At 43.2% G+C, this 57,671-nt stretch carries 53 protein-coding genes and 1 pseudogene (1 of these 54 running past the window's edge); 28 read left to right on the top strand and 26 right to left on the bottom strand.

The features are described from left to right. The 11 genes from F6K46_RS17925 to F6K46_RS17875 form a co-directional block, all read right to left on the bottom strand. On the bottom strand, nt 1–107 hold the 5' portion of the coding sequence (locus F6K46_RS17925) for a hypothetical protein (RefSeq protein WP_293117198.1). Its footprint begins 40 nt before the window's first position; the window shows 107 of its 147 coding nt (coding positions 1–107); the start codon lies at nt 105–107; its stop codon lies beyond the left edge, outside the window. Further along, nucleotides 67–1,056 carry an MvdC family ATP-grasp ribosomal peptide maturase gene (locus F6K46_RS17920; protein WP_293059283.1) on the bottom strand — a complete coding sequence of 330 codons (990 nt, stop codon included), beginning with the start codon at nt 1,054–1,056 and terminating at the stop codon, nt 67–69. Before F6K46_RS17920 ends, F6K46_RS17925 begins: the two co-directional genes overlap by 41 nt. A gap of 248 nt (nt 1,057–1,304) precedes the next feature. Next, nucleotides 1,305–2,219 (bottom strand): transposase, encoded by a 915-nt coding sequence (locus F6K46_RS17915; RefSeq protein ID WP_293059315.1) that lies wholly within the window; start codon nt 2,217–2,219, stop codon nt 1,305–1,307. A gap of 17 nt (nt 2,220–2,236) precedes the next feature. Further along, complete coding sequence (locus tag F6K46_RS17910; RefSeq protein ID WP_293059280.1) at nt 2,237–2,554, bottom strand: hypothetical protein; 318 nt, start codon at nt 2,552–2,554, stop codon at nt 2,237–2,239. A gap of 69 nt (nt 2,555–2,623) precedes the next feature. Then, nucleotides 2,624–3,001, bottom strand: coding sequence for a microviridin/marinostatin family tricyclic proteinase inhibitor (locus F6K46_RS17905; protein WP_293059277.1), 378 nt, complete (start codon nt 2,999–3,001; stop codon nt 2,624–2,626). A 257-nt stretch (nt 3,002–3,258) separates the two neighbouring features. Next, nucleotides 3,259–3,513 carry a microviridin/marinostatin family tricyclic proteinase inhibitor gene (locus tag F6K46_RS17900; protein ID WP_293059274.1) on the bottom strand — a complete coding sequence of 85 codons (255 nt, stop codon included), beginning with the start codon at nt 3,511–3,513 and terminating at the stop codon, nt 3,259–3,261. Nucleotides 3,514–3,964: 451 nt separating this feature from the next. After that, on the bottom strand, nt 3,965–4,261 hold the full coding sequence (locus F6K46_RS17895; RefSeq protein ID WP_293059271.1) for a helix-turn-helix domain-containing protein: 297 nt from the start codon (nt 4,259–4,261) through the stop codon (nt 3,965–3,967). Continuing rightward, the gene (locus F6K46_RS17890) at nt 4,258–4,476 is read right to left on the bottom strand and encodes a hypothetical protein (protein ID WP_293059268.1); all 219 of its coding nucleotides are present in this window, start codon (nt 4,474–4,476) and stop codon (nt 4,258–4,260) included. Before F6K46_RS17890 ends, F6K46_RS17895 begins: the two co-directional genes overlap by 4 nt. 341 nt (nt 4,477–4,817) lie before the next feature. Next, nucleotides 4,818–6,890: a dipeptide ABC transporter ATP-binding protein gene (locus tag F6K46_RS17885; RefSeq protein WP_293059265.1), complete on the bottom strand. Its 2,073-nt coding sequence runs from the start codon at nt 6,888–6,890 to the stop codon at nt 4,818–4,820. A gap of 504 nt (nt 6,891–7,394) precedes the next feature. Then, entirely contained in the window at nt 7,395–8,666 is a 1,272-nt protein-coding gene (locus tag F6K46_RS17880) for a transposase (protein ID WP_293023891.1), read from the bottom strand. A gap of 305 nt (nt 8,667–8,971) precedes the next feature. Beyond that, the gene (locus F6K46_RS17875; protein ID WP_293023937.1) at nt 8,972–10,255 is read right to left on the bottom strand and encodes a Glu/Leu/Phe/Val dehydrogenase; all 1,284 of its coding nucleotides are present in this window, start codon (nt 10,253–10,255) and stop codon (nt 8,972–8,974) included. A gap of 142 nt (nt 10,256–10,397) precedes the next feature. Between F6K46_RS17875 and F6K46_RS17870 the strand changes: the two genes are divergently transcribed. After that, the gene (locus F6K46_RS17870; RefSeq protein ID WP_293059262.1) at nt 10,398–10,988 is read left to right on the top strand and encodes a DUF4126 domain-containing protein; all 591 of its coding nucleotides are present in this window, start codon (nt 10,398–10,400) and stop codon (nt 10,986–10,988) included. 98 nt (nt 10,989–11,086) lie between these two features. Here the strand turns inward: F6K46_RS17870 and F6K46_RS17865 are convergent, their stop codons facing one another. The 4 genes and pseudogenes from F6K46_RS17865 to egtD form a co-directional block, all read right to left on the bottom strand. Next, entirely contained in the window at nt 11,087–11,302 is a 216-nt protein-coding gene (locus F6K46_RS17865; RefSeq protein WP_293059259.1) for a hypothetical protein, read from the bottom strand. Between the two features lie 358 nt (nt 11,303–11,660). Continuing rightward, nucleotides 11,661–11,885, bottom strand: a pseudogene (locus tag F6K46_RS17860) (DUF433 domain-containing protein). A gap of 130 nt (nt 11,886–12,015) precedes the next feature. Next, on the bottom strand, nt 12,016–13,368 hold the full coding sequence (gene ovoA / locus F6K46_RS17855; RefSeq protein WP_293059256.1) for a 5-histidylcysteine sulfoxide synthase: 1,353 nt from the start codon (nt 13,366–13,368) through the stop codon (nt 12,016–12,018). Between the two features lie 201 nt (nt 13,369–13,569). Next, the gene (gene egtD, locus F6K46_RS17850; protein WP_293059252.1) at nt 13,570–14,601 is read right to left on the bottom strand and encodes an L-histidine N(alpha)-methyltransferase; all 1,032 of its coding nucleotides are present in this window, start codon (nt 14,599–14,601) and stop codon (nt 13,570–13,572) included. Nucleotides 14,602–15,046: 445 nt separating this feature from the next. Here egtD and F6K46_RS17845 point away from each other — a divergent pair, with 445 nt between their 5' ends. From F6K46_RS17845 to F6K46_RS17835, 3 genes are all read left to right on the top strand, one after another. Then, nucleotides 15,047–15,979: a class I SAM-dependent methyltransferase gene (locus F6K46_RS17845; RefSeq protein ID WP_293059249.1), complete on the top strand. Its 933-nt coding sequence runs from the start codon at nt 15,047–15,049 to the stop codon at nt 15,977–15,979. 240 nt (nt 15,980–16,219) lie between these two features. Beyond that, nucleotides 16,220–16,381: a hypothetical protein gene (locus tag F6K46_RS17840; RefSeq protein WP_293059247.1), complete on the top strand. Its 162-nt coding sequence runs from the start codon at nt 16,220–16,222 to the stop codon at nt 16,379–16,381. A 7-nt stretch (nt 16,382–16,388) separates the two neighbouring features. Next, nucleotides 16,389–17,222: a class I SAM-dependent methyltransferase gene (locus F6K46_RS17835; protein WP_293059245.1), complete on the top strand. Its 834-nt coding sequence runs from the start codon at nt 16,389–16,391 to the stop codon at nt 17,220–17,222. Nucleotides 17,223–17,567: 345 nt separating this feature from the next. Here F6K46_RS17835 and F6K46_RS17830 read toward each other — a convergent pair whose 3' ends face one another. Further along, nucleotides 17,568–17,939: an ISAs1 family transposase gene (locus F6K46_RS17830; protein WP_293059312.1), complete on the bottom strand. Its 372-nt coding sequence runs from the start codon at nt 17,937–17,939 to the stop codon at nt 17,568–17,570. Nucleotides 17,940–17,980: 41 nt separating this feature from the next. Between F6K46_RS17830 and F6K46_RS17825 the strand changes: the two genes are divergently transcribed. Further along, on the top strand, nt 17,981–18,139 hold the full coding sequence (locus F6K46_RS17825) for a hypothetical protein (protein WP_293059243.1): 159 nt from the start codon (nt 17,981–17,983) through the stop codon (nt 18,137–18,139). Nucleotides 18,140–18,158: 19 nt separating this feature from the next. Here F6K46_RS17825 and F6K46_RS17820 read toward each other — a convergent pair whose 3' ends face one another. Continuing rightward, nucleotides 18,159–18,722 carry an ISAs1 family transposase gene (locus F6K46_RS17820; protein WP_293059241.1) on the bottom strand — a complete coding sequence of 188 codons (564 nt, stop codon included), beginning with the start codon at nt 18,720–18,722 and terminating at the stop codon, nt 18,159–18,161. Nucleotides 18,723–18,963: 241 nt separating this feature from the next. Here F6K46_RS17820 and F6K46_RS17815 point away from each other — a divergent pair, with 241 nt between their 5' ends. Further along, nucleotides 18,964–19,866, top strand: a complete 903-nt coding sequence (locus F6K46_RS17815) for a hypothetical protein (RefSeq protein ID WP_293059239.1) — start codon at nt 18,964–18,966, stop codon at nt 19,864–19,866. Here the strand turns inward: F6K46_RS17815 and F6K46_RS17810 are convergent. Next, nucleotides 19,863–20,078, bottom strand: a complete 216-nt coding sequence (locus F6K46_RS17810) for a hypothetical protein (protein WP_293059236.1) — start codon at nt 20,076–20,078, stop codon at nt 19,863–19,865. The two genes, F6K46_RS17815 and F6K46_RS17810, sit on opposite strands and share 4 nt — an antisense overlap. Before the next feature lie 428 nt (nt 20,079–20,506). Between F6K46_RS17810 and F6K46_RS17805 the strand changes: the two genes are divergently transcribed. The 4 genes from F6K46_RS17805 (at nt 20,507) to F6K46_RS17790 (ending at nt 23,322) form a co-directional block, all read left to right on the top strand. Further along, nucleotides 20,507–20,914, top strand: coding sequence for a hypothetical protein (locus tag F6K46_RS17805; RefSeq protein ID WP_293059233.1), 408 nt, complete (start codon nt 20,507–20,509; stop codon nt 20,912–20,914). A gap of 150 nt (nt 20,915–21,064) precedes the next feature. Further along, complete coding sequence (locus F6K46_RS17800) at nt 21,065–21,442, top strand: hypothetical protein (protein ID WP_293059230.1); 378 nt, start codon at nt 21,065–21,067, stop codon at nt 21,440–21,442. 287 nt (nt 21,443–21,729) lie between these two features. Next, the gene (locus F6K46_RS17795) at nt 21,730–22,563 is read left to right on the top strand and encodes a class I SAM-dependent methyltransferase (protein WP_293059227.1); all 834 of its coding nucleotides are present in this window, start codon (nt 21,730–21,732) and stop codon (nt 22,561–22,563) included. Nucleotides 22,564–22,827: 264 nt separating this feature from the next. After that, the gene (locus tag F6K46_RS17790; RefSeq protein ID WP_293059224.1) at nt 22,828–23,322 is read left to right on the top strand and encodes a DUF427 domain-containing protein; all 495 of its coding nucleotides are present in this window, start codon (nt 22,828–22,830) and stop codon (nt 23,320–23,322) included. A 128-nt stretch (nt 23,323–23,450) separates the two neighbouring features. On the opposite strand, the gene hemH is transcribed toward F6K46_RS17790, so the two are convergent. Continuing rightward, the gene (gene hemH, locus F6K46_RS17785; protein WP_293059221.1) at nt 23,451–24,614 is read right to left on the bottom strand and encodes a ferrochelatase; all 1,164 of its coding nucleotides are present in this window, start codon (nt 24,612–24,614) and stop codon (nt 23,451–23,453) included. A gap of 107 nt (nt 24,615–24,721) precedes the next feature. Between hemH and F6K46_RS17780 the strand changes: the two genes are divergently transcribed. After that, on the top strand, nt 24,722–25,348 hold the full coding sequence (locus F6K46_RS17780; protein WP_293059218.1) for a methyltransferase domain-containing protein: 627 nt from the start codon (nt 24,722–24,724) through the stop codon (nt 25,346–25,348). A gap of 173 nt (nt 25,349–25,521) precedes the next feature. Here F6K46_RS17780 and msrP read toward each other — a convergent pair whose 3' ends face one another. Next, nucleotides 25,522–26,508: a protein-methionine-sulfoxide reductase catalytic subunit MsrP gene (gene msrP / locus F6K46_RS17775; RefSeq protein WP_293059215.1), complete on the bottom strand. Its 987-nt coding sequence runs from the start codon at nt 26,506–26,508 to the stop codon at nt 25,522–25,524. A 369-nt stretch (nt 26,509–26,877) separates the two neighbouring features. Between msrP and F6K46_RS17770 the strand changes: the two genes are divergently transcribed. Continuing rightward, the gene (locus tag F6K46_RS17770; protein WP_293059213.1) at nt 26,878–27,252 is read left to right on the top strand and encodes a hypothetical protein; all 375 of its coding nucleotides are present in this window, start codon (nt 26,878–26,880) and stop codon (nt 27,250–27,252) included. Between the two features lie 21 nt (nt 27,253–27,273). Here F6K46_RS17770 and pdxA read toward each other — a convergent pair whose 3' ends face one another. After that, nucleotides 27,274–28,374: a 4-hydroxythreonine-4-phosphate dehydrogenase PdxA gene (gene pdxA / locus F6K46_RS17765; protein WP_293059210.1), complete on the bottom strand. Its 1,101-nt coding sequence runs from the start codon at nt 28,372–28,374 to the stop codon at nt 27,274–27,276. Between the two features lie 403 nt (nt 28,375–28,777). On the opposite strand from pdxA, the gene F6K46_RS17760 reads away from it, so the two are divergent. The 5 genes from F6K46_RS17760 (at nt 28,778) to F6K46_RS17740 (ending at nt 33,475) form a co-directional block, all read left to right on the top strand. Further along, complete coding sequence (locus tag F6K46_RS17760; protein ID WP_293059207.1) at nt 28,778–28,915, top strand: hypothetical protein; 138 nt, start codon at nt 28,778–28,780, stop codon at nt 28,913–28,915. Between the two features lie 106 nt (nt 28,916–29,021). Next, nucleotides 29,022–29,126, top strand: a complete 105-nt coding sequence (locus F6K46_RS17755) for a PetM family cytochrome b6-f complex subunit 7 (RefSeq protein ID WP_063747919.1) — start codon at nt 29,022–29,024, stop codon at nt 29,124–29,126. A gap of 222 nt (nt 29,127–29,348) precedes the next feature. Continuing rightward, on the top strand, nt 29,349–30,326 hold the full coding sequence (locus F6K46_RS17750) for an SDR family oxidoreductase (RefSeq protein WP_293059204.1): 978 nt from the start codon (nt 29,349–29,351) through the stop codon (nt 30,324–30,326). 212 nt (nt 30,327–30,538) lie between these two features. Further along, complete coding sequence (locus F6K46_RS17745) at nt 30,539–31,456, top strand: NAD(+) kinase (protein WP_293059309.1); 918 nt, start codon at nt 30,539–30,541, stop codon at nt 31,454–31,456. Nucleotides 31,457–31,834: 378 nt separating this feature from the next. Then, on the top strand, nt 31,835–33,475 hold the full coding sequence (locus F6K46_RS17740; protein WP_293059201.1) for a hypothetical protein: 1,641 nt from the start codon (nt 31,835–31,837) through the stop codon (nt 33,473–33,475). Nucleotides 33,476–33,528: 53 nt separating this feature from the next. Here the strand turns inward: F6K46_RS17740 and purM are convergent, their stop codons facing one another. Then, nucleotides 33,529–34,569, bottom strand: coding sequence for a phosphoribosylformylglycinamidine cyclo-ligase (purM, locus tag F6K46_RS17735; RefSeq protein WP_293042234.1), 1,041 nt, complete (start codon nt 34,567–34,569; stop codon nt 33,529–33,531). A gap of 553 nt (nt 34,570–35,122) precedes the next feature. On the opposite strand from purM, the gene F6K46_RS17730 reads away from it, so the two are divergent. The 3 genes from F6K46_RS17730 to F6K46_RS17720 all read left to right on the top strand — a co-directional run bounded on the left by F6K46_RS17730 (nt 35,123) and on the right by F6K46_RS17720 (nt 39,084). Then, nucleotides 35,123–36,205 carry a septal ring lytic transglycosylase RlpA family protein gene (locus F6K46_RS17730; protein ID WP_293024654.1) on the top strand — a complete coding sequence of 361 codons (1,083 nt, stop codon included), beginning with the start codon at nt 35,123–35,125 and terminating at the stop codon, nt 36,203–36,205. A 275-nt stretch (nt 36,206–36,480) separates the two neighbouring features. Then, on the top strand, nt 36,481–38,037 hold the full coding sequence (locus tag F6K46_RS17725; RefSeq protein ID WP_293059198.1) for a bifunctional pantoate--beta-alanine ligase/(d)CMP kinase: 1,557 nt from the start codon (nt 36,481–36,483) through the stop codon (nt 38,035–38,037). Between the two features lie 129 nt (nt 38,038–38,166). Further along, entirely contained in the window at nt 38,167–39,084 is a 918-nt protein-coding gene (locus tag F6K46_RS17720; RefSeq protein WP_293059195.1) for a polysaccharide deacetylase family protein, read from the top strand. Nucleotides 39,085–39,787: 703 nt separating this feature from the next. Here the strand turns inward: F6K46_RS17720 and F6K46_RS17715 are convergent. Continuing rightward, the gene (locus F6K46_RS17715; protein ID WP_293059302.1) at nt 39,788–40,075 is read right to left on the bottom strand and encodes a DegT/DnrJ/EryC1/StrS family aminotransferase; all 288 of its coding nucleotides are present in this window, start codon (nt 40,073–40,075) and stop codon (nt 39,788–39,790) included. 382 nt (nt 40,076–40,457) lie between these two features. Continuing rightward, complete coding sequence (locus F6K46_RS17710; RefSeq protein WP_293059293.1) at nt 40,458–45,266, bottom strand: glutamate synthase-related protein; 4,809 nt, start codon at nt 45,264–45,266, stop codon at nt 40,458–40,460. A gap of 940 nt (nt 45,267–46,206) precedes the next feature. Here F6K46_RS17710 and F6K46_RS17705 point away from each other — a divergent pair. The 8 genes from F6K46_RS17705 (at nt 46,207) to rpsJ (ending at nt 54,938) form a co-directional block, all read left to right on the top strand. Next, complete coding sequence (locus F6K46_RS17705; protein WP_293059192.1) at nt 46,207–48,267, top strand: phosphodiester glycosidase family protein; 2,061 nt, start codon at nt 46,207–46,209, stop codon at nt 48,265–48,267. A gap of 315 nt (nt 48,268–48,582) precedes the next feature. Continuing rightward, complete coding sequence (locus F6K46_RS17700; protein ID WP_293059189.1) at nt 48,583–49,011, top strand: cupin domain-containing protein; 429 nt, start codon at nt 48,583–48,585, stop codon at nt 49,009–49,011. A 169-nt stretch (nt 49,012–49,180) separates the two neighbouring features. After that, on the top strand, nt 49,181–49,525 hold the full coding sequence (locus F6K46_RS17695; RefSeq protein WP_293059186.1) for an iron-sulfur cluster assembly accessory protein: 345 nt from the start codon (nt 49,181–49,183) through the stop codon (nt 49,523–49,525). Between the two features lie 88 nt (nt 49,526–49,613). Next, complete coding sequence (gene rpsL / locus F6K46_RS17690; protein ID WP_008179640.1) at nt 49,614–49,985, top strand: 30S ribosomal protein S12; 372 nt, start codon at nt 49,614–49,616, stop codon at nt 49,983–49,985. Between the two features lie 595 nt (nt 49,986–50,580). Continuing rightward, nucleotides 50,581–51,051, top strand: coding sequence for a 30S ribosomal protein S7 (gene rpsG, locus F6K46_RS17685; RefSeq protein ID WP_008179641.1), 471 nt, complete (start codon nt 50,581–50,583; stop codon nt 51,049–51,051). 142 nt (nt 51,052–51,193) lie between these two features. Then, complete coding sequence (fusA, locus tag F6K46_RS17680) at nt 51,194–53,269, top strand: elongation factor G (RefSeq protein ID WP_293036347.1); 2,076 nt, start codon at nt 51,194–51,196, stop codon at nt 53,267–53,269. A 23-nt stretch (nt 53,270–53,292) separates the two neighbouring features. Beyond that, the gene (gene tuf, locus F6K46_RS17675) at nt 53,293–54,522 is read left to right on the top strand and encodes an elongation factor Tu (protein ID WP_293036344.1); all 1,230 of its coding nucleotides are present in this window, start codon (nt 53,293–53,295) and stop codon (nt 54,520–54,522) included. Nucleotides 54,523–54,629: 107 nt separating this feature from the next. Beyond that, entirely contained in the window at nt 54,630–54,938 is a 309-nt protein-coding gene (gene rpsJ, locus F6K46_RS17670; RefSeq protein WP_198954346.1) for a 30S ribosomal protein S10, read from the top strand. A gap of 174 nt (nt 54,939–55,112) precedes the next feature. Here the strand turns inward: rpsJ and F6K46_RS17665 are convergent, their stop codons facing one another. Together F6K46_RS17665 and F6K46_RS17660 are read right to left on the bottom strand one after the other, a co-directional pair. Continuing rightward, nucleotides 55,113–56,468 carry a hypothetical protein gene (locus tag F6K46_RS17665; protein WP_293059181.1) on the bottom strand — a complete coding sequence of 452 codons (1,356 nt, stop codon included), beginning with the start codon at nt 56,466–56,468 and terminating at the stop codon, nt 55,113–55,115. 24 nt (nt 56,469–56,492) lie between these two features. After that, nucleotides 56,493–57,572 carry a hypothetical protein gene (locus F6K46_RS17660; protein ID WP_293117195.1) on the bottom strand — a complete coding sequence of 360 codons (1,080 nt, stop codon included), beginning with the start codon at nt 57,570–57,572 and terminating at the stop codon, nt 56,493–56,495. Nucleotides 57,573–57,671: the final 99 nt, after the last annotated feature.

Below are 57,671 nucleotides of genomic sequence, written 5' to 3'. Positions count from 1 at the left end.
GCCTTTTGCCTTTTGCCTCTTGCCTCTTGCCTCTTGCCTCTTGCCTCTTGCCTTTTGCCTTTTGCCTTAATTAGCAACGTCAGACAATAAGGCATCTGCGATCGCATCAGAAATGGGGTAACCCAAATCTCGCTCTAGCATGCCCCATTCGCCAGTGGGGTTAACTTCTAGGAAGACATACTCACCGTCTGGGGTGACAATCATATCAATAGCGCCATAGGTTAGTCCCAACCTTGCCATCAAAGCATTCAGGCCATGGGCAACCTCACTGGGCAATTGATCAGGTTCCCAAGGACAGTCTTCTGGTTTAGCAGAGCGCCAATCCATCGTTGTTGCAGAATATCGAGAAGCATCGAGAGCTCCTACATATAAATTTCCCGCCACGAATGCTATTCGCAACTCCCGCTGTTTAGGAATTTCCTCTTGGAATACCATCGGACTATAGCGCAACATTTCTGCCTCTTGGAGGTCTTCTTCTTTCACAACGCTGGTATATAGGAAAAAAGAAGAAGCTTCCATACCGTAAGAAAGAGGAGTAAGCAACTTAGCCACCATCTTTCCTCCTACTTCTGCGAAGAAACCCCGCATCCGATCTGGATTATTCGTGACCAGAGTGCGGGGAACGAGCAGACCAACTTCATTAGCAATTCTGAGTTGACGTGGTTTGTTTTCTGCTTCTCGGATTCGTTCTAACTTATCTACCCAACGAGCATGGTTGAGATTATCTAAGAAACCATCAATGGTTGCTAATGATTCCCTAACGCAAGCGTCTTGGAATTGGGGAGCTAAATCTGGGCTGACTTGTGGATGCCAGAGTCGGCGCATCCATACCCCCTGCACGTCTTCGGTTTTAATGGAGTTTCCATTATAGTCTAACTGGTAACTAAGTCCTTCGCTAGTGATCCCGGCTGCTAGTTGCACCTTACTGGGAAATTGATCGGTATCAAAGCGAAAGGGTTTAGCGCCTCGTTTTGATAGGGCTTCGGCGACTCTATCAATAGTGAAATAATCACCACTGTGAGTGATCAAGACAATTATATCACGAGATCGGTTCATATACCTAAATGATAACGAATAAATAACGGTTAAATAGATAACACTCAGCCCAAAGCTAATCGCTGAGGGCTGATCGCGGGTTTTAAAAGCTCAGTTGACGCAAAGGGAGAAATAGTATCGGTAATTATTTCAACTACCCCTGCCTGATCGAGTACTCTCATCGAGTACACCTGGTGTTGGCAAAGGGATTGTGTCTACAGTCCACCTCCAATCTAAGTTCCGAGATAGGCTAGCCTTTGGCAATCCCCTCAGTCTAGAGTTTTGGTTTCATCCTGGGACACATCAGGGACGGTTGAAAGTCGCCCCGTCCTCTCAAAGTCTTGCCTCAAGAGGAGCGTTCTCAGTGCGATATTCTTGGCTCCGACTAAATCAGCATGTAGTTTGTATCCACAAGCCATGCAATCAAAATCTAATCCATTATTGGGTCGATTGGCTTTACTGGTGTGACCACAACGGGGACATGACTGGGAAGTAAAATCAGCATCAACTCTAATCGCTAAAGCGCCACCCAAAACGGCTTTATAGTCAATGAAGTAATGTAACTTAGTAAACTCCCAAATCCTTTTATTTATATGGGGTTTACTAAGTTTTCTAGATGGTTCATGGCCTAGTTGTATTAGCTTAATTTGATCAGGATTATGGGTAATATTTTCTAGACCAATCAATGAGCCAAAAATCACGACACGTTTGGCAATACAGTGATTAATATCAGCGTTAAACCGTCTCTCTCGTTTTGACAAGACTATCAACCGTCTGGTAGCCGAACGAGTGCCTTTTCGCTGTAGAGTTTGTTTCGTTTTATAGTAACGATTAGCTCTATGAATCACTGACTTGCCAGAAAAGAAACCAGCTGTTTTATTCGTATCAAAGGTTACGGCTAGATAGCGCTGACCTACATCCACACCAACAACACGTTTAATCGCTTCAGGTTTAAGTTCGGGTAGCTCCAACTCTAAGCTTACTAGTAAATAGTAAGTCTTGGTTTTTTCAGCATAGCAAATTATTGCTGCACCTATTTTGGCTATACCTGAATGAATCAATTCTAAGTGTTTTTGATATCCGGAGTAGTCAACTTTTATCCGACCTTCTAAGGTAACTAGGCTAGCTTTACCTTTAACAAACGAGTAGTCACGCTTGTAACTAAACGTACAAGTTCGAGCTATGAATTTAGGAGGGGTATCTAACCCTTTCGCTTGTTGGTAATGCCAGATTTTAAGTGAGTAGCATTACGCTCTACTTTCATCCAGATATTTTTATAGATTGCAGCTACCTGTCGAGGTACATTACATGCCATTTGGGCTGGTAACCTAAAGCGTTCTCGAATGTCGTAGTAAACCTGCTTTTGTAACTTAGCCGCATAGGAAATTTTGCCGTTTTCAAAGGCCAATTTCGATGTATAGTTTAAGGCATCACGATAGGCTAAAGTAACTGCACGAAGCTTTTCTTTTTGCTCCGGTGTGCAGTTCAACTTCAGCTTTGCTGTAATTACCTGCTGCATCGAATTCTTGACCTTTATTAATTGTGTTATAGCAGTTATAAATAACGCTATAGTCAACCAGACACGATATTACTTCTGGTGAACATCTTCCTCATCAGAGGGGAACTTCAGGGTCACAATTGGACCACCGCCACCATCTTCTTGATCCGATGGGAACTTCTCAGTCATGATTGGACCACCGCCACCCTCTTCGTGATCTGAGGGATACTTCTTAGTCATGACTGGACCACCACCACCCTCTTCGTGATCTGAGGGGTACTTCCGAGTAAAGCATCCGACACTATCTTCCCAATCAGAGGGGTACTTCCGTGTCATCGCAAAACCGCGACCGCCTCTAACATCATCCATTTCTTCTTCAGATAGCTCTTCGCACCATTGCCCTTCTAGGTAGCGGGCAAAAAAGGGAACTGCTTGGGAATTTTCTTCTGGTTTGTCCATATTAGACATGGCTTTAAACTCCTAGTGGATAAATAAGATGTGGGGAAATAGGAGATAGGATGTGGCTAAGTATGAGTATATCCATGAATAGACCCATGAATAGACACAACTATTTTCCTATAAATCTATTAAAAGCCATGCCTCCCTAGCTGTAACGCCAAATTGGCGAAAATTTTTAATTGAAACCTAAAATAAATAAGTTAGGATCTGGGTAGATTCTTCCCCATTTTCCAGATATCCCCGGTCTGAAAATATTACACGGATTGCTATATATCTTCTTGATCAGATGGGTACTTTTGAGTCTCAACTATTATATCATCTCGAAACTTAAAGGTTACCCCCGACCAATCTTCCCGATCAGATGGGTACTTTCTGGTAAGACTGCGAATAGGCAATATAGTACCACCTTTGACAGTTTCCATTTCTTCTTTAGATAAGTCTTCAATAAATTGTCCCTCCAAGTAGCGGGCAAAAAAGGGAACTGCTTGGGAATTTTCTTCTGGATTGTTCAGGTCTGACATTGAAAAAATACTCCTAGGTAATTGATTGAACTTACTTGCTAGTTAAACTAGCCCTTAGCAAAGGTATTAGGGAGTAGTAAGTAGGTAGTAGAGAATAAAAATCCTAAAATTTTCTACCTAAAGTGATATTACATGATAAAAATAACCACTTAACTAAACCCTTAACACTTGATAGTTTCCAAGTATTACGTAGTATATTAGCAACAAAAATTTATTCTACCCTTAATAATTAAAACAAAATAGGACATAAAAATAACAATTATGTCTCATAGCCCTAGAAATCTCTGTGTAGTCCTACTTTGAACCATTGGTATTTTTTTTAGTAATGGGTAATGGTACGAGAGTAATCACAATTACCATTACCATTACCCAAGCCTGAAAATACCGATGCTATCTGGATATCAAAGAAATAAAGACGATTCTGAGCCCATCTCCGGATATCTCCATCTTGTTAATGTGGTGGACACAGGAAATTCTTGAGTTCTTCAGGAATTTCTTCAAAATGCTCCAGAAGGAAATCCATTATGGCCAGATGGTACAAATCAATTGCCATCGGAGAGCGATAGTTGTGACCTCTGGCAAACCAGCGCTGTACTGTGCCTTCGCTACGGGAGCAAATACAGGCGATGACCTCGTAAGTCACTAACCATTTTCGATAAAACTGTTGTGGTGTCATCCCCAATTTGCAGTTACTGTAGCGCTGGATTAAGGCTTGGTCTTTTTCGGTTAGAGGACGGGGCTTTTTCATAAAGCTTCCTCTACTGCTAGAGTTTCTAAGTCTTGTTCACAGGCTAGTACGGTGATGGCTGGTGAACTCCAAAAGTATAGCGCTAGCCGCAAAATGAGATGGCAAATCCGCCACTGACAGCTTGTGGCAAACAGCTTGGCAAACAGCGTCGAAGCCTGTTCCACCGTTTGTTGGTAGGGGTGAGCCTCACCATCAGGGTGAAATGGTTTTAGCATAGGATGTATCTCCTTGTGTTAATGGAGGAGCCAGAAGCCAGCGTTTGCCATGGAAACTTTGCGCTGGCTTCTTTCTATCTCCTTATCTCCTTACTTTCATAATAACATAAAACACTAAAATAATACAAAAACGTTAAAAAACTTAAAAAACTAATTTGGGAGGAAGGTAGATTGCTTTGCGACCATTCAAAATTATCAATTCAAAATTCAAAAATACCCCTGAAATTAATTCAGGGGCTTGTATCCGTTGTCAACAATTAAAAATTATAAGGCTATACCTGTTTGAATTTTTAAGTTGGGATTTTGAATTAAATTTTGAATTAAAAAAAATAACCTTTCCCTTAATTAACAGACCATGGATCACTAATCTCAGAATTAACAGACCATGGATCACTAATCTCAGGTATTTCCATAGCTTGTCGTCTGTGTTGCTGCTGTTGAATCCGATCAAGAGTACCAGTGGGAATAGAAGCAATCAGCTGACGAGTATAATCCTGCTGCGGTTCTCGATAAATATTGTCAGCGGGACCAATTTCTTCAATTTTGCCCTGGTTCATTACCATAATGCGATCGCTCATAAACTTGACTACACTCAAGTCATGGGAAATGAAGATATAGGTTAAGCCGAAATCCTCCTGCAATTGTTTGAGCAAATTCAGAACCTGTGCCTGTACAGAAACATCTAGAGCAGAAACGGATTCATCACAAATGATAAACTTAGGATTAAGAGCGAGTGCCCTAGCAATACATACCCGCTGGCGCTGACCTCCAGAAAATTCGTGAGGATAGCGATTCATCCAGTCAGGATTTAAATCTACTCGCTCCAACAACTCAGCCACGCGATCGCGTTTTTCCTTACTATTACCCCCAACATCATGAATCAATAGGGGTTCCATCACTGCTTCCCCAATCTTTAGTCGTGGATCGAGGGAACTAAAGGGATTCTGAAACACAATTTGCATTTCACGGCGTAATTGCCGCAAACCCATACCCTTGATGGTGGTAATCTCTTTACCATCAAAGTTTACTTCTCCACCCATGGGTTCAATCAAGCGCAGCAATGTTCGTGCTAAGGTAGATTTGCCACAACCGGATTCTCCCACTAAGCCCAAGGTTTCACTGGGATAAACATCAAAGGATACTCCATTGACTGCCATCATATAGCGTTTCGTCCCGCCAAATACGCCTCGAATCGGAAAGCCTACCTGTAAGTTACGAACCGAAACTAATGGTGGTGTAGTTGTTTGGTTGAAGGTTGAAGGTTGTTTGGTTGAAGGTTGGGAGGTTGAAGGTTGGGAGGTTGAAGGTTGGAAGCTTGAAGGTTGGAAGCTTGAAGGTTGTTCGCCTTTAGCGTTCCCGTAGGGTAGGTTATCTGACGAAGTTTGAAGCTGGAACCGGTCAACATTCAACCCTTTTGATTTTTCTCGGATCACCTGTTCTCCACTAGGAGTAGTTACCACCTCCATGAAGTCAGAAACAGTCGGTAGGTATGTTATAGTTTGGTCGAGAGTTGGGCGACAGGCTAATAATCCCTTGGTGTAGGGATGGTTTGGTTCAGAGAAAATTTTCCAGACATCACCCCTTTCCACAATTTTGCCTTGGTACATCACCGCTACGCTGTCAGCAATTTCCGCAATCACGCCTAAGTCGTGGGTAATAAAAATCATGGACATCCCTCGGGTATCCCGTAACTCCCTCAGCAAATCCAGAATGGTTGCCTGTACGGTAACATCGAGAGCAGTAGTGGGTTCATCAGCAATCAACACATCAGGGTTACAAGAAATTGCGATCGCAATCATGACCCGCTGCAATTGACCACCAGACAGTTCATGGGGATAGCGCTTTAAAATTTCCCGTTTTTGCTGGTTAATGTGGCGATTAATTAGCCGTTCCCCCGGTATAGCTTGACCAGGGTTCTCCCGACGGAATTCCTCTAGAAAAGTCTCCCTCAATTGTTGGTCGCTAGGGAGTAGCTTCACCTCTTGAAGACGAGCCATGGCTTGACGCCTTGCTTCTTTTAGGGAAACATCCTGGTGTTGCAGAATCGCTTCTGTCAGTTGAAACCCACAGGTATACACTGGGTTAAGGGAGGTCATCGGTTCTTGGAAAATCATTGAGATTTGACCACCCCGGTAGGACTGTTTTTGATCAGGACTCACCCCTAGTAAATCCACCCCTTTTTCCCGAGTTGAGGGTCGGAAATAAATCTCGCCATTGGTAACCTTACCAGGATAGGGGATCAAACCCATTATGGCCAAAGACGTGACTGATTTCCCAGAGCCTGACTCCCCCACAATCCCTAGGGTTTGTCCTCGACGCAGTTGAAAGTCAATGCTGTCAACGGCTGTGACCTGTTTTACATCGGTTTGGAATTGGACTTTCAGATTACGGACGTCAAGAACATTGTCAGTCATGGCATTCAAGAGGATTAAGTTAGCAGACTTAACTTAAATCATACAAAACTTGACTCTAGGGTTTACTCCCTACGTCAGCTATCAGCTGTTTTCTATCTTCAATCAGATCGATCTGGCTGCTACCTGGGAAGTAAGTATTCAGCTTATGTCCATAGCGCACGGTATTTGAGGTGCTTTTGAATAAAAGAGGTTTGTCAAGGATTTGTTGATAATTTTTAATCAAAGCCCCAAGGTCTTGCTGTGATTGCTATTTGGTAATTTGCCTTTCTATACCAGAGGGAAAATTAACCTTTGATCGTTGTCTGTAAAAGTTGGCGATATGCTCTGCTGGGCTGTATGCGATCGCTAACTAGATAACGCCCTTCCTAAAATTATAAAAGTCTCAAACGTTATAATTAGCAAACCATTAAATATTTGATCATGATTTATCACTAGATTGGTGATAAGTTTTTATGATATATTTGGAAATGCTATATTGACATACTCCCGGCGCTGAATCAGAGATTACAGCGCGGGATTCTCACAAACAGTGATTCTTGACTCAGCGACACCACTTACTGTTTCAGGTTGCCCATCTACAGCAGAGGTGGTAGTCTCCTCAAGCGTTCCCGAATACTCGGAGGTTCCTGAATGCCCTTCAGTACCTGTATTCCACTCAATGCCTAGAATCTTCATGCCCTTCTTTAAAATGTTTAATGCTGCATTTGTATCACGGCAAATTTCTGTCTGGCATTTAGGACATTGATGAGTTCTAGTGCTGAGAGATTTCTTCACTCGATGACCACAATGTGAACAATCTTGAGATGTATAATTCGGTGCAACAGCAATCACTGTTTTATCCCAAACTTTCCCAAAATAGTCTAACCATTGAGTGAATTGATACCACGAAGCATCAGAAATTGACTTAGCCAAGTGATGATTTCTGACCATGTTTTGTATCTTGAGGTCTTCATAGACAACCACATCGTTAGAGTGGACTACGCACCGAGCTAACTTCACTGCCCAGTCTTTACGCTGCCTTTGAACCTTCAAATGTGCTTTACCCAGTCTAATTCTGGCTTTGTGGTAGTTGTTTGATTGAGGCTTCTTGCCTTTGACAAACTTTCTTGACAGCCGCCGCTGTAGTTTCTTAATCCGCTTCTCAGCTTGTCTTAAATACTTGGGATAGATGGCAGAATTGTCATTTTGGTCTTTGTAGAAATACTTCAACCCTAAGTCAATACCGACAACATTTCCAGTATAGTTTCCCGCTTCAAAGCGACTGGCATCAAAGCAGAATTGAGCATAATATCCATCAGCCCGTCTAACCACTCGTACCCGGTTAATTTTAAGTCTGAATAAGTCCTCTCTGGTTTGATGATTACAGAATAGAGAAAACCGACCCGCTTTAAATCCATCAGTGAAATTAATGGTTAAACAGTCCTCTGAAAGTTTCCAGCCAGAGGTTTTATACTCAACTGAACGAGAATACTTTTTGAACTGAGGATAACCTTTGTTTTTGGCTCCTTCACGACAACGACGATAGAAGCTAGATATTGAATTCCAAGCCCTTTCTCCTGAAGCTTGACGAGCCATTGAGTTAAGCTTTTTAGCAAAAGGGAATTGTTGGGCTAACTCTTTGCATAAACGAGAGATACGAGATTTGTCCACATCTGGCTCGTCTAGCCATAGTCTAACTGCCTTATTCCTAATGAACTGTGCAGTCCTTATAGCTGAGTCAAGTCTTGCATATTGAGACTGAGAACCGTTTAATAATTTAGCTTCGCGTACAATCATGATAAAATTTTATCATAAACAAACCCTGATAAACATAGATACTGCATTCTTTTTTATTGGTCGGAATTCATCTCACCGCCAAATCAGAGATTATGGCGGGAGATGAATTCCGAGATTTAAGGTAAATGTGGCGTAGGGTAGGTTAGGAAGCCGCTCACCCTGATTTTATTAGTAGCCAGTGTTGGCACATTCTGTCCGGGAATGAAATGGGCAAGATGCCCGTTCCACCAAGATGCCCGTTCCACCAAGATGCCCATTCCACCCACCAGCTCAAACAGCTTTTAGGAGATGCACCCCTTTCGGATTTATTTACAGTAATAATCTCTAGTTCCTTTAGCATCCAGGGAGTCTCCCAGGCGATTCAAAGCATGAACATAAGCAGCTGTGCGCATGGAAACTGCTAGTTCCTGAGAAAGTGACCAAATTGTTTCAGTTTCTTCCACCATTTTTTCTTTCAGACGCTGATGGACTTCATCGAGCTTCCAATAGTGTCCACTCCGGTTTTGTAACCATTCAAAATAGCTAACGGTGACACCTCCAGCATTAACCAAAATGTCAGGAAAAACATAGATGCCTTTTTCTTCCAAACGATTGTCAGCTGTCGAGGTTACTGGTCCATTCGCTACTTCAAAGATATAGTTTGCTCTGATATTATCAACGTTTTCTTCAGTGATTTGATTTTCCAAAGCAGCAGGAATCAAGACATCCACATCTAAGGCTAAAAGGTCTTGATTAGTAATGACTTCATGCTCAACAATATTGCAAACGCTACCTTTACAGTAAACGGCTTTAATGCCTTGACTCGATGTTTTATATTGGCGAATACTGGGAATATCTAAGCCTTTTTTGGCATAAATACCCCCTTGAGAATCACTGACAGCCACAACTTTATAGCCTGCTTTAGCTAACAGTTGCGCTATGACAGCACCAGCATTACCAAATCCTTGCACGGCTACGGTGGTATTTTGAGGCAGCTGGTCAAATTTAGGCAAAATGGATTCAATCACAAAAAACGCGCCAGTAGCGGTAGCGGTATCGCGACCAACACTCCCTCCCAAGGCCAAGGGTTTACCTGTGACGACCCCTGGACTGATTTGACGGCGAATGACGCTGTATTGATCCATCATCCAACCCATAATCATGGAGTTGGTGTAAACGTCGGGAGCGAGAATATCAATATCAGGCCCAATGAAATCTGCGATCGCATCGATGTAACCACGACTTAAGCGTTCCAACTCCAGCTTCGATAAGGCTTTAGGATTTAGAGTAATTCCCCCTTTGCCACCCCCGAAGGGCAAATTTAAGGTAGCACATTTAAAGGTCATCCAAAAGGCTAAGGATTGGACTTCATCTAAACAAACATTGGGATGATAGCGCACTCCCCCTTTTGCTGGTCCCCTGGTGGTGTCATAGCGAACCCGATAGCCCTGAAACATCTGTAACGAGCCATCATCCATGCGGACTGGGATGGAAACGCTCAAACTAGATTTGGGATATTTTAAGCGTGCGATCGCATCCTCCGAAATTGACACATATTTCAGTGATTTATGCAATCGTTTACTGGCATCAGCAAATAATGACTCAGACATGGCCTTATTTCTCCAGCTAACAAAATTTACCATTTACCCAGTCCTGGTTATTTAATTTAATCACAGAAAAACTGTATATTTTGTTACATTATGCTAAGCTTGACTGGTTTATAGTAAACCTCTTGCCAAAGTCACGACGCTCATGATTGCACTCCTCGCCGCCCTCTCAGCTTCCGCTGCGGCAGGAATGAGAATTGCCCTGCCCCTGTTGGTGATTGGTTTGCTCCACAGTGACCAACTCTGGTCGAAGGTACCGTTACTCTCACAGATTCATCCCCCAGTCTTGCTGACTATCTTGACAATTTGGTCATTGGTGGAGCTATTTGCCTCCAAAAATCTATTAGGACAGCGAGTCTTACAAATAGTTCAGCTAGTCTTGAGTCCTCTAGTGGGAGCAATTCTTGGTATTGCTGTAACTCAGTTTGCCGAAGAACTAACGGGATTTGTCTGGGTAGTCGGTATTGTCGGCGGCTTATTAGCCTTCGTACTCCAGTTAGTTCAAGTAGGATGGTTCTACCGTTTGCGTGGCTTGCCTCTGTGGGTAGTTTTTCTTCAGGATTTTCTGTGCGTAGTTTTGATAATTTTGGCTTTTGATGCTCCTGAACAAGGAGGATTAATCGCTTTACTGCTACTGTGGTTAGCGATTCGCAGTGCTAAGCATTGGTATCGTTGGTATTTTCGAGGTAAGCGTTCCCGTATGAGTGATCAAAGCCATGACCAGAATCCTGACTGACGCGGATAACTTTTAGGCGAGAATTCCTGCGCTATATTCGTGGTTGGTGAGGGTCTCTTGGCAGAGCCGTTTTTAGGTCTTTTGGATATCGTTCAGGATTACCCATGATCTTGAGCTTTGGCAGCCTGTAGAACTTTTAACATTGTATCCGCTGCCTCAACCGCATCATAAGGCGACCACACTGGGTAAGACTGGTCAGGTTTAATTAAATCCGTTTCTTGTTGGGCTAGTTCCGAAATCAGAATCTGTATGATATGGAACTTGTCTGAGCGACTCAGTTCTCTCAAGGTCGAGATTAGTTCTGATGAAACCATAAAACACTCCGGTCAAGTCGAGCGTACCTTTCTATTCTAATAGTCCTCGTCCGCTGCCATGAAGTTTTATTTGCTGGACTTCAGTATCTATTAAGGCTTAAATTTCTTTAACTTTATAAGTCCAGATTTCTAAAGAAGTCTTGAGGTTAGTATTAGGATCAGGATAATATTACTCTCCACGCTCTATTAATTACCATTGACCCAAGTAGAAGGATTGATTTACCTGGTTCTACTTCAACTACTACTGTATTTATTATTATTGATGAAATTGCCTGCTTCTAATATTCGTTTTTTACTTCATCATTCTCCATGACATCATAAAAGCGCTCCTTTCTATAGACATTTTGTACACGAAGTTTCACAAAGATACCACGAATAACTTTTTATCACCCTCTGCTGCAAAAGCAAGACAGGCTTTGATATCTTCGGAGGTTAGTTCAGAAAAATCTTCTAGAATTTCTGCTTCTGTCATTCCCCCGGCCAGATATTATAAAATGTCGTAGACGGTAATGCGCATGCCTCTTATGCAGGGTTTACCACTGCGTTTACCCGGCTCGATGGTGATGATGTTGCGATAGTCCATAGTTTGTTATTTTTGTGTTATTTAACTCAATCTCAAAAGAAGTCCCACAGGTCCGGTACTGATAGCTGATAGCACCTCAAGTAGCATCTCAAGTAGCGCATATGCTTACACCTTTTTTTACAACAAAAAGCTATGAAACCGCAATTCTAAACCCAGCATGTTGGTAGAAGTAGGGACGGAACCAGTTACGATAGAATGTAGATGCTTCTGTTCCAGTAGTCACCCAAGCACCACCAAGCATCATGTTATGTTGGGTATCAAAGAAGGGAGCAGAATAATCTTCATAGAGCCGATGGGGTTTGAATCCTGCTAGCGGCTTGAAGTCATCACTCAGCCACTCCCATACATTCCCCCGCAAGTCATAGAGTCCAGCAGGACTTTTAGCAGTTTCTAACATACCCACTGGACTAGGTGAGCCAAACTTGAGATTTAGATTGTAATCCTGTATCGCAAAGGGGTCTTGCTGGAAATTTGTGCTACTTTCATCCCTGCCAGCAGTGGCAAGATTCCACTCCGCTTCACTCATCAAACGAATCCCTTTACCCTTCCAACGACAGTAAGCCATGGCTTCATGGTGATTCACTTCAACGGGCCAATCGAGAGGAAGGTCAATCTCGTCAAACATGGCTCGATACTTGTAGCCACTATTAGTAGGTATCCAGAATTTAGGGTGCTTGATATTATAGGTTGTCTTCCACATCCAGGATTCTTTATCCCAGTAATCTGGATTATCGTAGCCATTATCATTCACAAACTCCAGAAATTCTCCGTTGGTAATCAGATACTCACTGGCTAAAAACGGTTTAACCTCCACCGAACGATTGCCATATTCACTATCCCAGCCATAGGTAGGATAATCTTCTGGTTTACCAAGTTCTACCGAACCCCCAGAAACTTGGAGCATTTCATTCTTGGAAACCTTGCCATTAGAAACAGCATAATTCCAGCTGTCAGGACGTTCAAGCCGCTCTACAGGCAGTTGTCGGATCAGCATCGAAGAGGTTTCAAAGTGGGTGCGACTGTGTTCAATTCCCATCATCAGCGCCCAAAGAGGATGATTTTGATGAATTGGCAGATTCAGAGGAGTCTTTTCGATAGTTTCTATAATCACCCCATACACTTGATCTCGATAGCGCCAAACCTCTTCCACTTTCGGCCAGTGGATATCTTTGGTTGCTTGATCGAGTTCTTCAGGAGTTTCCGGGTCCACACCAATCTCAAACAGGATTTCATAGTTAGGATTAATGGGTTTATCCAATAACCCAACCTTAAGGAATTTATTGATGTAGAAGACAGCGGAGTGACCCAAATAGAAAATCAGACGGTTTCTTAATGGATCGGGACTGATATAGAATGTTTCTTCCCCAACCAGACTTTTCATCAGAACATTTTCGAGTTCCCATGAATTTTTAAAGTAATTGAGAATAGATTCGCGACTACAGGTGTCAAGGCGAGGGAATTGAGTAGATTGGAGAGTATCCATGGTTTGAGTGCCAAATACTATTCTTAAACTTAGGGGTGTGTATATTCAGCGCTCAGCGGTCAGCGGTCAGCGGTCAGTGGTCAGTGGTCAGCGGTCAGCGGTCAGCCTTTAGCTGATAACTGAGAGCTGATAACTGATAACTGAGAGCTGAGAGCTGATAGCTGATAGCTGATAGCTGATAGCTGATAGCTTACACGTCGATTACACACCCTGTATCTGACACAGGAGTAAACCAAACCATTGCTTGGTATCAGTCCAAGCCTGAACTGTGTTTAGTCCCCGACCTTTAAGATAGTGCTGCATCTGCTCCAAATTGAATTTGCGAGAAATTTCTGTAAGGATGCTTTCTCCTGCTTGGAACTCAACCGTTAAATCTAGGCTGGCTAAGCGCACAACATGGGTCTGCTGGCAATGTAAATACATCTCAATCTGACTTTCCGATTGATTATAAATCGCCTGATGGGTAAACCGATCCAGGTCAAAATTTCCTTGGAAACGCCAGTTCAGATGTGCTAGCATATTCAGGTTAAATGCCGCAGTCACCCCCTGAGTATCGTTATAGGCAGCTTCCAGAATCTGCTTGGGTTTTTGTAAGTCAATGCCCAGCAAAAAGTAATCTCCTGGTGCTAGTAAACCTATCATTTTCTCAAAAAAGCGATCGCACTGTTGAGGAGCAAAATTTCCCAAGCTACTACCCAAAAAGAAAACCATCCGACTAGGTAATGGTGTTGGAGTTAATTGGCTCAGGGCGTGTTCATAGGTTCCCACCTGACCCTGAACCTTTAACTTGGGATAATCCAGCAACAGCTGCTTGGCACTCTCTTCAAGAATCTCCCCACTGACATCAATAGGAACATAGCGCAACGGATATCCCTGACTTTCATAGGCATCCAACAACAAGCGAGTCTTGGTAGAGCTGCCACTACCCAGCTCCACCAATTCGCAAGCTCCCGTCAATTGGGCAACGTCTACAGCATACTGTTGTAATATTTCTGCCTCTGTGCGGGTGGGATAATATTCCGGTAATTCGCAGATTTGCTCAAATAATTGGGAGCCTTTTTCATCGTAAAAGTAACGAGGTGGCAAAGATTTAGGCGTTTGGGTTAATCCTCTAATGATATCTTTGCCATCATCTGTTGCAGTAGGCAGGTTGGCACTCCCGAGATAGTTAATTTCCAGGCGATCCTCACTGAATCTCAGATTCTCTGTGGTCTCTTGAAAAGTTGTTGACATAATACTCTTTTAAATTTTGTTTTCCAAAAACAGTTTTCCAAAAACAGTACTTTATACTGATTAAGACATGATCTGATTAGCACCGGTTAAGAGTACCATAATTTTTACCAGTTTTGAATAGCTCTTACTTTGGACAGCGAACCCAGGGATTTAGCTATACTTTGTCGATTCTGAGGGCAGGGCAAACCCATCTATCTAAATTAATCTAAATTAGATTGACAAATAAGCAATAGTGTGATATTTACAAGCAAGGTTAACTTGAGCACCACATATGAGATAATGAATTCATCACTAATTTTGAGAAGTTGAGTGGTCTAACAGAAAAACGGCGTCTTAATGCAAAGCGCGAGTGGGTGAAACCCCCGTAAAACATAACCGCAGGATGGGGGATCCTGGTCTTGATGCACTTAAAATTAGATGTATTAATCACAAAAAATAAAAATAGATGACATTAACAAATGAGAGTTTGACCGATGGGTTTTATGATTCAGTAGGCACCCTGGAGAGCCTGCAAAAATCTGCGATCGCATATTTATTCTCAGATCCAAGACTACAGATAGTCAAACTCAACGACCAAGAATATATGGATGGCCAAGTTGCCTATCGCAGTCAGCAGAACGAACAAGAGATGATGCTTGAAGCGACACTTCAGACTATAGACGATAAGATGTCTTCACAAGAAGATTACAGCATCCTTAGCATCGGTTGTGGGAGCGGATTGTTTGAGAAACCTTTTTTGGAAAAGCTTCTTTCTCTAAACAAAACTATCCATTTCGTCGGCATTGATCCCAACGAAGCAGAATGTGTAAAAGCACAAGAATGGTGTGATAAAATCAGGATAGATCACACCGGTAAATTTAATTTTACAATTAATCCTGTTGGATTTGAATCTTTTCAATCACGTCAAGGTTTTGATATCATACTGTTAATTCATTCCCTTTACTACTTTTCTGACATTAAAACCTTATTTCGGAAAATTTACGAACTTATCCGGGAAGGAGGAATGGTAATTTTAGGGGTAGCTAAAAGACAGTTACTGAATGAACCTTTTTACCATGCAACTCAGCGACTATACGGAAATTATCCGTGGTTTAGCGATGATGTAAAGGAACTACTAACTGAAATAAATTTACCGTTTCGTCAAGAAAAAATTGATTTTACAACAAACATTACAAAATGTTTTGACAAAGAGTCTGAATTGGGGAAACAGTTACTAAATTTTATAGTTGGTGCCAACACGGAATTTTTTTCACCCTTACAATTGCGACTGCTCCTAGACTACTTTGGCACGAGTTCGCAAAAGATGGAGGGGGGAGAAATAATGCTTCCACACTCCGGAATTTTATTTTATATTGAAAAAGAAAGGGTATCCGCTTAAAGTGGTAAAACTCTAACGGGACGGTGGGCCGCTCCACCATCCCGCCTTAAGTTAGTTAGTAGCAAAAAAAAATATAGCGTTTCTCGCAGTTATGAGGTACAGTCTTCTTTAACTTTGATTCCCTGTTAGGTGCGCTTGACCCATTAAGAATTAAATTCGCCACGGGTCGCACCTCTTGATGCAGCACATCCCTATTCCCAATTCCCAATTCCCTCTTCTCTGTTCCCTGTTCCCGTCTTGATGCAGTCGCTCATGGGGGAAACCACGGCAGTCGCTCATGGGGGGAACCCCCAAGACCGCGCTGCCTTCCCAAGACCGCGCTGCATCGCTGTTCCCTGTTCCCTAAAATCCAGAAATTGTGTACCTCATAGCTATGATAATTGCTATATATCCTACATCTGAAACAGCCATGAAACAAAACAGTGACAATCTCAATCCTTCTCAAGACTACTATCAAAAAAGTAATCTAGATCTAGAATATTGGTTCAAAATTACTTGGATAGATTACGAATATCTTGTTAATAATCATCGATTTTTACAAATAATTGATTCATTTGGAAGTGATACGATAAAACTTTTAGATATAGGTTGTGGAACAGGATTTTTACCAGATTTATTAGATAAGAAAATTGATAGTGAACTCAAGCTATCATCTGATTTGCTAGATGTTTCAGACTATTGTCTGAATCAATGTAGTTCAGTGTTGAATAAATTAAAACACTTTCAGGCAAATCAAGGGTTCTTATCTTCTACAGAAACTATTGAAACAGCAATTCCCAAAAGTAGCTACTACGATCTTATTTGGGCAATTCATTCATTTTATACTGTAGACATTAATAAAATTCAGGATATCCTACAGCATATTAGGACATTGCTCAAACCCAGTGGTATTTTTTTGATGTATCAAGCAAGTTCAGATTCTTGTTACCATCAATTATATAATTTTTATATAGAAAATTACGAACAGCCGAATAACTATCAAAGATTTATAACAGCAGAAGATATCCAAAAAGCCTTAGATGTAATTCAAGTAAAGTATGATGTAATTGATTTTGAGTATAACCATGAAATTGATGGTGAATATCGAGATTTGCTAGAAGTTTATTTAAAAAAATGTATTCTTAATAGTTCGGTTGATGTCCTTTCATTATTTAAAGAAAAAATACTAGAGTATTTGAAGCCAGAAACTAATCAATTTAGCTTTAAGCAAAAAACAAATTTGATCATTTTTCAAAAACCATAAGTCACTATTGGATTGTGCAAAAAATTGGTTACCAAATTTGAAATAAAATTGAAACCATTAAAATTAATAAATTAAACATTCACGAGAATCATTTGGACATTATCTATGGTGCAGATAACTTCAACTTTTCAACGAAAGTTTTTTACCATGATGTATCCTTCAGTTTACTGGCCAGCAAATATTCTCAAGCAGTAATTAATCAAATCGCTGCTTATATTGCCTTATTCGAGGGGATGAAACTGAGTTCACTATTTCCTAAATACTATGATATTAACCTTGTCGCTGAAAATTTAAGTCAGCCAGTGTTAGAGCTATTTACCAAGATATATCAAGGAGTCTTCAGGGCTATTTCATTCTAAAAAGTTGCTTAAGCGTGTCTAGACTAAAAGAACAAATTCGTTGAGCTTGTGCCATGTTTTTAAACATTTTTTCACGGTATAAATTGAGTGTAAAATTGCGCGCTATGGTAAAAATTTTAGGGAGAGGGTTAGTGCGAATTCTGGATCTATCTTCACCTTGAGTAACATCTCTAACATAGTGGACTTTATTCTCAACACCCCAATATCCACGGATACGTTTAGCAAATTCTTGGGCTGTTAAACTCAATGAAGAAATATAATAACGAGTTTCAGTAGTAACTTCAATGACATTATGGGTAAATACTTGACGTTCTGATTTAACTTGAATCAAAGTAGTAAGTCCGGGCCAAGGACGGATAGAATCAAGATTTTGACAAATACTTACATGACGCTGTCTTGATGCAGTCGCTCATGGGGGAAACCCCCAAGACCGCGCTGCATCGCTTTTCGATTCGACCATGTCCTTTGTTGATTTGTTTAAAAGTAAATTCCGGTTTAAAATTATTTTGGACATCCTTAAATAGATTGGGCTGGTTACCTTTTAATGCTGCCAGATAATCATTTCCACTTTTAACAATTAACTCACAAGTTTTTTTTGAGTATTAATAGCATCAAAAGCAAAAACAACTCCCTTTAGAGCCAGTTTCTGAATCAAGTCTGGTAGAGCTTTAATTTCGTTGGTTTTAGCATCAACTTCAAACGGTTCTAAAATCAAGCCCCGTTCCACAATGTAAGCACTAACCAACATTATTGCTGGATGGGAATCGGAATCAGGATTATCATTTTCAATTTGATAGGAATGTTTCAGGACTTTTCCGTCTAGACCAATGGTTTCTCCAGGAACTGGTTGTACATTAAAGAACTTAGCCAGGCACCGGGAATACTGCTCAGAATTTATATGTAGTAAAGCACGACGGACAGTGCTGTAAGAAGGTAGCCTGTTTTTCGGAGGTTTGAAAAGATCAATCAACGGCTCACGGTAACTTGAAATCCAATCTCCAATTGCTAAAAATCCTTTATTCCCAGCGGCGTAGCCCACGGTAAATAGTGCTAGGCACAATGGCAGGGAATGACGCTGTCCGGCACGACGACGAGGGTCTTCTAGCTCTGCAAAGGCTTCTATAATTGGGATTTGAGACACAGTAGTAGATGGATTAGACGAAATTTGGGATATATTATACCAGATCTTGTTTATATTTAGAATGAAATAGCCCTGAGGAGTCTTTGGTCAACATTGGTATGAAAACAATATAACCGATTACCCTGGTCCTGAACTTATCTATTCACAAGGTAGCTTAAGCAACAGCAAACCCACCTCTATATTTGGCGATAACTCTACCGTACTTGCAGGCTGTGGTGGTGGTAAAGATAGTATTGTAGCTATGAAAATGCTACAAGAAGCAGATGTTCCCTTTGCTTCCATGCAATACTCCCACAGTGTTTATGGCAAAGCCGATATCCAACACAATTTAATTTCGGGAGTCCTAGAACACATCACCCCTATTAAAAAGCATAAAATTTCTATCTACGATGACTTTATTGACTATCCCTTTCTTCAGCTATATTTCCCAGATAATTCAGGAATTACCGTTCCAGAAACTCCTGTCTCTATCTTTGAATCCTTACCTCTAATGCTGAATGAGGGATACAAGTACTTGGCATTAGCCCATGAAAAAAGTGCCAATACTGGTAATTTATTCTGGGAAAAACTAGGTAAAGAAGTCAACCATCAATGGGGCAAAGGCTACGAAGCCGAAAAAGAGTTGAATGAATTCATTCAAGCAAATCTCTTATCTAATTTTTCGTATTTCAGTATTTTGCAGCCCATCTATGACTTTCGCATTTTCAAAAATCTAGCCAAATATCCCGAGGTGCTGCCTAAAATCCACTCCTGTAATATTCAAAAACCTTGGTGCAAGAAATGTCCAAAGTGTGCTTATGTATGGCTAGGTTTGATGGCTGTCTTCGAGCCAGCATCTGTAGATGCAGTCTTTGGCTCCAATTTGTTTGATGATGATGACTTACTACCTATTTTTATAGAAATGATCGGACTAGCTGAACATACACCCTTTGAATGTATTGGTGAAATAGATGAAAGTAGATTAGCAATGAAAAAGTGTTTAGAAAAAGGTTTGTCTGGCAAAGCCCTAGAGATATTCAAACATGAAGTTTTAGGAGACAGTTCAATTGATTGGCAAAAACTTGAACAAAAGTATGACCGAGTATATGACACGGAACATGCTATTCCCGATTGGATATTTAGTAAGATTAGAGAGCAACTTTAAGTTTTAAAGCAAGTAATACAACCAAGTATAGCGGTTTTTAGTTTAATAAAGTAACGAGGTGGCAAAGATTTCGGCCTTTGGGTTAATCCTCGAATGATATCTTTGCCATCATCTGTTGCAGTAGGCAGGTTGGCACTCCCGAGATAGTTAATTCCTAGGCGATCCTCACTGAATCTCAAATTCTCTGTGGTCTCTTTAAAAGTTGTTGACATAATACTCTTTTAAATTTTGTTTTCCAAAAACAGTACATTTATACTAATTAAGACATGGTCTAATTAGCACCGGTTAAGAGTACCATAATTTTTACCAGTTTTGAATAGCTCTGACTTTGGACAGCGAACCCAGGGAGCTATACTTTGTCGATTCTGAGGGCAGGGCAAACCAATCTAAAATTAATCTAAATTATTTTGACAAATAATTCATAGTATGATAATTTTCAACAAAGTTAACTTAAGCACCAAATATGAGATGATGAATTCATCACTAATTTTTATAAGTTGAGTTGTCTGACACATGAAAAACGGCGTCTTGATGCAAAGCGCGAGTGGGTGAAACCCCCGTAAGACATAACCGGAGGATGGGGGAGCCTTGTCTTGATGCACTTAAAATTAGATAGATTAATCACGAAAAATGAAAATAGATGACATTAACAAATGATAGTTTTACCGATGCTTTTTCTGATTCAGTAGGCACCCTGGAGAGCCTGCAAAAATCTGCGATCGCATACTTATTCTCAGATCCAAGACTACAGATAGTCAAACTCAACGACCAAGAATATAGGGAAGGGCAAATTACCTATCGTAGTCGGAATAAGGAAACAGAGATGATGCTTGACGCGACACTTCAGGCTATAGACGATAAGATGTCTTCACAAGAGCATTACACTATCCTTAGCATCGGTTGTGGGATCGGAATTTTTGAGAAGCCTTTTTTGAATAAGCTTCTTTCTCTAAACAAAACTATTCATTTTGTTGGTGTCGATCCCAATAAAAAAGAATGCCTGAAACTAAAAGAATGGTGTCGTGAAGTTAGTGACGAACAATCATAAAAATTTAGTTTCACTATTTATCCAGTTGGGTTCGATACATTTGAAGCTACCCAAAAAATTGACATTATCTTATTCATTAATTCTCTGTACTATTTTTCAGAAATTGAACCTTCAATTCGCAAAAGTTATCAACTTCTTAGGGAACGAGGGATGATTATTGTAGGAATAAACCCCAAAAAAAAGTTACTAAATCAACCTTATTACTACATCAATCAGCGACTTTACATAAAACCTAAATGGTTTGCCGAGTATCTAGAAAAATTACTCATTGAAAGCAATATTTTATTTCGTCAAGAAACGATGGAGTTTCCAGTAAACATTAAAGAGTGTTTTATCAAAGAGTCTCAAGTTGGTAAACAGTTGCTGGATTTTATAGTTGGTGCCAACACAGCATACTTTTCCCCCTTACAATTGCGACTGCTCTTAGACTACTTTGGCACTTGTGCGCAAAAAATAGAGGGGGGAGAAATAATGATTCCACACTCCATAATTTTATTTTTTCTTGAAAAAGAAAGGGTATCCGCTTAAAGTGGTAAAATTATAACGGGACGGTGTGCCGCTCCACCATCCCGCCTTAAGTTAGTAGCTAAAATAAAAGGTTCTTCAGTACCTACTAGGCTAAATTTATAGTTAAAAACCCCCAAAAAGCTGACTATGTAAGGGTTATGAGGCTATTTAACAAGAAATTTTTCCAATATAGCTGCCTCTTCCTCCTGCTCCCTGCTCCCTGCTCCCTGCTCCCTTTGGCAAAGTGTTAATTTAGCATAACAAGTACGGAAGAGCCAAATAAAATATATCCTACATCTGAAACAGCCATGAAACAAAACAGTGACAATCTCAATCCTTCTCAAGACTACTATCAAAAAAGTAATCTAGATCTAGACTCTTGGTTCAAAATTACTTTGATAGATTACGAAGAGCTTGTTAATAGTCATCGATTTTTAAAAATAATCGATTCATTTGGAAGTGATACAATAAAACTTTTGGATATAGGTTGTGGAACAGGAGTTTTCCCAGATTTATTAGATAAAAAAATTGATAGTGAACTCAAGCTATCATCTGATTTGCTAGATGTTTCAGACTATAGTCTGAATCAATGTAGTTCAGTGTTCAATCAATTAAAACACTTTCAGGCAAATCAAGGGTTCTTATCTTCTACAGAAACTATTGAAACAGCAATTCCAAAAAGTAACTACTACGATCTTATTTGGGCAATTCATTCCTTTTATACTGTAGACATTAATAAAATTCAGGATATCCTAAAGCATATTAAGACATTGATCAAACCCAGTGGTATTTTTTTGATGTGTCAAGCAAGTTCAGATTCTTGTTACCATCAATTATATAATTTTTATCTAAAAAATTACGATAAACCGAATAATTATCAAAAATTTATAACAGCAGAAGATATACAAAAAGCCTTAGATATAATTGAACTACAGTATGATGTAACTGATTTTTATTATAACCATGAAATTGATTGTGAAGATCGAGATTTGCTAGAAGTTTATTTAAAAAAATGTATTCTTAATAGTTCGGTTGATGTTTTTTATTTATTTAAAGAAAAACTAGTAGATTATTTTAAGCCAGAAACTAATCAATTTAGCTTTAAGCAAAAAACAAAATTGATAATTGTTAAAAAACACTAATGCAATAACTAACCATTCACGAACATCATTAACAATAGGTAAATAGCTAAAAACATCATAGTAGAGATATGCAAAAACTTTTTAATTTATGTTTTGAGGTAGAATTTTTTATAAACGTTGATCCCCCCTACCAAAAAGTCTGGAATTATCTCCCCTGTAGATTCTCTGGAGAAGATCACCATGAAGTTGTCTAAATAATTTATAGGATAACTTTAAGTAGGAACGCTAAGTTGGAAAACTACGTAGGAAAGCCAAGGATAAGTCATGAGACCAACCCCTATCCCTCCACAGCCTGGTCAAGAATCCGTTTGGGATTACCCCCGTCCCGCCCGATGGGAAGACACTAGCAAGCACATCAAGGTGATTTTTAATGGTACAATTCTGGCTGAAACCAGGCAAGCGAAGAGGGTGTTAGAAACTAGTCATCCTCCCAGTTATTACATCCCCCGAGAAGACATCAAGCTTGAACATCTGCTCGAAACACCTCGTAAAACTTTTTGCGAGTGGAAAGGCTGGGCTTGCTATTACAAGGTTTCAGTAGGTGAAAAAGAGGCAAATAATGCCGTTTGGTGTTTCTTCGATCCAACTCCTGATTTTGTCCCGATTAAGGGATATTGTTGCTTTTATGCTCGTCTGATGGATGCCTGCTATGTAGATGATGAATTAGTCACTCCCCAGGCTGGCCAATTTTATGGTGGCTGGATTACTAAAGATATTGTTGGACCTTTCAAGGGAGGACCAGGAACAATGGGTTGGTAGACGGGTTAGTAGATTGGGTAGATAGTGGGTTAGGTTTGAGACCGGTCGAGGGGGACGATTACTTGCCCCCCTCCCAATTAGATCTGCTAGATATCGACTTGCCCGTTTCCGTTGTAACCTGAAGAAATTTACAACAACCCAGCAAAATGTAGCGGTCCAGTACCACTAATCAACTCCAACAGTAAAGCAATAAACCCAATCATAGCCAGACGACCATTCCAAACTTCTGCTGCTGTAGTCATGCCCCACTCCCACCGCTCGGGAGGGTAAATTTTCACTGTCTTTGGCGGACGAATGACCTCGGAGAGTTCACGGCTGGGTGATTCGAGAGCGTCAACTACCAAATTTGTCAAAGACTCAATAAATAGGGGATGGGTATTGAGGGCTGGTACCCGCTCAAACTGCTTAATCCCTGATTCTTCTGCTATTTCTCGATACTCAATGTCGATTTCTTGGAGGGTTTCGATATGTTCTGAGACAAAACTAATCGGGACTACCAGCAAATCTTGAGTATTCTTAGCTCCGAGTTCTTGCAAGGCATCTTCGGTGTAGGGTTGGAGCCATTCTACCGGACCCACTCGACTTTGATAGGCCAGAGTATGGGGATTGGGGCGGTTGAGGGTTTTCATAATTAAGGAAGTGCAATCCTCAATTTCTTGCTGGTAGGGGTCTCCAGCTTCTGTAACATAGCTGATGGGTACACCGTGAGCACTGAAAAAGATATGAACTTGATCGGGATTAGAAAACTTATCGAGTTCCTGAGCAATTAAATCAGCCATGGCTTGTAGGTATTGTGGCTGCTGGTACCAGGAGGGAATGACTGTGTGTTCAACCTTGCTCAGGTCTGGGTCTTCTTTCCACAGATTTTCTAGCAGACGGAAGCTAGAACCACTGGTGCTGATGGAAAATTGGGGATAAAGCGGTAGAATAACTAAGCGTTCGATCCCATCGGCTTTGATGGTTGCGATCGCTTCTTCAGTGAAAGGATGCCAGTAACGCATTCCTACATATACACTGACCTCTTGCCCTTTCGTTTGCAAATGTTCCTGGAGGGCTTGAGCCTGGGCGTCTGTAATCTTCCGTAGAGGGGAACCACCACCAATTTGCTTGTAGTTCTCCTGGGAGATCTTAGCACGCTTAGTGGAGATTAGCCAAGCCAGGGGTTTTTGCAGCCACGGAAAAGGCAGGCGAATGATTTCCGGGTCAGAAAACAGGTTGAATAGAAAGGGACGAACATCCTTTAACTGATCTGGCCCACCTAGATTAAGCAATAATACCCCAACACGACCCATAGTTAACACAGCTTCCCATAACTTTCATATTTGTTACTGATTTTAACAATATATTTTTTAACTTAAATTTGCAACAAGAAACACAGATCTTTACTAAGGAGTGAGTAGTGGCAACAGTTCTTAGAGCTTGGAGTTATCAGTACCAATGGCTGTATGATAGTATTTCCCGGATCGCGGCTTTGAGCGTGGGTGGAGAGAGACGATTCCGCCAGCTACCGTTACAGGGCTTAACAATTCATTCAGGAACCAAAGTGCTAGATCTCTGTTGCGGCAGTGGTCAGGCCACCCAGTTCTTGGTGGAATTGTCTGAGCATGTCACAGGCTTAGATATTTCTCCACTATCCCTAGAGCGAGCACAACGGAATGTTCCCCAAGCCAACTATGTAGAGGGTTTGGCTGAACAGATGCCCTTTCCAGATGCTCAATTTGATCTAGTTCACACCAGCGCCGCACTCCATGAAATGACCCCTGAGGTGTTGCAGCAGATTATTCAGGAGGTTCACCGGGTGCTTAAACCAGGAGGAGTGTTTACCCTGGTGGATTTGCACAAGCCAACTAATGTTTTGTTTTGGCCAGGGTTAGCGGTATTTATGTGGTTATTTGAGACCCAGACAGCTTGGCAATTACTAGAGACTGACTTGGTCAAGGGGCTTGAGCAAGTGGGGTTTAAGGTATGCGATCGCTCCTTGCACGCAGGTGGTAGTTTACAGGTGATTCAGGTCACGAAAGGGTAAACGCCGACACTAACCAAAAAACCTCCCCTGCACCCAACGCCAAAGGCGAACAACCTTCAACCTTCAACCTTCAACTTTACACTTTCAAACTTCAACCTTCAACCTTCAACCTTCAACATTTAACCTTCAACCTCCCCTGCACCCAACGCCAAAGGCTAACAACCAAATAACCTTCAACTATATAATCCACCTACATATTCCCCATAACCGTTGTAAGGTAGGGTGGGTCGTTTTTCCCAGGATAAGTTAGGACCGCTACTGATGAATCTTTCTGTCGCTTGTGACCATCTCGGGTGAGGCTTATTGGGGTTAACATTTGCCTCAAAGTCATATTCATAGGAATTAATAGTATTCCAGTAGGTAGCTGGCTGGTTAGCTAAAAACTCCACTTTGACTATAGATTTTGCTCCTTTAAAACCATATTTCCAGGGCACTACCATGCGAATAGGAGCACCATGTTGCTTGGGTAATAGATGACCATAAATACCAATAGCAAAAAATGCTAGTTCGTTAGCCATTTCCTCAACACGTAAACCTTCCGTATAAGGCCAAGGTAAGGAACCAAGGTGTATGCCTGGACCAGTAGTAATTTTGCGGTCATAGTAGGAGGTAAATCGGACAAATTTAGCCTCTGAAGTAGGTTCTACTGCTGTCATCAGCGCTTTCATCGGAAATCCGATCCAGGGTAGCACCATTGACCACGCCTCTACACAGCGGAAGCGATAGATCCGCTCTTCGATCGGAAATTTAGTTTGGAGATCATCTAGGTCATAGGTTTGGGGATTTTTGACTAATCCGGTTACCTCTACCTTCCAGTCTTTGGTTGGTAAATTTTGGGCTGCTGGCCAGATCGATTTACTGCCGCCAAATTCATAAAAATTGTTGTACTGTCCAGCGAGATCCTGATCAGTGATGGGTCTGTCAACACTGGCAAAAGCTGGATTGGTTGCTAAGGATTTGAACTTGGGTTGATTTAGGGTTTCCCAAAGAGCTTTGTCTGAGGCAGAGGAACCTTGACAACCAAGAATTGATAGCATTCCAGTGCCTAGGCTGGCACCAACTAAATTTTTGATAAAGCGACGTCGGTTAAAATAAGCCGTTTCTGAGGTGACTTGTTGCTCTGGCAGTTCCCAGGACTTTGGTACACGAATGATGGTCATAAAGTAAGTGATATTGTTGACGGTGAGCTTTTAGCAGTCAGCCTAAACAGGCTAGTCGAGCTTATAGCTGGCAAGGGTAGCTTTTCAAGTAGTGCCTTGACTGATAGCGTGGGTTAAAACCTTAAGGTAAGCATTCAGCTATCATCCGCGTAGCGTGACCATAGGCCAAGGCCAAAGCTTACCTCTTTTATTGAAAAGCTGATAGCTGATAGCTGATAGCTTAAGTTATGCTTGTACAAAGTTATAGTTAAAATTACTACCGCTTATTTTTTTTCTAAGGATGTATTCTGATGCCAGATTAATGTCATGACTACTAAAATAAAAATAAATAAATAAAATAAGGTAAATAAAAAAACCAGGAGAAAGCTGATGATCCGTAAAACACTAGTTATAGTAGGAATCGGCTGGATAGCTGTGGGATTGGTACCTCTTGCTTATGCTCAGTCAGGAGCGCAGTCTAGTGAGCCAAGCGGTTCAGTAACCCTGTCTGGTGACACCCTCCGCCAAGTTAATGGTCGCACGGTCTCAGACGATTATGGCACCTTTTTCCCAACATCACTAGAGCTGGAGGAAACGGAAGACTTAGGTAACAATTTACAGCCTAAGTTCAAGGTTGGCTCAAGGGACAATGTAGACATAGTTTTTGGGGATGTCATCCAGCAGGAAGAACTTAATGTGTTTCCTCAATCCTCAACTACTCGCAATACTCAAAAAGTCCAGTTGGCGGTTCCACTTAGAGAGTAAAGGTTGAGTACAAGGCAAGTTCTAACCACTGATAGCTAAACGGTTACTCAACCTCTGGTTCACCAGTTCAGTAGCCAGGCTAATTGCAGCCTTCATGCTAGTAGCGTTAGCAATGCCAAGACCAGCAATATCAAACGCTGTGCCATGATCAGGAGAAGTGCGCACAAACGGTAAACCGATGGTAGTATTGATCGCTCGGTCAAATGCCATAAGTTTGACAGGAATTAAGCCCTGGTCATGATAAAGTGCCAAATAAGCATCATAAGCATCATGAGCGTACTGCTGATGGTTGCCGTACCAAGCCTGACCAGGTTTTACCCAAAGCGTGTCAGGAGGTACTGGTCCATCTAATTGGATAGTCGGGCGTTGCTGGCGCTCTTGCTCTAGCCAGGGAATCAACCAATCTTGTTCTTCACAACCTAGCTGACCCTGCTCACCACTATGAGGATTTAAGCCAGAAATCGCGATTCGAGGTGTCTTGATGCCAAAATCACTAGCCAAACAGGCGATCAGTAAGTCTAGTTTACTCGCCATCAATTCTGGCGTTAAGGTATTTGGTACTTGACTTAAAGGAATATGTGTGGTAGCTAAAAGTGTACGTAGTACCCAACCACTATGGGGCGATCGCGCTACGAACAGCATCCCAAATTGTTTGACACCAGAATACTGGGCTAGCACTTCAGTTTGACCAGGATAATCATGTCCTGCCGCTTTCCAGAGAGACTTGGCAATGGGTGCGGTCACAATACCATCAAACTGACCACGTTGGGTGAGTGCGATCGCATTTTCGAGATACACAAAACTAAGAGCACCACTAGCCGCATTACCAACACCTGGGGTGATTTGAGGCCGTTGTCCATAATCCAACTCAATGTCAATTATTGATAATGTCTCTGGGGAAGCTAAAGTAGCTACATCTTCAATCCCCTGCTGACGTAGCTGGGTGTAAGCCCCATTCAAGAGGTACCGACTGCCAATCACCGTTATCTCACAATTGCTAGTGACTTGGGAATCTGCCAATGCCTTGAGGACAACTTCTGGTCCAATGCCTGCCGGATCTCCCAAGGTCACCGCTAACCGAGGACGCCTTGGTGGTGAGTTAAGTTTTCCTGTCAAAGACATTTTCTGATGGTTTGTTGACCAAAAAAAGTGGGTCTCAAGCCTGGCCTTTGGCCACGCTACTTGAGGTGCCCATAAGCGGGCGACTTTTCCAGAGATGATGTATAATGACAGTATAGCCTAGCACAGGCAGGATTCGTCGGTACTGCCAAGCTTCCCAACGACGTAAAGCGATGCTAGTACACGAGGCGCGAAAAACCTCGAAAAAACGCATGGATCCGTTGCGGATACCGACAAACCAGTAAAGTCAACTTTCAATAATTAGCGTACCGTGGGGCACACGGGAACGTAGTTAAACGCTTAGGGAGACAAGCCCACTGGGGTTAGTTAAATTAGGCTCAGCATTTGGTTGTTTGGAACGGATACTTGGCTTAAATATTGCCTTTCAGGATAGCTAATTTTAGCGATGCAGCGCGGTCTTGGGGGTTTCCCCCATGAGCGACTGCATCAAGACAAGGCGTGTCGTAGAACTAAGAATCCACGTCCTTCAAGGGCGGGGAGTGTCAAAAGTCTGACATCATTCCTGAAGACTCCCGTACCCTAACCCCTTTGCTGAAATAGTCTTGCTCAGGATTTCCATAGGATTGCTATATTCTGGCACCCTAGTCATGATACCTTGTAACAAAAGTACATAGGAGATCATAAAACTAATGGGTACAGAAATTTTCAATGCAGCGTTTTTGTCCTTCACCTTGATTCTTGTGGGTTTGGGCTTAGGCTTCTTATTACTCAAAATCCAGGGAGTGTCAGAATAGTTTCTAGTGAATGGGTTATGGGGTAACGGCTGTGGGGTTTGGTCAAGAATTCTTTCACAGTTTTTTTCCAAATCCATGACTGATGCTGTCTAACGCCTCAACCCATTCTCCCACACCCCTCACCGTGGGCAAAGCCTATTGAATACCAGAAACATGAGAGATCGACAAAATTTCTGATAGAATCTTATAGAAACTTAAAGATTCCTTACTAAAATTACTATAATGAACTTGTTGGTCGTCGGTGCAACTGGCACCTTAGGAAGACAGGTGGTTCGTCGTGCACTGGACGAGGATCATCAGGTACGCTGTCTTGTACGCAGTCCACGAAAAGCCTCTTTCCTAAAAGAATGGGGAGCAGAACTAGTACAAGGAGACCTCTGTGTTCCAGAAACCCTGCCAAAAGCCCTGGAAGGGATCACAGCTGTCATTGATGCGGCAACATCGAGACCAACAGATTCTCTGACCATCAGACAGGTAGACTGGGAAGGAAAAGTTGCCCTAATTCAAGCTTCTGTGGCTGCTGGTATAGAAAGATATGTCTTTTTCTCAATTCTGGGAAGTGAGAATTTTCCTCATGTCCCACTGATGGAAATAAAGCACTGTACAGAACTATTTCTGGCAGAATCAGGATTGCCACACACAATCTTGAAACCAAGTGGCTTTATGCAAGGCTTAATTGGTCAGTATGCCATCCCGATTTTGGATGGACAGGCGGTTTGGATTACAGGAGAAACCTCTCCCATCGCCTATATGAACACCCAGGATATTGCTAAGTTTGGCATTCGTGCTCTGGAAGTTCCAGAAACAGTAAATCAGACATTCCCGGTTGTGGGAACCAGAGCCTTTAGTACCTACGAAATCATTAATCTGTGTGAGCGGTTGTCCGGTAAAGATGCTAAAATAGCCCGACTCCCAATAAATTTTTTGCGGGGTGTGCGGCGATTCGTGAGATTTTTTCAGTGGGGCTGGAATGTGGCAGATCGGCTTGCCTTTACTGAAGTGCTAGTGAGCGGTAAACCTCTGGATGCACCGATGGATAAGGTATACGAGGTCTTTGGCCTAGACCCCAAGCAAACCACAACTTTGGAAGAATATCTGCAAGAATACTTTAACCGGATTATGAATAAGCTCAAAGAAATCGATTACGAGAAAGCTAAAAAGAAGTCTAAGAAGAGGACTCCTTTCAAATCTAAATCCTAGTATTTCCTGGAAAATCGATGCAGCGAAGCCAAAGGGGAGCCAGTGAGGCCAAAGTCTTTCTCTACAGGGCTTACAAGGTAAGGAATCAAGCCTGACCACACAGCCCCTCCCCATAGGGCGACTGCATGAAGACAGTACCTGATTAAATCACAATTGTCCATGATGTTCGGTGATAATTTAATCCAAGTAATTCAAGACGGGGACTGGTGAGTATACCAAAAGCAGGCATTATCTACAACGACCTTAAACCAATGGCTTGTAGCGTTGCTGAAGAGTTGCACAACCAATTGAGGACTGCGGGTTGGGAAGTGTGTATGGCGACAGGGGTTGGGGGAATTCTGGGTTATTCGAGTCCTCAATCACCAGTGTGTCATACACCGATGGACAAACTAGCCCCCCCTGGTTTTGATGACCAGATGGCTTTTGCAATTGTATTGGGGGGAGATGGTACAGTACTAGCGGCTTTTCGCCAAGTGGCTCCCCAAGGGATCCCTGTGCTAACCGTGAATACAGGTCACATGGGTTTCTTAACAGAGACCTATGTGAATCAGTTGCCTTCTGTCTTGGAACAGGTCATGGCACAAGAGTATGTTATAGAACAACGGTCGATGCTTTCTGTGCAGATCCTGCGAGATGAGAGGATTTGGTGGGAGGCACTTTGTTTAAATGAAATGGTATTGCACCGGGAACCGTTGACGAGTATGTGCCATTTTGAGGTACAAATAGGACATCACGCACCAGTGGATATTGCAGCTGATGGTATAATAGTATCAACACCCACTGGCTCTACTGCCTATTCTCTAAGTGCTGGAGGGCCAGTATTAACTCCTGAGGTGCCGGTGTTGCAACTTTTGCCCATCTGTCCCCATTCTTTGGCATCTCGGGCATTAGTCTTTGCCGACACAGAGCAATTAACCATTTTTCCCGCTACTCCCAATTCGATGGTGATGGTAGTTGATGGCAATGGTGGTTGCTACGTAATACCAGAAGATAAAATAAAAGTTAAGCGATCGCCTTACTCCGCTCGATTTATCCGTTTGCAAGCACCGGAGTTTTTCAGGGTTTTGCGAGAAAAGTTGGGGTGGGGATTGCCACACATTGCTAAACCGACCTCTGTGGAGTTGCCTTAGGGCTATTGTTCCTGTAAGCTCCTCAGTCTAAATTAAGAATTAAACAGCCTAGCAAGGGTCAAGGGGAGTTAGGCAGAAGTGTCAAAAAAGGTGATTGCTGCCTGTTGGTTAAGAGAAACATGATTAGCTCGAATCAACTAACCATAGGGGTTTCCTGAACGTGTTGCTCGAAAGTTGTATTCATAACCTAGCACCATGACTCTCGATCTGGTAGTTTCTGGTGGTGTGTGGTGGTGTCCGATATCCATAATATTTAATCGGTGAAACGCAACTTTGGATCAGGGGGGCTTGTGCAACCTTTGCCCCGGTAAGATAGGAGTATCCACCAGCAACTGGCTATTCACGGTCGGTACTTAGGCAATCAACCCAAACTATTCTATGTCTGCTTTGAATCGCAATACTCGTCGTCGGCTCAATAAATTACAACAGACTTCCAGTGTGTGGGAGGGAGACCGCCGTCCCCTGTCAGTTATTGGTAACAATCATCAACAGCCGGATGGTGAGGGTCATAATGATTGCATTCTTTGGGTGGATGGCTCGGAAGGCATTGTCAGGGCAATGGATTTAGTATCACCAACCATGGGACCAGAAGCGATTGTTCGTGCCCTTATGCAAGCCATGGAACATCCCCAAAGCCCCGCCAGACCAGCACGACCCTCAAAGATTGTTGTTCGTAACCGAGAAATTCAGTTCTTTTTGCGAGGTGTCCTTCAAGGGTTAGACATTGGCATTGATTATGTACCCAATTTACCCTTGATTGACGAACTGTTTCGGGGATTTGAGGAAATGGCGGCTACTCGACAACCCCAGCTACCACCTAAGTATGCCGACCTACTTATAGAAAAAGCCTATGAAATTTGGCATGAAGCTGCTTGGGAAGTAGTGGCTGATCATCAGATTATCTCGATTGAATTAAATCGCTGGGATGTGGAAACCCTATACGTCTCAGTAATGGGTATGCTGGGTATGGAGTACGGCGTATTACTATATCGCTCCTGGGATTCCCTGAAACGGTTCCGATCATCAGTGCTGGCAGATGACTCGTGGGAAAAGATGGAACAAGCTTTCTTAGGGCAAGATTGTTTGTTTTTAACTTTTGGGCGGTTTGGTGATGATACCGAAGATGAGGATGAAGAGGATGATATAGATTTAGCTGATTTTCCAGTATCAGAGATTGTACCTGGGTTTGGTACAGTCCATCCCTTGGAAGGAATGCGACCTTATCTTTATGAAGAAGAAGCGATCGCAATTTATGTTGCCCTAGAAGGGATTCAGAGATTTGTTCACGATTACCATGAGCAATTAGATGACGAAAACTTACCGAAGATTGGTAAGCGTTACCGCATTCCGGTACCCCTAGAACCAAAATCTACTGTTAGCGTTAAAGTTAACACCCATCCTGACCTAGCGGATGAGTTGTTAGAGATGGCACTTGAGTCGGAGGAAGATGATTTCGATTCAGAGTCGATGACCATACCCTTACGGGATGACCTTGTGCCAAAGGATGCTTTCCTAAAGCTGGGCATGATGTCTTGGGACGCAATAGAATCTATTCGCTCTGGTGTCAAATCCTATCAGTCTCAGAATATCAAAGCAATCGGGGAAGGCATGCCAGTTATTTTGATTCAAACCACCCGACCAAAGGCACAAGTGTTGATAGAACAGATCGAGACCGCTGGTGGACTCAAAGGGATTTGCTTTAATTCAGGGGAAGACCCCTTTGAAGGCACACGCTACGACCTCGGCATTATCCAAACAGAAAACAGCAGTCTTTATTTGTTAGGAGAGTTTTCTGAAACCGATACCAACCATGCTGCTGCCCGCCAGCAGTGGGAGGAGGGTTGTGAAAATCAGGGATATTGTGGTTTAGTTATTGCCAGAGGTCTAGCAGGAGCATCTCGGGGTAATCCCAAGCCTCGTGACATGATGGCATTGTTTGAAGCGCGATCGCTGTCCACTACAGATTTGGGAATAGCAATCCTCAAGGCAGAACCCTCAATAACTGAGCCTCCCTTCTGAGCTTCTGATTGAGAGAATGATTGATAGGCTACTTACCCAGAAGCCTGATCCGATCACGGGATAAGTAGACCAACAACACCACCATCCCCTGGGATTACTTCACCAATTTTACATGCATTTACCTGCTGTGAATTAAACGATGTTAGGGTTTCCTCAACCTGCTGTTGAGGAACAATCAGCACAAAACCAATCCCCATATTATAGGTATCAAACATTGCCTGAGGACTAACCTGACCTGTGTGAGCTAGCCACTGAAAAATTGGTGGAATCACCCAGCTGTTGGGATAAATCTGGACGGATTGTCCAGCACCCAGGCAACGAGGGAGGTTTTCTGGGATACCGCCGCCGGTAATGTGAGCCATACCGTGAATCTCGATACCAGCCCTACGAGCATCAAGCACAGGTTTCACGTAAATCTGTGTTGGTGTCAACAATTCCTCCCCTAAGCTTTTACCAGCTAACAATTCCGGAGTTATATCCCAGGAAAGAGCGTTGTCTGGGGAATCCTGAACAATTTTCCGAATCAGACTAAAACCATTGCTGTGGACGCCCTGACTGGCCAAACCAATTGCCACATCTCCAATTTGGACTTGGGAACCGTCCAACATGCGGCTCTTTTCCACAATTCCTACACAAAATCCGGCTAGGTCATACTCGGCAAGTTCGTAGAAACCAGGCATTTCTGCAGTTTCCCCTCCTAGTAAAGCACAGCCAGCCAGACGACAACCTTGGGCAATACCGGCAACAACCTGAGTCAGTTGTTGTTGGTTGAGCTTGCCAGTTGCTAAATAATCCAAGAAAAACAGGGGTTCCGCACCAACAGTCAAGACATCGTTGACGCACATGGCTACCAAATCAATGCCAACGGTGTCATGGCGGTTAAGGTCTTGAGCCAATTTGAGTTTAGTACCAACTCCATCAGTTCCAGATACCAACACTGGCTCAGTATATCCCACTGGCAGCTGAAAGCAACCACTAAAGCCACCCAGTCCACCTAATACTTCCGAACGGTGGGTACTTTTTACCAGGCTACGGATTTGCTTAACAAATCCTCGACCTGCTTCAATATCAACACCAGCGTCTCGATAATCCATGGGAACACACAAATGCTTTTGAGCTAGAAATGCAGGATGTATTTTACAGCGTAGCGTCGATCAAGACCTAGGGGGCAAATAGGGTCAGATCAGTAGTGTGTTGAGGAAGGCCGTGGTCAGCGCCGTGGTCAGCGCCCTTACTTACCAGAATTGCTTGCACCTAGTCTGTATTAAAGTTTACTTTAGGTCGGAAATTTGGTGAAGCTGATTCATTAGTTATTTCGCAGATCTTGATGGAATTGATAAGAATTAACTATTATTGACTTGACTTCACAAAAACTTCATAAAACCTCTAACCACTAATATAACTTAGTTTGTGGTGAATTTACAACAGTCGTTTTTGACAAGTTATTAGTAACCGCTTCATAAAATGGGGATTCCACCATCAGAAACTTCATGGTATTATGTTTCAGGTTTTTAGTTAAATCACTAATAACCATTTGTGAGGAAATAACCATTTGTGAGGAGTTAATGGGCAAGTTGAAGTTATGTTACTGCGTTTGTTGCAGCACCATAATGCCTAAAACTGCCAATTATCTTAGACTACAGACCTATGAATCAAAAAATTTGGGGTGGCATTACCGTTTCTGTGCTAACAACAGTTCTCGGTGCAACAATATCAACTCCTGTCTCATCCGCTGAGACAGTTACTCAGACTGTGACCAGAAATTCTGATACCCAACTGGCACAAGAATTGCCATCTAGCGTAACTGCAGCAATAGAAAAACTACCAGCTCAGCCAACACCAGAGTTTCAATTTGCTGAGTTTCCAGAGCAACTGAGAACTGCTAAACCTGATGAAATCATTACCAATATTTATGCTTATCAACTGGCAGGACGTCAGGCAGCTACACTGTATGTCCGTAGTATTCCTGTTCTGACTTTCCTAGGTTCACAGGAAATCAATGCTGACCCTAGCAAAGACAGAGTTGCTACTGAGGTTGAAAAGATAGCAACTCCGTCTTCTGTTGCCCCAGGCAACGCTACGATATCGGATGCTAATGGGTCAGAAAATGACTCAATTCGGCGGGCTCAAGTGGTTGCTGCTCGGATCAATGAACTTCATCGCAACAATGTCAATGCTGAGTCAATCACTGTCCGTTGGAATGGTTCCTACAAAAGCTACAGCATCCAAGTCAATGGGGAAGAATTAGTCCAAGTTGATCAGAATACAATTCTGCCAGATACCACTAAAGACCTGGCTGAAGATGCTCTACAAGCTACTAATCGATTGCGACGGCTGATCGGTTACGCTTCCCCTCTCAAAGAAATTGCCGACTTACCGCCAGCACCAAAACCACGAAGAGTACAGAAAGTAGCTAGGAGTACCACTCGGCGAGTAAGAAGTCAGATGAGGGGTATGGCTTCTTGGTATGGTCCGGGTTTCCATGGCCGCCGCACTGCCAGTGGTGAGCGATTTAATCAATACGCCCTGACTGCTGCTCATCGTACCTTGCGGTTTGGGACTAGGGTGCGGGTGACTAACATGAGAAATGGTCGCTCCGTGATTGTGCGAATTAATGACCGTGGACCCCACAGCAGGAGTCGGCTCATTGACCTTTCCAGGGGCGCAGCCCGAGTTATTGGACTTGAAAGATCCGGCACTGCTGCTGTGCGTCTAGAGGTTTTATATTAATTTCACGGCAATGGCTAATGGCTAATGGGTAATGGCTAATAGTAATCCAATTCCCAATTACCCATTACCAAAGGTGAAAAAAAATTTGTTGCAGCTGCCAGAATAATTGGATTGGTCAGGTCTGGCACTGGGCCTGTGCGTATAGAGATTCTTTATTGAATTGATTAGTGATTAGTCATTAGACATCTCCAGGAATTGCCAAGGAATTCCTGGAGATGCCTATTTCTATAGGACTATGTTGCTAACATCGATAAGAATCTAAACTCTAGAGTCTAATGCACCTGTTTACAACAACTGCTGGATTACACTGCTACTTAGAACGTCAAGGTCCTGGCAAGGAAGTGGGTCTGGTAACCACTATGGGAGCCTTGCACAAGGGTCACTTAAGCTTAATTGAGCGGGCAAGACGAGAAAATTCCCTGGTCATTGTCAGCATTTTTGTGAATCCTCTTCAGTTTGCACCGACAGAGGATTTTCAGGAGTACCCCCGTGGATTGGCTCAGGATCAAGAACTTTGCCAACAGATTGGAGTTGATGCAATTTTTGCTCCCACTGTGGATCAGTTGTATGGTGACAATCCAATGCCCACTGCGGACAAGGGTGATGAATTGACTCAAGTGATTCCACCCAAAGCCATGACCTCTGTCCTATGTGCTGTCTCTCGTCCTGGTTTTTTTCAGGGTGTGGCAACTGTCGTAGTCAAGCTGTTGAATCTGGTACGACCAAACAGAGCCTATTTTGGTCAAAAGGATGCCCAACAGTTGGCAATCATCCAGCGTATGGTGGCAGATTTTAAGTTACCAGTGACCATTGTTCCTTGTCCGATTGTGCGGGAAAAGTCGGGACTGGCGTGTAGTTCTCGCAATCAATACCTGACACCAGAGCAAAAAGCCCAAGCATCATTACTCTATCAAGGGTTGCGTAGTGCTCAGAAAGCCTTTCAAGATGGATTATGCGATCGCATCAATCTGATTGAGAGGGTTAGGTCAGAATTAGCTGGAACCCAGGATATCCAGGTCGAGTATGTGGAATTAGTACATCCTGTTACTCTGACCCCCCTCGAACAGGTTGAAGAGCAAGGATTATTAGCGATCGCAGTTCACTTAGGTACAACTCGTTTAATTGACAATATACTCCTGTCCCACCGTAAACCGATTGTGGCCATTGATGGTCCGGCTGGAGCTGGAAAATCTACCGTTAGCCGTTTGGTAGCCAAAGAATTAGGATTGATGTATCTTGATACTGGTGCTATGTACCGGGCTGTGACATGGCGGGTGCTCAAAGCAGGTATTGACTTGGAGGATGAGCCTGCGATCGCAGAATTAGTCAGTAAGTGTACAATTAATCTGACTAATAATCAACCGGGAGAGTTTGGGATTCAGGTGTGGGTTGATGGAGAAGAAGTTACCCAGGTCATTCGCTCACAGTCCGTTACTGCCAAAGTATCTACAGTGGCTGCTCTGAGTTCAGTACGCCGTGAGTTACTCAAACAACAACAACGCTGGGGTCGTCAAGGAGGAGTAGTGGCGGAAGGTCGTGACATTGGCACCCATGTCTTTCCCAATGCAGAAGTCAAACTATTCTTAACAGCTTCTGTTCAAGAAAGGGCGCGTCGCCGTCAGCAAGACCTGAAAAACCAGGGGCAAGAGGTCAGCTTAGAACAGCTGGAGCAGGAGATTCAACAGCGTGACCTAAAGGACAGCACCCGTGCTGTAGCCCCCTTGCGCAAGGAAGCTGATGCTATTGAAGTAAAAACTGATGGTATGAGTATTGCAGAAGTTACCGATTCTCTTGTCAATATCTACTATCAGCAATTGTCACCGGATGGCTGACCGCTAATGTTAAACAGACAATTAAACAGACAATTAGGCAACAGCTAGCCACCACTCTATAAGATGATGGTTAGTTACAGATGATAATTTACTTTCCTGGTATTTTGGCAGGAGCAAAGGAGACCAATTTTGGCAAAACGTGAGGGCTTATTCTGGTCGCGCAGTACATGGATTATAATTGCTGCTCTTCTAAGTTGTATGGCTGGCTACACCTTGAAAACAGGTCGATGGGCTAACCAAAATATTGCCGCACTAATCACTAGGCAAATGCCACAGCAGCAAACTGACTCAAAGAAAGTTGAAACGTTAACTAAGCAGCCAGATAAAGGTTTGCAGCAAGGTATTGCTAAATGGGCAGAGCAAGAGAGAGGCAAGCAGATTAACTATGTTCCTCCGCAATTTCGGGGAAAATATATCGAGGACGTTGAGCTTAAAACTCCACAGAAAGTCATTGCCTTGACCTTTGACGATGGTCCTTGGCCGAAGATGACTAACGATGTGCTACACATCCTTAAAAAATATGATGTTAAGGCAACTTTCTTCGTGGTAGGGAGAAATGTTTATCTATATCCAGAAGAGCTTAAGAAAATTGTGGACCATGGTCATGCCCTTGGCAACCATAGTTGGAACCATAGTTATTACTATCATAATCCCTTAGCAGCTGCTAAGGAAATTGATAATACCACAGCACGGATTTACAAAACTATTAACGTTAAGACCTCTTTGTTTAGACCCCCTGGGGGGATAATGAACAATGGCTTAGTGGCTTACGCCCGAAAAAAAAATTACGTGATTGTAAAATGGTCAGCTGACTCAGAGGATTACTCGGTAAACCAACGTCGGTTGACCTATAATGTTCTCCGCAGAGCGAAACCGGGAGGAATTGTGCTACTCCACGATGGTGGCGGCAATCGTGCCAAGACGATACGAGCTTTACCGGTAATTATTACTGAATTGAGAAAGCAAGGTTACCAGTTTGTGACTGTACCGGAATTGTTGGATATGGCACGAAAAGAGTTGGAGATAGCACAAAAAGAACAGAAGTGACATGTAATTACTTATCAACGGTTAACCGTTAGCTTTTGACAGTCAATGGTCAACTTTAAACCCATAAATAGGTAATCAGTTATGCTCAACTTGAGATTAACCTAACCTTGGAGGCTTTGATTGTTGACCTTGGTATCTTTTATTCTTAATTTTACCGCCAAAATGGCGACATAGCTTTCTGAAATTTAGTTATCCTATTCGATAAGTTATCTACCCAAATTAACCTAGCAAACCGAGATTGAAATCTTCAACCAAAACAATACTGTTAACTGTTAAGAAGTTAACGGTTAACTGTTCAGGACTTACCCAAAGTTCATGACTTACCCAAAACTCGGCACCAAACGCGCTTATGTAGTTATGGTGTATTTATCTAGTAGTTGGCTTTAATAACGGCAGGAAGCAGGTCAATTTTGTAAGAACACTTGAACTACAAACGCTTGAATTACAGTGTTTTTGGGGCGTCAGTAGCAGTTATGAGCTATTTTAGTACATTGTTCTGCAAATTTGACCTGCTCCCCTCCCAACCTAACTTAAGTAAGCGAGAATGCCACCGCTATCGCTAAAATCATCCTCACGCTTCCTCTCATAGTCCAGAAGCCCTCTCAAACACCTTTCAGGTATACTCCGATTACCAACCTTTTTGATACTTTGCCCTACAAATAACACCTGCTAAATCAAGCGGATTTGGTATGACTATCGACTACTAGCAAAATACTTGCTGCACTGCTTTAACTATTCTGTTAATATCGGTCATATCCAATTCTGGATAGACTGGTAAAGATAATAACTTTTCCACGATTTGCTTTGCTATTGTTAATCGTCCTACCCGATGAGGTAAACCATTTTGATAAACAGGTTGATCTGGAATCAATTTCGGATATATTCTCATAGTTTCGATGCCAACAGAAATTAAGTGGTCTTCTAATTTCTGTCTTGTCTGGACTGAATCCTTTATAACAGTGTATAGATAATAAACATGAGTCCGATAAATTCATCAGTGATGAATCTAATCACATTGGCTATTCTGCTTACTGTATTGAAGAGTATATTAAGCAAGGTCATCGTGATTGGGTAAGGGAGATGATGATTCGTCGTCAAGGGTCTGTGAATGAATTTTGCCTCGAAAAGATTGACCTAGAACAGGTTACAGGTTGAACGCGATGGACGCGCGTCCCGCAATCGAGCGATCGGCGTTCGCGCAGCGTGGCCAAAGGCCTAAGCCGCGCCAAAGGCGATCGCGTGGCCTTTTGGCCAAGGTTATTCACAGTTGAATCTTGACAGATTGAAGGTTAAAGGTGATCAAACCAACCTTCAACCTTCTAACCTGCAACTGGTAACCCAAGCCAACCTGGAACCTTTAAGCTTTAACTGCTTTAGGCTACTGTAGAAGAAACTAACTCCCGTTCCTCTACCACATCAGGATTGGCTTGAGGAGTATCCGCCTCAGAAGGGGGTACCACTTGCCAGAATTTGGGCAGATATTCAGACCAGTTGTCGAGAATCATCTGGGCTTTCGGGCTACCAGTCCGAGTGGCATGGTCTTTAATTAAGCCTTTCAACTGTTGCTCTCCAGCGGCTGAAATTACCCGTTGAATCTTGACATCCTGGTTCACTTTGGCCGGAAAACTATCCTCTTCATCTAGGAAGTAGGCTAAACCACCAGTCATACCAGCACCGACATTACGTCCCACTTTCCCTAAGACTACAATTACACCACCAGTCATGTATTCACAGCAGTGATCACCAGCTGCCTCAATCACAGCATAGCCTTTGGAGTTGCGCACACCAAACCGCTCACCAGCACCGCCATGGGCAAATAATGTTCCGCCAGTGGCACCGTAGAGGCAGGTATTACCTACAATTACATTGTTAGCTGGGTCATAGGTGGCATCAGCCGGTGGTTTGATAATAATTTCACCACCATGCATCCCTTTGCCTACATAGTCATTCGCTTCACCAGTTAAAATCAAGGTCATACTAGGCAGGTTAAAGGCACCAAAGCTTTGACCGGCAGCCCCCTTGAAGTTGAGAGTAATGTGTCCATCAAAACCAGTGTTACCATACTGCTTGGCAATTACTCCAGCAATTCGAGCCCCTACACTACGGTCAGTGTTTACGATGTCCACATATTTAGTCACAGACCCATGGTTTTGAATAGCATTCGTCAGGTCAGCGTCAGCCAGCAGTTGATCATCTAGAACTGCTCCGTTGCTGTGTACATCTTTATGGTTGAGCCAACTGCGGTCTGTGCGAGTATCAGGCAGCTGAGTCAGACAATCTAGATTCAGCATAGATGTCTTAGTCAACTCAAGGTCCTCCCGAACTTTGAGTAGATCAGCCCGACCAATGATATCCTTTAAGGAACGGTAACCTAGTTTGGCAAGAAGCGATCGCACTTCCTCAGCCACAAAGTAGAAGAAGTTGACCACGTGGCCTGGAATCCCGGTAAAGCGCTGGCGCAGGCGTTCTTGCTGAGTAGCAACCCCTACGGGACATTGATTGGTATGGCAAATCCGTGCCATAATGCAGCCTTCAGCAATCATCGATACCGAACCGAAACCGTACTCTTCTCCTCCCATCAAGGCGGCCATTAGTACGTCCCAACCAGTTTTTAAGCCACCATCTACCCGCAGCAAAACGCGATCGCGTAGTTGGTTTTCCATCAAGATCCGATGTACTTCAGTTACTCCCAGTTCCCAAGGCGCTCCAGCGTGCTTAATCGAACTCAGGGGAGATGCTCCAGTACCCCCATCATGACCAGAAATTTGGATTACATCCGCATTAGCTTTAGCTACCCCAGCCGCAACAGTTCCAATCCCAATTTCTGCCACCAACTTCACAGATACCTTAGCTTGAGGGTTAATCTGATGCAAATCAAAAATCAGCTGCGCTAGGTCTTCAATGGAATAGATATCATGATGGGGTGGTGGGGAAATTAGGGTTACTCCTGGCTTGGAACGCCGCAGCTTAGCAATGTAGGGACTAACCTTCTTACCTGGTAACTGACCCCCTTCCCCTGGCTTAGCACCTTGAGCAATCTTAATTTCTAACTGCTTCCCACTCATCAGGTACTCTGGTGTTACTCCAAAGCGACCAGATGCTACTTGTTTAACCGCAGAGGAAGCAACATCCCCATTACGTAATCCCTTTAAGTGAGGTAGAGTCTGAGAATGACCAGTCTGATCCACATCATTCAGAATGCTGAAGCGCACTGGGTCTTCTCCCCCTTCACCACTGTTGGATTTACCGCCAATCCGGTTCATAGCAATAGCTAGAGTTTCGTGAGCTTCTCGGGATAGAGAGCCTAGGGACATTGCTCCGGTACAGAAGCGCTTGACAATTTCCTCAACAGGTTCTACTTCCTCAATCGGAATAGTAGGTTGGTCGCTGTTGAAGTCCAACAAATCTCGTAGTGCAGTTGCTGGACGCTCTTCCAACAGTTTCCGATACACATCGTAGTGGTCGTAAGCTTCTTTGTTAGCGTCAAGGCTTGAAGGTTTAACCTGCAACTTGCTAACTTCCAACTCTTTGTGATTTTTACCGTTACCATTCTTAGAGGATTGGTCACGGACGAAAGAGGAAACCGCCTTGTGTAGGGCTTTAGCCATTTCAGGGCTGTTCATGTGATACTCGCCCCGAGGACGGTAATTGATAAAGCCAAAGTTTTCCAGTTTCTTAGCTGTCAGGGGGAAAGCCCGCTTGTGAAACTCCATCACTTCCTGAGCTAAATCAGCAATACTCAAACCTCCCAGCCGAGATGTAGTTCCCTTAAAGGCTAGTGCCAATAAATCCCCACCAATGCCAATTGCTTCAAAAATCTGAGCGCCATGGTAAGACGATAATAGGGAAATTCCCATCTTAGATAGGATTTTCAATAAACCTGCTTGTACCGCCTTGCGATAATTTTTCTGAGCTTGGTCTATAGTCAGGCTTTCCAGTTTCCCCTGGCCCATCAATTTCTGAGTCTTAGGATTAGCCCACCAATTCCGTACCGATTCCCAAGCCAAATAAGGACAAACTGCTGATGCACCATAACCAATTAAGCAAGCATAGTGATGAGTACTCCAGCATTGAGCCGTTTCCACAATAATAGATGCCTTCATCCTTAATCCTTGAGAGATCAGGTGGTGGTGAACCGCACCTATAGCCAACATCGGTGGAATATAGGAGTAGTTTTCAGAAAGCCCTCCAGCAGTTTTATCACTCAAAATCAGAATCGTTTTACCAGCCCTTACCGACTCAGCCGCTTGGTCACACAGACGATTCACAGCTACGTCTAGCCCCCCTGGACCAGTAGCAATTTCAAATAGAGTAGAGAGTTCAGCCGTCTCAAACCCTGAGGCTTTCACCACTGCCAACTCCGCCTCATTGAGTACTGGGGTTTCCAGCTTTAACAACTGGGCGTACTCCGGCTTAGCTTCTAATATATTCCCTCGCTCACCCAGCTCTACACTCAACGACATCACCAAACTTTCCCGTAGAGGATCAATGGGTGGGTTAGTGACCTGGGCAAAGCGTTGTTTGAAATAGTCATAGAGTAGCCGAGGCTTATTGGAGAGTACCGCCAAGGGAATATCATCTCCCATACAGAAAGTAGGTTCTTTCCCCTGGGTGCTCATCGGCTGGATGATCATCTCCACATCCTCAGCAGTGTAGCCAAAAGCGGTCTGCTGACCCAGTAACTTAGCCGCCTCTTGTTCAGGAGCCTCAGTAAAGGGTTGGGGTTCCAATTTTACACGGTACTGCTTCAGCCACTGACCATAGGGTTGTTGAGCCGCTACCCGTTGCTTGATATCCCAGTTTTTTAGAATTTCGTTGCTTTCCAGGTCAACAGCAATCATTTGCCCTGGTCCGAGTCTGCCCTTTTCCACAATCTCGGATTCTGGCAAGTCCACTACCCCCACTTCTGATGCCACCACCACATAGCCATCCCGGGTAATGCTATAACGAGCCGGTCGTAATCCATTTCGGTCTAGGCTGGCTCCCACTGTTTTCCCATCACTGAATACTAATAGCGCTGGACCATCCCAAGCTTCCTGAATTCCACTGTAGTATTCATAAAAATCAACAATTTCCGGATAGTTATCCAAATCCGGCTGATTTTGGTAAGCCTCCGGCACCATGATCATTAATCCGGTCAGAGGACTGCGTCCAGATTGCACCAGTAATTCAAATACATTATCTAGGATGGCTGAGTCACTGTTTTCTGGATTGATAATAGGCTTGATCTCATCTAAGGAGTTATTTGGTTTGAGGTTAGTGTCGGTTGCAGGTTCAAGGTTATTTGCCTTCAACCCTTTTTCCCAAACCGGATGAGCCAAGTCAGCCTCCCGGGCTATCATCCAGTTGACATTGCCCAACAGAGTGTTAATCTCACCATTATGTCCCAACAACCGCATCGGTTGAGCAAGGGGCCACTTGGGCATAGTATTGGTGCTAAAGCGTCGATGATAGACAGCAAACCCACTCTGGTAATCAGGATTTTTTAAGTCTAAGTAAAACTCTCCAAGTATCGCTGAGCGCACCATGCCTTTGTAGACAATCGTGCGACTGGAAAAAGAGCAAAAATACCAATCTTCAGGCACTCGGATGGTACTCTGAGATTTTAGTGCCTTAGCAATGCGACAGCGAGTTTTGAACAGCAAACGCTCCAGTTCATCTCCTATCTCCCCTTCAGAGGCTACGATCAACTGTTCCATATGGGGTTGATTGGCTTTCGCTTGGATACCCAGGATCTCTGAGCGTACTGGTACCACACGCCAACCTAAAACCTTTAAGCCTTCTTGAGCAAGGACTTCCTCAACAATTGACTTACCTTGGCTAACCAAGCTCTTATCCTGAGGCAAGAATACCATCCCAACTCCCAACTGTTCCTTAGGAGGCTGCTCAATGCCTTGTTCGGTGAACCATTTTTCCAACAGTTTCCAGGGAATAGCAGTCAATAAGCCTGCACCATCCCCTGAATCTTGGTCAGCACTACACCCCCCCCGGTGTTCTAGACAACCCAGTGCCACTAGAGCTTGTTCAATCAATTTATGAGTAGCTATACCCTGCCCAGACGCAATAAAGCCAACCCCACAGGCATCTCGTTCCTCCACCAACCAACGTTGACCTGGATACGGTATCCTTGTGTGATACTGTTGTAGATCTTCCTGGTTTTTCTGGTTATCGATATTATTCATCCAATTATTATTCACGGTATTTAGTGATGCGTTCATTACAGATTGAGGACTATTAACCTAGTAGCAGTGACCTATACACTGCTACTAGGCTGGAAAAATCAACAATGATTTACCATCAATGGTGAGCCAGAAGTTGGTTGGGTCTAATCCCGATTCCCTGGGTGAAACAATCTATCAAGCTTTTTTCCCTTAGAAACTCCTATCCTGAGTATCCAATGAAATCTGGTCAGCTGCTGACAAAAAAGCTACATCCTCCGACACAGAGCAACGGATGTAGTTAACCATTACAGGTTTTACCAGTAGCAACACGTAAGCGTGCTTCAACAATGGGATGCAACTAAAATGGCATGCAACTAACCACCTAGCTGATGACCAAAGTGACCAGGGTTCCATGACGCTGGCATAAATCCTAGAAACTTACATATATAGGTGGATAGTCATGATATAAGAAATAGGTTAGCGATAGCAATACCTAATTTCTCCATAAACCTACTGAAAATTTTACTCGGGAAGAAATTGGTGGATTTACCGTAGCAGTGATCAAGACCATTGAGCGAAACTCAAAATAGCTTTCTTAACGACTCTTTTGCACTGACAGGACTTGATATTGTCACAGTAGCCTTCATCACAGTCTTAGTTTAGACCAGGTGGCATCTCCTCTCTAAATGCCTAGGTATTAGGCTCATGGTCTTAGGTCTTACAAAAGGGGGAGTTGAGGGCCTCCGTGCTTGACCCGGAGTGCTTCATACTTTTTTAAAACCCCCTTAGGCTACATGCCTAGAGCCTAAATGCCTAGAACTTAGTTGAAGAGTATGTGAAATTAGACATTCTCTATAGTTTTTGCTGACTGATTTAGGTTATGAAAGGATAGCTTTAAGCCAAATCAGTCCTTTGAGGAAACAGGCTACTAGCTGCAACCAATGCTCAATGGAACCCTTTGATGGTGACTAGAGTAACACCAAAGACCGGAATTGATACTACAAAAGTGTGGACTCAGATCTCCAAGCTAGCCATTACCCTCTTGCTCCTAATTCTATTCCCAGCATCCGTAGCTACGGCAAATAGGCGAGTTGGAGCAATTGAACCCTTAATCTTAAATAGCTTTAAAGAGTTACTTAACCAGTTGCCCCCAGCAGATGAAGAGACCCCTGTCCTCGTTCAAAGTTTATCCCAAACCACCCAGGAGAACATCCTAGTTTTAAAGGGGAAGAAACTATTGGAAGAGCTACCACCCATGCCTGATAACACCTTAGAGGTAGAATTTTTCTCTGTCCCCCCCCAGGTGATCCGACAAGGGTTTCAAGTGTATTTAAATGGTCAGCGGATCAACTTACCTTGGCAGCAGTGGCTGGTGGGAACCTCAGTGCGCACTGGCATCAGTGATGTAGGAGCGATGCAAACTTTGGGGATAGAAATGCTCAATAGTAAAGATTTTACCCAGCAACCGATTCGGTGGTTTTCTAAACCCCGGAGTACATCAGTAGTCTTCCCCAGCCAAGTTAGTGGTGCTTATCGATATCTAGATATTACCGATTTTGCCAAAACAGCAGGTTGGCAGTTACAAGTTCACGGGGATAAGCTGTATATCTCTTCCATGCCAGCCAGGGTGAAGGCTATTCGCCAGGGACGTCAGCCTTGGGGTAATCGTATTGTTCTTGATTTAGACCGCCCAACCTTCTGGCAAGTCAATGACCGACGCACTGAAGGTGTGATTACAGTAGCTGCCTCAGCGGACCTGTCACTAGTCAAGGGTTTTAATGCTCTAGAGGCTACCAAGATCCAAGGGCCTGAAGATGTAGCTCCCATTTCTGTGGGTGCTCCTATGGATAAACCGGTTATCCGCTTAGAAAGCCATCAGAACCAAACTAGGCTCAGGGTGGATTTCCCCAAAGGTAAACGTCTGCGAGTTTTCACCTTGCCTAACCCTTTTCGATTGGTGATTGATTTGCGACCCGATGCCATGGTAAAGAAAAATATTCTCTGGGCACCCGGCATCCAGTGGCGTCAGCAGTTGATTAGTCTCAAAGATACTAGCTTCCCAGTGGTGTGGCTGGAGGTTGACCCCAAATCTCACCGGTTACGCCTCAGACCCATTGGCAGTAATGCTACGACCCAAGTGGGAACAGCCCCACTAATTAAAGCTGCTCAGTGGTGGCAAGCATCTGCTGCAATTAATGCTGGCTTTTTCAACCGTAACAACCAATTGCCCTTAGGAGCAATTCGCCGTGACAGTCGATGGTTATCTGGTCCAATTTTGAATCGGGGAGCGATCGCTTGGAATGATCGCGGTCACTTTAAACTGGGACGACTCAGCCTCACCGAAACCTTAGTTACCTCAAACCGGAAACGTTTGCCAGTACTATTCGTCAACAGTGGTTATGTCAAAGCTGGCATTGCCCGCTACACTCCCGCCTTCGGACCAACCTACACTCCCTTAATTGATCATGAAATCATTGTAGTTGTCCAGAACAACTCGGTCACCCATCTGTTGCCTGGAGGACTTGCCGGTCAGCAAGCCTTTCCTATCCCCCCCAATGGCTATCTAGTTACCCTTAGAGCCAACAGCACAGCCGTTCATGATCTTAGTATCGGTACCCAAGTGCGAATTGAGGGGAGTACGTTTCCTGCTGACTTCAATGGCTACCCCCATATTCTCGGTGGTGGACCACTGCTACTACAAGATCGAAAAATTGTTTTGGATGGCAAATCGGAACAATTTAGTGATGCGTTTATTCAGCAGTCTGCTCCACGCAGTGCTATTGGAACCACTGCTAATGGCACATTGATTATTGCTGCTTTTCACCATAGTCATACTGGAGACGGCCCAACCTTAAGGGAAACAGCTCAGTTGATGCAGAAATTGGGAGCCATTAGTGCCCTCAATCTTGACGGGGGTAGCTCAACTGGACTTTATCTAGGTGGTCAACTCCTAGATCGGTCTCCCTATACAGCAGCACCAGTTAACAACGGTCTGGGCATCTTTTTTACACCTGTTCCCTGATAGTTTAAGAAGTATTAAGTATTAAGTATTAACTATGAAGTAAGTATGAAGTGTTCAGATTTATTAAGATTTTTGTAAATCACGAATCCCTTAACTATAGGTTTATTCAGCTTCAACTTAGGTCAAGATAACTATTTCTAATGTAAAGACTTTATATAAATTCAGGTAATCCACTAATTTGGCCTTAAAAATTTAGTTATAGTTTGCTAGATTTTGCGATAGTCAATTCTCTTTCATTTTGTCTAACCTAGAAGTAGTAACCAATTAGTAAACTTTCCCACAATCACTTAGCTAGACGTTTTCAGGAACAAAACCATGGTTCAGTCAAAAGAAATTTCTCAAGTTTCGGCCATTACCCTACAGTCATCCCGAGTAGCTGAAGGCGTTGCCGCTACCGAACTACGACCTTGGGGGTCTTTCACTGTCTTAGAAGAAGGACGGGGATACAAAATCAAGCGCATTGAAGTCAAGCCGGGTCATCGCTTAAGTTTGCAGATGCACTACCATAGGAGCGAACACTGGATTGTTGTCAGTGGTACAGCTAAAGTTATTTGTGGCGATAAAGAAGAAATTATTCATCAAAATCAATCAACCTATGTTCCTCAAGGCTATGCTCATCGACTAGAGAATCCTGGTGTTATTCCCCTCGTTTTAATTGAAGTCCAGAATGGAGAATACCTCGGAGAAGATGACATTATTCGCTTTGAAGATGATTATGCCCGCAGCAAACCAGAAGGCAAATAGATTGAGTCATTAGTTTTAAGTATTTAGTTAGTAGTCATTAGTTGTAAGTCTTTAGGATGCCCAAAAAAGCCTTTTGGCAGTGGCAAATTAAATGACTAATGATTAATGACTATTCCTTTTTGAGGTAACATTAGCTGGTGCTAGTTGTTGCGTATAGTTAGTATCGTTAATGATTAAACTGAGTAAAGCTGCTGCGAGTGAAATTAGACGTGTACAGTCTAAGCGTCAAAAGCCAGACGCCAAATTGCGTCTAGGTGTCCGCCAGGGTGGGTGTGCTGATTTTTACTACACTATTGACTTTGAGCAAGTGATAAATTCTGAGGATCAGGTCTATGACTGTGATGGCATCAGTGTCATAGTAGACCCGGAAAGCCTAAAAACTATCAATGGCTTAACTCTAGATTACTCAGAAGACCTGATGGGAGGAGGGTTTCGCTTCCATAACCCTAACGCTTCAGAAAGCTGCGGCTGCGGTAATTCCTTTCGTATAGACCCATCCAAGGCTCCAGATTGACACCAGAGTGTTATTATTGGTATAATTAGCATTGGTTTGTTTGTAGTTGATTAAGCTAAATCAACCAATGTTTATTAAGCCGTAACCCATGCCCACCATCCAGCAGCTCATTAGTAACGAGCGCTTCAAAGCTAAGAAGAAAACTAAGTCCCCAGCGCTGAAACAATGTCCCCAGCGCCGTGGTGTTTGTACTAGGGTGTTCACAACTACACCCAAAAAACCCAACTCAGCCTTACGAAAGGTGGCAAGGGTTCGTCTGACTTCAGGATTTGAAGTAACAGCCTATATTCCCGGTATTGGTCATAACCTACAAGAACACTCCGTCGTGATGATCAGAGGCGGTCGTGTGAAGGACTTACCTGGAGTGCGATATCACATTATTCGGGGTACCCTTGATACGGCAGGAGTTAAGGATCGGCGTCAAGGTCGTTCTAAGTATGGGACAAAGCGCCCTAAGTAAACTCACGAGAATTGACTCCTCTAAAGTAAGAGACTTTCAGCAATAGAGTTGCTGTGTTCTCACCCACGCCCATCTAAACCCCAAGGGGACTCCCGTTATAGCCGACCGACTTAGCGGAAGACGGGGCGTATAAAGTGCTCCCGCAGGTGACCCACACAGCCCCTTGGGAATTGGAGACTAGAACTGTTGCGCTTCCTTGATAATTTGAGCATTATTAATAATTAATGCCCTCGAAAGAGTAGCGGTTTGTGCGCAAGCTGAAAAGCCTCTGAATCAAGCATAAACCAAAAATCTAAAAAGTAAGCCCAATAATTTTATTGGAGGGTTTAGAGGCTGTTTGGCTCAGCCATTAAGAGTGTAAAATTCTTAAGAATCCCAGCGACCTAGGAGCCGCTACGCGAACGCTATAATCTACGGGCTTTGCCCGACGCGGGGCGCGTTCGATTTAGCGACGGGAGTGTCAAAAGCTAACTGTATCACCAGGGTTAATCACACCAGGGTTAATCACACTAGGATTAATCACAGGAGTGTAGTTGATTGCCTTGGTTAATTTTTAATAGTAAACTGTATTTTTGATTTTTTCTTAAGCTTACTTATGTCTCGTCGCTCAGTTGTTAAAAAGCGTCCTGTCCCCCCTGACCCAGTCTATAACAGTCGCCTGATTTGTATGTTGGGGTGTAGACTCATGCGTCATGGCAAGAAATCCCTTGCCTACCGAATTATCTATGACGCAATGAAAATCATTGAAGAAAGAACTGGAGCTGATCCCATAGAAACCTTTGAAAAAGCTGTGCGTAACTTGACCCCTCTAGTAGAAGTCAAGGCTCGCCGGGTTGGTGGGGCAACCTATCAGGTTCCTATGGAAGTAAAGGCTGAGCGAGGGACTACTCTAGCCCTACGCTGGCTGATTAAATTCTCCAGAAGTCGCTCCGGTCGGAGCATGGCTAGCAAATTGGCTAATGAGCTGATGGATGCTGCCAATGAAACCGGAAATGCTATTCGCAAGCGTGAAGAAACCCATAGAATGGCAGAGGCAAATAAAGCTTTTGCCCACTATCGGTACTAATTATCCTAAAAAGCCTAGAACAAGAACCTGGTAGCTATAGGATAATGTCCACAAATGCCTAAAAAAACTTAAAAAAAGTATAAAATTGTAAATAGATAGCTACCTGGTGAGGAAATGGTGGCACCAGACAAAGGAGGTAACCGTGGCACGCACCATCCCGCTTGATAAAACACGCAATATCGGCATTGCAGCTCATATTGATGCGGGCAAAACAACAACAACTGAACGAATCCTGTTTTATTCTGGAATTGTTCACAAAATTGGTGAAGTCCATGAAGGTACAGCTGTAACTGATTGGATGGACCAAGAGCGGGAGCGGGGAATCACGATCACTGCTGCTGCAATTAGCACCAACTGGCGAGAGCATCGGATTAATATTATCGATACTCCCGGTCACGTTGACTTCACCATTGAAGTGGAACGCTCCATGCGGGTATTGGATGGTGTGATTGCTGTGTTTTGCTCTGTAGGTGGTGTCCAGCCTCAGTCTGAAACCGTCTGGCGGCAAGCAGACCGCTATCAGGTACCTCGAATTGCGTTTGTTAATAAAATGGACCGGACAGGAGCAAACTTCTTCAAGGTCTACGAGCAAGTTCGTGACCGATTGCGCTCCAATGCTGTTCCCATCCAAATCCCGATTGGTAGTGAAAGCGAATTTAGAGGCATTGTTGACTTGGTGCGGATGCGAGCCAAGATATACACCAATGACCTGGGAACTGACATCGAAGATACAGAAATTCCTGAAGAGGTCAAAGAGCAAGCCGAAGAATACCGTGCCAAACTAGTGGAATCGGTGGCAGAAACTGATGAGGCGTTAATTGAGAAGTACCTTGAAGGAGAGGAAATCACGGCAGAGGAAATTCGTGAAGCCCTGCGCAAAGGAACCATTGAGGGCAGAATCGTTCCTATGTTGTGTGGCTCTGCATTCAAGAACAAAGGGGTTCAGCTGCTATTGGATGCGGTTATTGATTACCTACCAGCTCCGATTGATGTTCCGCCAATTCAAGGTACTATGCCTAAGGGTGAAACCGTCGAGCGGGTGGCTGATGACGAAGCTCCTATGTCAGCTCTGGCATTCAAGATTATGGCAGACCCCTATGGTCGCCTAACTTTCCTGCGGGTTTACTCTGGGGTACTCAAGAAGGGGAGCTATATCCTCAACTCCACTAAGAATAAGAAGGAACGGATATCTCGCTTGATTGTCTTGAAGGCTGATGACCGCATTGAAGTAGAGGAGTTGCGGGCTGGAGACTTGGGCGCTGCCGTTGGTTTAAAGCATACTATCACTGGGGATACTATTTGTGACGAAGAGTCTCCCATTATTTTGGAATCCCTCTTTATTCCAGAACCAGTGATATCGGTGGCAGTAGAGCCAAAAACCAAGCAGGATATGGAGAAGCTATCCAAAGCCCTCCAAGCCCTATCTGAAGAAGACCCTACCTTCCGGGTCAGCATTGACCCAGAAACTAACCAAACCGTGATTGCGGGCATGGGTGAGCTGCACTTGGAAATCCTGGTAGACCGGATGCTGCGAGAGTTTAAGGTAGAAGCGAATGTGGGCGCTCCCCAGGTAGCCTATCGAGAGACGATTCGTAAATCAGTCCAGGCGGAAGGTAAATTTATCCGTCAAAGTGGCGGTAAAGGTCAGTACGGTCACGTTATTGTTGAATTGGAACCAGGAGATACTGGTAGTGGTTTTGAATTCGTCTCCAAGATCGTAGGTGGTTCTGTACCGAGAGAGTACATCTCTCCTGCTGAACAAGGGATGAAGGAAGCCTGTGAATCGGGAATTCTAGCAGGGTATCCAGTGATCGACGTCAAAGTTACCCTAGTAGATGGGTCTTATCACGACGTAGACTCTTCAGAAATGGCATTTAAGATTGCTGGTTCTATGGCCATGCGGAATGCTGTGATGAAGGCTGCCCCAGTACTCCTAGAGCCTATGATGAAAGTTGAGGTGGAAGTGCCGGAAGACTTCCTTGGGGATGTCATGGGTGACCTCAACTCCCGCCGTGGCCAGATTGAAGGTATGGGTTCTGAAGACGGCATTGCCAAAGTAACTGCTAAAGTTCCATTAGCAGAGATGTTTGGTTATGCTACGGATATCCGGTCTAAGACCCAAGGTCGGGGTATTTTCTCTATGGAGTTTAAAACCTATGATGAAGTACCTCGCAATGTGGCAGAAGCCATCATTGCTAAGAATCAAGGGAACGCATAACAAAAAAAAGGAACATGTAATTCATGGCACGCGAAAAGTTTGAAAGGAATAAACCCCACGTCAACATTGGCACGATTGGTCACGTAGACCACGGCAAGACTACCCTAACTGCTGCTATTACTATGACATTGGCAGCTCAAGGGAAGGCAAAAGCGAGGAACTACGAGGAAATTGATGCAGCTCCTGAGGAAAAAGCACGGGGGATTACCATCAATACTGCTCATGTGGAGTACGAAACCGAAAATCGCCACTATGCCCACGTGGATTGCCCAGGCCACGCTGACTATGTGAAAAACATGATCACGGGTGCGGCGCAAATGGATGGGGCAATTCTGGTGGTTTCTGCCGCTGACGGTGCCATGCCACAAACTAAAGAACATATCCTCCTGGCTCGGCAGGTGGGAGTGCCTAACATCGTGGTTTTCTTAAATAAGAAAGACCAAGTAGACGATGAAGAACTCCTAGAGCTAGTAGAACTCGAAATTCGGGAACTGTTGAGCGAATACGACTTTGACGGGGACAATATCCCGATTGTGGCTGGGTCAGCCTTAATGGCTGTAAACGCCCTGACCGAGAATCCAAGCATTGCCAAAGGTGACAATGAGTGGACTGATGTGGTGCTATCACTGATGGAGAATGTAGACTCATACATTCCCACACCAGAGCGGGATGTGGATAAGCCATTCCTGATGGCAGTGGAAGATGTCTTCTCCATCACTGGTCGGGGAACTGTTGCCACCGGTCGAATCGAGCGGGGTAAGGTTAAAGTTGGTGAGACGGTAGAAATCATCGGGCTTAAAGAGACCCGTAACACCACCGTAACTGGTGTGGAAATGTTCCAGAAGACCCTAGACGAAGGGATGGCTGGAGACAATGTTGGGCTACTGCTGCGGGGTATCCAAAAAGAGAACATTGAGCGGGGTATGGTACTTGCCAAGCCCGGTTCAATTACCCCTCACACCAAGTTTGAATCTGAGGTATATGTCCTGAAGAAAGAAGAAGGTGGACGTCATACTCCCTTCTTCTCCGGCTATCGCCCTCAGTTCTATGTACGAACCACTGATGTGACTGGCACTATTGATGCCTTTACTGCTGACGATGGCTCTACAGCTGAGATGGTGATGCCAGGCGATCGCATCAAAATGACGGTGAGCCTGATCAACGCCATTGCGATTGAACAAGGAATGCGCTTTGCTATCCGTGAAGGTGGTCGCACCATCGGATCAGGTGTGGTCAGTAAGATTCTCGAATAGCAGTACTCTAATATAGAGCAGGAGCAGGGAAGCTCTAGCTTCTCTGCTCTTTATTCATGTTTATTTTAGCTAAGAAAAGAACCTAGAAAATTAAAAAAATGGCAACTATTCAACAGCAGAAAATTCGGATTCGACTAAAAGCCTTTGATCGACGCTTGCTGGACACTTCCTGTGAGAAGATTGTAGATACAGCAAACCGCACAAATGCTACAGCTATTGGCCCAATTCCCTTACCCACTCGACGTCGTATTTACTGTGTTTTGCGATCGCCTCACGTTGATAAAGATTCTCGGGAACACTTTGAAACACGTACTCACCAACGGATTATTGATATTTATCAGCCTTCTTCAAAGACTATTGATGCTCTGATGAAATTGGATTTGCCTGCTGGAGTTGATATTGAAGTTAAGCTTTGAGCAAAATGGCTCCGCATCCTAGGATTAAATCCGACAGGATTAATCCCTAGTATAGGAGCCGTCAACGCTTTTTAATCTTGCTGGTTCATCTTGATTTTGACTCTAAACTAACGTGAGTTCGGTAGAGCAAGATTGATTGACCTTCTGTCACGCTACGCGATCGCCTTGATAAAATTATCTACTGATTGATTGACTAGCAAACTTTTGCAAAATGCGCTGACTGGGGTGAGCCGAGAGACTAACCAACTTGTTAACTAAAGCCACAGGGAAGAGCGCGGAATCATACATATCACAGTGTAGAGCTTCAACGTTAGACAAAATCACCTGTAAATTCGGAAGATCATTAATGGTTGGATTTTTTTTCAGTTCTCGTACTGGAATTGAAACAACGTACATGTGGCCATTTGGAGCCTTAAAGATGACTTTGTGACCATAGTTGCTAGTTGAAGCATATGGACGTTGAGGGTCACCTGGTCCAGGAAGAATGTAGCGGTAAATATAATCATCAGTCAGGATGAGTACCTTACCAGGATCTAAATTCTGCTGAATTGCTTGAGCATGGTCTACAAAGGGTCCGCTCTTTTCCAAACCTGCTAATACTATGTCATGCTTATCTAGAAGCCAGTTAACCATGTCAAGCATTGGCTTATGTAATAAAGCAGTCTGACCAAAGTATCCCGTAGAACCGTCCTTAATAAAAAATACTTTCTTCAAAGTATCTGGTTGCTCCCGAAGAAGTTGGCGAATTATATGAATGATAATCAAGTGTTCAATGACATTGACTAAATATCCAAGAATTCCTGTAGCACCAAAATCTTCATCAATAACCTCTTGAAATCGAAAAATATCTGTTAGATAAACTCTTCCTTCTGTTTCTAGACAAGGGAAAGTGTAATTACTATCCATATTTTGTTCTTCAAGAAGCATTGAGTTTCCATTTGGGCTTAAGGGATTAGTAGCTAAATTCCAAGTTTTCTCGTCTTGAGTTCTATGATTTTTTTTATATTGACGAAATATAAACCATGCCAAAGTATCTATTAAGCTTTTATCTTCCTCCAACGTACTCTTCAAAAAAAACTCATAAATCGCTTTCAAAACGCTTCCTTTCAGAGTGTTTTCATCCTGGAAGCGTATATTTTTGGTTGGCAAGGCCAGCTTAATTCTATGTATATTTTTTAGCTTAGACATATCCTCTGGTGCAATGAAGGGAGATTCTTCAAGGCATACCAATTCTTCTTGCTTAAAAAACAAAGCTCCAAACTGTAGGAAATGAATTTTTCTTGAAGGAAACTTATTTTCTATAATTGCTTCGGTGTATCCACCATCTACAGCAATAATCGCTTCAATTTTGTTTCTTTCAGGTGGTTCAAAATCTGCTGTTACCTTTTCTAAAGGAATTTCCTCAGATCGAGGTGGCTTGTAAATTCGATCCATCAACGTCTGAACTTCAGGATCATTAATGATATGATGATGAGCTGCTTTACTAGCAGCTTCAAATGGACGACGATTATTTTTACTTGAATAGCCCATTTTTTTCTAAAAGATTAAGTGGTACTAAAATTTTTTTTCAGGGGGAAAGCGATCAATCTGAACTGGGATAACAAATGGATTGCTGTAGGTCTTCATGCGCACAAATCCTTTGTCTGTATCCTGACTAAAGCGAATTAAGCTTTCAGTAAAGTCGCTGAAGTCATAATATTTCCGAAGCTCTCTGATCTCATCTTCGTTATTTAAGTGGGAGATAAACCAATTCTGTGTTGCTTTAAGAATATTACTGCTGATTGAGCTAACTTCCTGAGTTGCATAAATCAAACCAAGATTGAACTTGGCTCCCTCTTTTGCTAATCGATTGTAGATTTGAGACAAGTCCCTATCTTCTTTTTTAGGGAAAAGATTATGCGCTTCTTCAAAATAAAATTGAATGAAGTTATTTGGACGAGTGCTAGTGAAGCGGGCAATTGCATCAGTAAAAATACGCCTACAAATTCGTTCACTAAACATAGCCTGTATTTCTGGATTGCCCAAAGATAGGTCAACAATGATGATTTTTCCCTGCCTTAACTTGTTCAGAATATCTTGGTCATAAGGTGTTTGAAGAGTGCTAGTGTGTTGTTCTCGGACAGGATTGAGAATACGAAATCCTGAGCAATCGGCTCTTCCTCCAGATTTACTTTTTCGAGTGAGCATAACTAGAAGTGCTTTTAAATCTTCATCAGCCCACTCATGGCCTTTTTGCTTTTTGTAAGTGCTAAAAGCAGAATTATTATCATAAATATTCCAAAGACTCTCCCACCAGTCTACGCATTTTTCAAGGGTTATTCCTTCACTAGGATCTACACCTGGACTAACAGCATCACGAACATCTTGTTTGGCCTTGAATTTAACTTTAAACTTCGGCGAGGCTTTAAAACCTGCTCTGTACAAACAGCAAAGATAAACCGCAACTCGGCGATCATGACGTATAGACGATGAGCAATTGGTACCATAGTCTTCGGGTTGATTCAAATCTACTGACTTGAAGTTCACTACAAATCGGCTAGTATCATCTGCAATTGTCGGATAGGATTTAATTAACTCAAAACCATTTTCAACTTCTTTAAAAAAGTGTAAGCATTCAGGTGTAGAGATTGACAAAGTCACCCCACTCACTTCAAAAGCGGAATCAGAGACAATTCGTGAGAACGCTGCCTGACTGCTAAGGACACAGCCTGACTCAGGAACTTTATGGTATTA

The organism is Moorena sp. SIO3E8, from assembly GCF_010692445.1.
Classification (GTDB): Bacteria; Cyanobacteriota; Cyanobacteriia; order Cyanobacteriales; family Coleofasciculaceae; genus Moorena; species Moorena bouillonii.
The sequence above is the reverse complement of the archived record's forward strand: the minus strand, read 5'-3'. Positions and strand labels throughout refer to the sequence as shown.

Coding starts and splice junctions, on each gene's coding strand:
- F6K46_RS17920 (WP_293059283.1), bottom strand. CDS start 1,056: ATGAACCGATCTCGTGATATAATTGTCTTGATCACTCACAGTGGTGAT.
- F6K46_RS17910 (WP_293059280.1), bottom strand. CDS start 2,554: ATGCAGCAGGTAATTACAGCAAAGCTGAAGTTGAACTGCACACCGGAG.
- F6K46_RS17905 (WP_293059277.1), bottom strand. CDS start 3,001: ATGTCTAATATGGACAAACCAGAAGAAAATTCCCAAGCAGTTCCCTTT.
- F6K46_RS17900 (WP_293059274.1), bottom strand. CDS start 3,513: ATGTCAGACCTGAACAATCCAGAAGAAAATTCCCAAGCAGTTCCCTTT.
- F6K46_RS17895 (WP_293059271.1), bottom strand. CDS start 4,261: ATGAAAAAGCCCCGTCCTCTAACCGAAAAAGACCAAGCCTTAATCCAG.
- F6K46_RS17890 (WP_293059268.1), bottom strand. CDS start 4,476: ATGCTAAAACCATTTCACCCTGATGGTGAGGCTCACCCCTACCAACAA.
- F6K46_RS17885 (WP_293059265.1), bottom strand. CDS start 6,890: ATGACTGACAATGTTCTTGACGTCCGTAATCTGAAAGTCCAATTCCAA.
- F6K46_RS17880 (WP_293023891.1), bottom strand. CDS start 8,666: ATGATTGTACGCGAAGCTAAATTATTAAACGGTTCTCAGTCTCAATAT.
- F6K46_RS17875 (WP_293023937.1), bottom strand. CDS start 10,255: ATGTCTGAGTCATTATTTGCTGATGCCAGTAAACGATTGCATAAATCA.
- F6K46_RS17870 (WP_293059262.1), top strand. CDS start 10,398: ATGATTGCACTCCTCGCCGCCCTCTCAGCTTCCGCTGCGGCAGGAATG.
- F6K46_RS17865 (WP_293059259.1), bottom strand. CDS start 11,302: ATGGTTTCATCAGAACTAATCTCGACCTTGAGAGAACTGAGTCGCTCA.
- ovoA (WP_293059256.1), bottom strand. CDS start 13,368: ATGGATACTCTCCAATCTACTCAATTCCCTCGCCTTGACACCTGTAGT.
- egtD (WP_293059252.1), bottom strand. CDS start 14,601: ATGTCAACAACTTTTCAAGAGACCACAGAGAATCTGAGATTCAGTGAG.
- F6K46_RS17845 (WP_293059249.1), top strand. CDS start 15,047: ATGACATTAACAAATGAGAGTTTGACCGATGGGTTTTATGATTCAGTA.
- F6K46_RS17840 (WP_293059247.1), top strand. CDS start 16,220: ATGCAGTCGCTCATGGGGGAAACCACGGCAGTCGCTCATGGGGGGAAC.
- F6K46_RS17835 (WP_293059245.1), top strand. CDS start 16,389: ATGAAACAAAACAGTGACAATCTCAATCCTTCTCAAGACTACTATCAA.
- F6K46_RS17825 (WP_293059243.1), top strand. CDS start 17,981: ATGCAGTCGCTCATGGGGGAAACCCCCAAGACCGCGCTGCATCGCTTT.
- F6K46_RS17815 (WP_293059239.1), top strand. CDS start 18,964: ATGAAAATGCTACAAGAAGCAGATGTTCCCTTTGCTTCCATGCAATAC.
- F6K46_RS17810 (WP_293059236.1), bottom strand. CDS start 20,078: ATGTCAACAACTTTTAAAGAGACCACAGAGAATTTGAGATTCAGTGAG.
- F6K46_RS17805 (WP_293059233.1), top strand. CDS start 20,507: ATGACATTAACAAATGATAGTTTTACCGATGCTTTTTCTGATTCAGTA.
- F6K46_RS17800 (WP_293059230.1), top strand. CDS start 21,065: ATGATTATTGTAGGAATAAACCCCAAAAAAAAGTTACTAAATCAACCT.
- F6K46_RS17795 (WP_293059227.1), top strand. CDS start 21,730: ATGAAACAAAACAGTGACAATCTCAATCCTTCTCAAGACTACTATCAA.
- F6K46_RS17790 (WP_293059224.1), top strand. CDS start 22,828: ATGAGACCAACCCCTATCCCTCCACAGCCTGGTCAAGAATCCGTTTGG.
- hemH (WP_293059221.1), bottom strand. CDS start 24,614: ATGGGTCGTGTTGGGGTATTATTGCTTAATCTAGGTGGGCCAGATCAG.
- msrP (WP_293059215.1), bottom strand. CDS start 26,508: ATGACCATCATTCGTGTACCAAAGTCCTGGGAACTGCCAGAGCAACAA.
- F6K46_RS17770 (WP_293059213.1), top strand. CDS start 26,878: ATGATCCGTAAAACACTAGTTATAGTAGGAATCGGCTGGATAGCTGTG.
- pdxA (WP_293059210.1), bottom strand. CDS start 28,374: ATGTCTTTGACAGGAAAACTTAACTCACCACCAAGGCGTCCTCGGTTA.
- F6K46_RS17760 (WP_293059207.1), top strand. CDS start 28,778: ATGCAGCGCGGTCTTGGGGGTTTCCCCCATGAGCGACTGCATCAAGAC.
- F6K46_RS17755 (WP_063747919.1), top strand. CDS start 29,022: ATGGGTACAGAAATTTTCAATGCAGCGTTTTTGTCCTTCACCTTGATT.
- F6K46_RS17750 (WP_293059204.1), top strand. CDS start 29,349: ATGAACTTGTTGGTCGTCGGTGCAACTGGCACCTTAGGAAGACAGGTG.
- F6K46_RS17740 (WP_293059201.1), top strand. CDS start 31,835: ATGTCTGCTTTGAATCGCAATACTCGTCGTCGGCTCAATAAATTACAA.
- purM (WP_293042234.1), bottom strand. CDS start 34,569: ATGGATTATCGAGACGCTGGTGTTGATATTGAAGCAGGTCGAGGATTT.
- F6K46_RS17730 (WP_293024654.1), top strand. CDS start 35,123: ATGAATCAAAAAATTTGGGGTGGCATTACCGTTTCTGTGCTAACAACA.
- F6K46_RS17725 (WP_293059198.1), top strand. CDS start 36,481: ATGCACCTGTTTACAACAACTGCTGGATTACACTGCTACTTAGAACGT.
- F6K46_RS17710 (WP_293059293.1), bottom strand. CDS start 45,266: ATGAATAATATCGATAACCAGAAAAACCAGGAAGATCTACAACAGTAT.
- F6K46_RS17705 (WP_293059192.1), top strand. CDS start 46,207: ATGGTGACTAGAGTAACACCAAAGACCGGAATTGATACTACAAAAGTG.
- F6K46_RS17700 (WP_293059189.1), top strand. CDS start 48,583: ATGGTTCAGTCAAAAGAAATTTCTCAAGTTTCGGCCATTACCCTACAG.
- F6K46_RS17695 (WP_293059186.1), top strand. CDS start 49,181: ATGATTAAACTGAGTAAAGCTGCTGCGAGTGAAATTAGACGTGTACAG.
- rpsL (WP_008179640.1), top strand. CDS start 49,614: ATGCCCACCATCCAGCAGCTCATTAGTAACGAGCGCTTCAAAGCTAAG.
- rpsG (WP_008179641.1), top strand. CDS start 50,581: ATGTCTCGTCGCTCAGTTGTTAAAAAGCGTCCTGTCCCCCCTGACCCA.
- tuf (WP_293036344.1), top strand. CDS start 53,293: ATGGCACGCGAAAAGTTTGAAAGGAATAAACCCCACGTCAACATTGGC.
- F6K46_RS17665 (WP_293059181.1), bottom strand. CDS start 56,468: ATGGGCTATTCAAGTAAAAATAATCGTCGTCCATTTGAAGCTGCTAGT.